The sequence below is a fragment of the Streptomyces sp. NPDC101490 genome (genome assembly GCF_044767145.1).
GTDB lineage: Bacteria > Actinomycetota > Actinomycetes > Streptomycetales > Streptomycetaceae > Streptomyces.
In genome coordinates this window covers 1-56,001 of record NZ_JBIWNI010000031.1, presented here as the reverse complement: position 1 = coordinate 56,001, position 56,001 = coordinate 1, and the positions used below count along the sequence as shown (strand labels likewise).

The following is a 56,001-nucleotide window of genomic DNA, read 5'->3' as shown; positions in this document are numbered from 1 at the left end:
GGCACCCCCGTCTGCCATCTGGTCAGCGGCAGCGGACGGACGGTCGCCCGGACCGCGACCGCCCCCGAACTGGCGCCGGGGCGCGCGGCGGAGGCGCTGCGGGGACGGCACGGGACGACCGTACGGATCGAGGCCGACGACAGCGTCTACGACGCCTGGTACCTGCACCTGCCGGAGCCGGACCGGGTGCCGCCCCGCGTCCTGCACGAGATCGGGGAGCTGATCGGCCGCCACCGTCGGCGACAGGACCGGCGGGCGGCCCCGCGCGTACGGGCCCAGGAGGAACTGGTGGCCCGGACGGACGCGGTGTACGGCGACGCCGACGGCCTGGAGCGGGCGCTGCGTTCCTGCGGCCTCGCCGATGCCGCCGCCTACACCGTCGTGGTCGTGGCCTCGGCGGGACCGGCGGCCCGGGGAGACGCCCCGGCGGCCCTCGCGGAGGCGCTGCGGCACCAGCGGGCCGTCGGGTTCGCCGTCGCCGGACGCCCGGACGGGCGGGCCGTCGCGGTCCTGGCACACGGCCCGGACCCGGACGGCGAGGTCCCGGCCCGGCTCCGCGAGGTGTGGCCGCTGCTCCACGCCTGCCGCCCCGGGGCGGCCCCGCACGCGGGCGTCAGCGACCCCGTCCACCGCCCCGGCGACCTCCCGCGCGCCCTCGCCCAGGCCCGCTACGCACTGGCCGGTGCCCACACGAAGGCGATGGCGCTTCCCGCATCGGGGACGGCCGGGACGAGGACGACGGCCGAGGCGGCCCGTACACAAGGGACAGCCGGTACGGCGAGGACAGCAGGGACAGCAGGGGTAGCCGGTACGCACGGGACAGCCGGTATGCACAGGACAGCGGGTACGCACGGAGCACCCGGAGCACCGGGGACAGTCGCTCCGACGGCCGGTCCTGCCGGTCCCGCCGCCCCGCCCGGGGTCGCGCGCCTCCGGGACCTCGCCGACCTCGGGGCGCTCCTCGCGGGCGTCCCCGCCGATGTGCGGGCCGCGTACCTGGAGACCGTCCTCGGCCCGCTGCTGCGCGCCGGGCGCGGCTCCCCCGAGGTCCTCCTGGAGACCCTGGAGGTGTTCCTGGCGCACGACGGCTCCTGGACGAGGACCGCCGAGGCCCTGCACCTCCACGTGAACACCGTCCACTACCGCATCGACCGCGTCGAGGTCCTCACCGGCAGGGACCTGTCGAGCCTGGACCACCGGCTCGACCTGCGGGCGGCGCTGCTCTGCCGCTGACCGGCGCGCGGCTCGGCCCGGGCCGACGTGGACGTTCGTCGACTTCACCCGGGCGGTGACCGTGACACCGACGTCCGGGGCCACCCCGTCGACCGTGCGCCGCCCGGACCCGTCGCGCTCCACGCCCAGCCTGCCGCCGTCCGCCCACCGGCGGACGGTCTCCGAACTCACTCCGAGCAGCCGCGCGGCCTGCCCCATGCTGTACGACGGCATCCCCGCACCCTGTCCACGCGGCCCCGCCGCCCCCACGCGCCGGGAGGTGCCCCGCGTGTGCCACCCTGATGATCGAATCATCCGGCGGAAGTGAAGACGGAGGGGGACGGTCATGGCAGTCGTGGAGGACGGGCGCGCCACCGGTCTCGTCGCCGCGCAGGAGAAGGCGGTCGCGCTGTTCGCCGAGGTGGAGGCGCGCGGTCTGGTCGTGCCGGGACGGGGCGAGCGGGAGGTGAGCGACGCGATCCGCGACCTGGCGAACGACATGTTCGGCACCACCAGGCACTGGCACAAACGGATCGTCCGCTCGGGCCCCAACACCCTCCTGCCCTACCAGGACAACCCGCCGGACCGGACCATCGGCGAGGACGACATCGCGTTCGCCGACTTCGGCCCGATCTTCGAGGAGTACGAGGCCGACTTCGGCCGCACCTACGTCTTCGGCGGCGACCCCGACAAGCACCGGCTGGCCGCCGACCTGCCGCGCGTCTTCGACGCCGGACGGGCCTTCTTCCGGGCGCACCAGGACGTGACCGGCGCCGGAATGTACGCCGAGATCGCCCGGCTGGCCGCCGACGCGGGCTGGGACATCGGCATCTGGCACGCCGGGCACCTCGTCGGGGAGTTCCCGCACGAGACGAACGACGGCGCCAAGGCGGAGTCGTACATCACTCCCGAGAACCACCACCCGCTGCGCCGCACCGACCGCACCGGCCGGCCGTGCCACTGGATCCTCGAACTGCACTTCGTCGACCGGGAGAGGCGCTTCGGCGGCTTCCACGAGCAGCTCCTCGACCTGGCCTGAGCAGGGACACCCGCGCGGACGAGCACGGGAGGGGCCGGTCGCGCGGACGCGACCGGCCCCTCCCCCCTGCCTCCCGACGGTCCGCTACGAGCGGCGTCGGCGGGCCATCAGGGCGTAGCAGACGAAGAGGGCGAGGGCGAAGGCGAGGCCGATGAGGGCCGCCTGGCGCATGTCGGGCACCTTCACCGCGGTGGCGGCGACCGCGAGGACCCCGACCGCCGCGACGTACGCGAGCTTGTCGCCGCCCCGGATGCTGAAGCCGGTGAACTCCTCCGGGTGCGCGTCGCGGTGGCGGCGGAAGGCCACGTACGAGGCGAGGATCAGCAGCCACACGAGCAGCACCGCGAAGATCGCGATCGACATCATGATGCCGAAGAGCCCGCTGACGTCGTAGAAGGCGAGCAGGGCCGCCGCCGCGATGCCGAGGGTGGACGCGCCGATCGCGACCGCCGGGACGCCCCGCTTGTTCAGCCGGGCCATCGGCGCCGGGGCGAGGCCGTCGTCGCCGAGCGAGTGGAGCAGCCGGGAGGCGCCGTACAGATGCGCGTTGGCGGCGGACATCGCGGCGATCAGCACGACCATGTTGGTGAGGGTCGCCGCCGCGGGCACGCCGACCTCGGTGAAGACCCGGACGAACGGGCTGGCCTCGATGCTGCCGTCGCCGTCCGCCATCCGCCGCCACGGGATCAGGGCCAGGACCAGGGTGATGGAGAGCAGGTAGAAGAAGCTGAGACGCCACGCCAGTTGGCGCATGGCGGTGCGGATGGTGCGCTGCGGGTCGGCGGCCTCGGCGGACGCGATGGCGACGACCTCGAACCCGGCGTACGCGAACATCACCACGGACATGGCCAGCCAGATCGAGCCCGCCCCGTGCGGGAGGAAACCGCCGTCGTCAGTGAGGTGCGCGAAGCCGGTCGCCTCGGTGTCCGGCAGGCCGAAGAAGACGAGCAGGGCGGCGCAGAGGATGAAGGCGCACAGGGCCACCACCTTGACGGTGGAGAGCCAGAACTCGGTGGTGCCGAAGGACTTCACGCTGATCACGTTGACCGCCAGGACGATCGCGGCGACCGCCAGGATGGCCAGCGACATCGGGACGTCCGGCCACCACCAGCGGATGTACAGCGCGGAGGCGACGACCTCGGTGCCTATGACGACGACGGCGCTGAACCAGTACAGCCACCGGCTGAGGAACCCGGCCCAGGAGCCGAGGTAGCGGTGGGCGACCGCGCCGAACGAGCCCTGGACGGGGTGCGCGGCGGACATCTCGCCGAGCAGCACGGCGATGATGGCCACCAGGACCGCGCCGATCGCGTACGAGACGATCACGGCGGGTCCCGCGACGGACATCGCCGAGCCGGAGCCGAGGAAGAGGCCGGTGCCGAGCGCGGAGCCCAGACCGATCATGGTGGTCTGCCGGTGGGTGAGGGAACGGACGAGTCCCTCACCGGCGGCGGGTGACGGTCTGGCGCCGTCGGTGGCCGCGGGTGCGGCCGGGGCGGGGGGAGCGGATTCGCCGGGTGCGGCCATGGCGGTGGGGGCCCTTCTGCGCGGGGATCGGGGGGAGTGCGGAGGGGGAGGGAAAACTCAGAACTCGCTGGTGCGGAAAGGCTTTTCGGGTGCGCCGAGCCGGGGCTTGCCCAGGACCTTCGACGACAGGGCGTAGATGCCGTGGTTGGTCAGGGCCCAGGCGATGTTCCGGTCCCATTCCACATAGACCCCGTGGGTCTGGTTGCCGTACGCGTACTCGGCGGTGTCCCGGCCGTACGCCTTCGGCACGAAGTACGCGGAGATCTCCGGGGCGGCCGGGTCCGAGACGTCGAAGAACTGCACGCCCGCGTTGTAGAAGCCGTAGCCGAGGAGTCCGGCGTCGTGCCTGCCCGGGTTGGTGTAGTAGCCGGTCCGCTTGGGGCCGAAGCTGCCGCGCCGCTGGCAGTAGTCGGTGAATCCGGCCGCCTTCGGCGGCACCGGGCGGGGCAGGACCCCGACGACGCGCGGCTTCGCGGGATCGCGGGCGTCGATCTGGTAGACGTCCTTGTACGGCTCGTAGCAGTCCTCGGTGAGCGGATAGCCCGAGTAGTAGATCATCCCGGTCTTCTCGTACTGGGAGACGTCGATGTTGTCGCCCTCGGTGCCCGCGACCGACGCCGGGAGGTCGAGGTGGCTGACCGTCCGCATGTTCGCCGGGTCCGAGACGTCGAGGACCGTCAGTCCGTAGCCGCCCATCGCGGCGAAGGCGTAACGCCCGCCCTTCTCCACCGGCTTGGGCAGGAAGAGGGGCATCCGGGCCCCCATCCAGCTGGTGCGGTTGCCGCAGCGCGGGTTCTTCCGGTAGGCCGCGTCCTCACCGGTCCGCTGGCCCGGCAGGTGCCAGGTGTCGAGGAGCTTGGGGCGCGCCGGGTCGGACATGTCCCAGGACTGGTAGCCGGCCGAGTGGAGGTTGGTCGGGTACTCGCTCCCCGAGTACGTGTCGTCCGGCGCGGTGGCGAGGAACATGTACTTCTCGCCGGTCCAGTACGGCACGTCGATCGAGCCGGAGCCCTGCTGCGCCGACGCCGGGTCGCTGCGCAGCGGATCGGCCTGGGTGGAGTCCGTGGAGACGGTCGCCAGGAGCTTCCAGTCCTTCTTGCGCGGGCCGTCCAGGCGGTACACCTTGAAGCCCTTCAGCCCGGGCTTGGCCCGCAACTTCCGTACGCCCTCGGGGTTGTTGTACTTGTCGAGCGGCGGGTGGTCGGAGAGCTCGGAGATCTGCCGCTTGCTCTCGAAGCTCTGCACCATGACGTACGCGCCGAGCTTCCGGCTCCACTGGATGGTGGACGCGCCCCAGTAGTCGCCAGCCGCCCAGTCGCCGTTGGCCCGGTTCTCGTCGCCGTCGACGTCCTCGCGGCTCAGCTTCTCGACGACCTTCACCTTCTTCACGTCGGTGACGTCGTAGACGCGCCCCTCGGAGCGGTCGTACTGGAAGAGGTAGCGCCGGCCGCCGAAGTCCACGACGTTCTGCCAGGTGTGGAAGTAGTCGGGGGTGAAGTCGGCGCCCTCGTAGGCCGCTTCGACCTTCATGTTCTTGATGTACGAGCGGGTGTCGTAGGCGGCGTTCCGGCCGGGGAACGGATGGTCGGACCCCTCGTCGACCGGGGTGACGGAGGGGTGCCGGAAGGTCCCGTCGAGCTGCATCCCGTACGCGCCGGGGTCGGCGGGCTCCGGGCGGCGGTCGGCGCACACGGCGCGGACGTCCGGGTCGGCGGCGGGAGCGGCGGCGGCCCGGTCGGCGGCGCCGGACGTCCCGGGGACGAGCAGGGTGGCCGTGGCGGCGGCCGCGACGACGGTGGCGAGTACCGCGTTTCTGCGGGTGGAGCGCATCGGACGGTCCTTTCGAGGGCGTACGCGGGAGGGAGCGGGGATCAGGTGACGGTCGGGCGCTGTTGGAACTCGGGGGTGCGGTGGGCCCCCGCGACGGTGATGTCCCGCAGCTCCCCGACGGCGCGCAGGACGTCGGCGTGGGTGACGTACAGGGCGTTGAAGCCGAAGCGGATCAGGTCGGGGGCGCGCATGTCGCCGATGACGCCCCGGGCGGTGAGGGCGGCGACCAGCGGGTACGCCTCCGGGTGGCGCAGGGCGACCTGACTGCCCCGGCGCGCCGGGTCGCGGGGGGTGGCCGGGGTGAAACCGAGCCCGTCGAGGAGGGTGTCGGCGCACTCCTGGAAGAAGCCGGTGAGGGAGAGGCTCTTCTCCCGCACGGCCGTCATCTCCACCCCGTCGAAGGCGGTGAGCGCGGCTTCCAGGGCGAGCAGGGAGAGCAGCGCGGGCGTGCCGATCCTGGCCCGGGTGACGTCCGCCGCCGGTGCGTACGCGCCGGACATCGCGAAGGGTTCGGCGTGCCCGTGCCAGCCGGTCAGGGGGTGGTCGAAGGTCTCCTGGTGGCGCCGGGCGATGTACGCGAACGCGGGGGCGCCCGGTCCGCCGGAGAGGTACTTGTAGCCGCAGCCGACCGCGAAGTCCGCCCCGATCGCGTCGAGTTCGACGGGGAGGGCGCCCGCCGCGTGGCACAGGTCCCAGTGCATGAGGGCCCCGGCGTCGTGCGCGGCGGAGGTGAGCGCGGCCATGTCGTACAGCTCGCCGGTGCGGTAGTCGACCGGCGCGTACGCGGCGACGGCCACGTTCCCCGCCTCCTCGGCGAGGAAGGCGGCGGCGTCCCGGGCGGGCACCCGGCGGACGTCGAGCCCGAGGAGCCGGCCGACCGAGTCGGCGATGTACTGGTCGGTGGGGAAGTGGTCCGGGTCGGTCAGCAGCAGACGGCGGCCGGGGCGCGTCCGGGCGGCGGCGAGCAGGGTGTTGAACAGCTGGACGCTGGTCGAGTCCCCGGCGACGACCTGGCCGGGGGCCGCGCCGATCAGCCGTCCGATGGCGTCGCCGGTGCGGACCGGGGCGTCCCACCAGCCGTTGGCGTTCCAGGAGCGGATCAGGTCGGTGCCCCACTGGCGGTGCACGGCGTCCTCGACGACCGGGGGCACGGCGGCGGGCAGCGCGCCCAGGGAGTTGCCGTCGAGGTAGACGACCCCCTCGGGGAGGAGGAAGCGGTCCCGGACGGCGGCGAGCGGGTCGGCGGCGTCCAGCGCGGCGGCGCGCACGGCGAGACCGTCGGCGCCGGGGGCGGGGGAGGCGGCGGGGGAGCCGGTCGCGGTGGGGTCGGTGGCGGTGGGGTCGGTCGTCATGCGGTGTCTCCGTGATCACGTGCGAGGGGCGTGTCGGACGCGGCGGGGGTGGCGTGCGCGTCGGCGGTGGCGGTGGCGGTGGCGGTGGCGGTGGCGGGCGGGGCGGGGACGCCGGGCGCCGGGGGTGCGGCGGGTGCTCCGGCGGCCGGGGCCTCTCCGGCCCCAGGGGCCGTTGCCGTCCCGGCGGGGCCCTGGGCCCGCGTCAGGTCCAGGGCGATGTCCGTGAGCAGGTCCTCCTGTCCGCCGACCAGCCGCCGTCGGCCCGCCTCGACGAGCAGGTCCCGGGTGTGGACGCCGTGGCGCGCGGCCGTCGCCTCCGCGTGCCGCAGGAAGCTGGAGTACACCCCGGCGTAACCGAGCGTGAGGGTCTCCCGGTCGACCCGGACGGGCCGGTCCTGGGTGGGCCGGACGAGTTCCTCGGCCGCGTCCGTCAGCGGGAACAGGTCACAGCCGTGCTCCCAGCCGAGCAGGTCGAAGACCGCCACCACCGGTTCCAGGGGCGCGTTCCCCGCACCCGCGCCCTGCCCGGCGAGGGAGGCGTCGACGCGCCGGGCGCCCGCCTCCACGGCCACGACGCTGTTCGCGACGCCCAGGCCCAGGTTGTGGTGGGCGTGGATGCCGATCTCGGTGGCCGGGTCGAGGACGTCCCGGTAGGCGCGGACCCGGTCCCGTACGCCGTCCATCGTCAGCCGGCCGCCGGAGTCGGTGACGTACACGCAGTGCGCGCCGTACGACTCCATCAGCCGTGCCTGCGCGGCCAGTTCGGCGGGCGGGGCGAGGTGGGACATCATCAGGAAGCCGGACACGTCCATGCCGAGTTCGCGGGCGAGCGCGATGTGCTGGGCGGAGACGTCCGCCTCCGTGCAGTGGGTGGCGACCCGGACGGAGGTGACGCCGAGCGCGTGGGCGCGGCGCAGGTCGTGGGCGGTGCCGATGCCGGGGAGCAGCAGGGTGGTGAGCCGGGCCCGGTGGAGGACGTCCGCCGCCGCCTCCAGCCACTCCCAGTCGGTGTGGGCGCCGGGGCCGTAGGTGACGGAGGAGCCGGAGAGGCCGTCGCCGTGGGCGACCTCGACGGCGTCGACGCCCGCCGCGTCGAGGGCGGCGGCGATCGCCCGCACCTGGTCGAGGGTGTAGCGGTGGGAGACGGCGTGCATCCCGTCCCGCAGGGTGACGTCCTGGACGTAGACCTGGGTCATCGGCCGAGGCTCCGTTCGGCCAGGCGCTCGGCGGTGCGCAGCGCGGCGGCGGTCATGATGTCGAGGTTCCCGGCGTAGGCGGGGAGGTAGTGGGCGGCGCCCTCCACCTCCAGGTAGACCGAGACCAGCAGCCGCCCCCCGCCGCCGAGCCGGACCAGCGGGTCGTCGGCGGCGAGCGCGCGGAACTGCGGCTCCTGCTTGAGCCGGTAGCCCGGCACGTACGCGGCGACCGAGGCGGCCATCGCGTGCACGGAGGCCGTGATCCGGTCGGTGTCGCAGTCGTCCACGAGGCAGTGGACGGTGTCCCGCATGAGCAGCGGGGGCTCCGCCGGGTTGAGGACGATGATCGCCTTGCCCCGGGCCGCGCCGCCGACCTGCTCCAGGGCGCGGGAGGTGGTCTCGGTGAACTCGTCGATGTTGGCCCGGGTGCCGGGTCCGGCCGAGCGGGAGGCGATCGAGGCGACGATCTCCGCGTAGTGCACCGGGGTGACGGCGGAGACGGCGGCGACGACCGGCACGGTGGCCTGCCCGCCGCAGGTCACCATGTTGACGTTGGTCGCGCCGAGGTGCTGGTCGAGGTTGACGGGCGGCACGACGTACGGGCCGATGGCCGCCGGGGTGAGGTCGACCAGGGTCTTCCCGTAGGGGGCGAGCGCGGCGGCGTTGCGGTGGTGGGCGGCGGCCGAGGTGGCGTCGAAGACGACGTCGATCTCGTCGAAGCCGTCCATCCCGATCAGCCCGGCGACGCCGTCGGAGCTGGTCGGCACGCCGAGCCTGCGGGCCCGCGCGAGCCCGTCGGAGCCGGGGTCGATGCCGATCATCGCTGCGGCGGTGACGTTGCCCGAACCACGGATGATCTTGATGAGGAGATCGGTGCCTATGTTGCCCGATCCGATGACGGCGGCCTTCACCGTGCGGCCTCCTCGGTGAGTCGGGTCCGTCGGGTCAGTCCGAAGAACCGGACGGCGTTCTCGCCGAGGACGGCCGCCCGCTCCTCCGGTGTGAGGGCGCTCTCGCGCACCAGGGCGCCGATGGACTCCTCGCCCAGCGGGAACGGGTGGTCCGAGCCGAGCAGCACCCGCTCCGCTCCCATCACGTCCACCAGGAGCCGCAGCGCCCCCGGGTCGAACACGGCGGAGTCCACCGCGAAGCGGTCGGTGTAGTACGACGGCGGGTGCGGGCTGTCGGCACGCACGATGTCCCGCCGGTGCCAGGCGTTCTCGGCCCGGCCGAGCAGGTACGGGAAGCTGCCGCCGCCGTGCGCGAACAGCAGCCGCAGCGAGGCCGGGAGCCGCTCGAAGGCGCCGGAGAGGATCAGCGACAGGATCGTCAGATGGGTCTCGCCCGCCATCCCCGCCAGCCAGGCCAGCATGTACCGGGAGTGGCGCGGCCCGGACGGCAGGTCCCAGGGGTGGACCAGGACGGCCGCGTCCTCCTGCGCGCAGTGCGTGAGGAATTCGAGGAGGGCGCCGTCGTCGAGGTCCCGGTCGCCCAGGTGGTTGCCGATGTGGACGCCGTGGAAGCCCTGCCGCATCGCCTCGCTGACGGCCTCGCAGGCGGCCTCGGTGTCCTGGAGCGGCACCTGGCAGAGGGGGGCCAGCCGGTCCGGGGCGTGCTCCGCGTACCGCAGCAGGTGCGCGTTGACGGTCCGGCACCAGTCGGCGGCCCGCGCCGCCTCCAGGCCGTAGCCGAAGAGCAGCGGGGTGCTGGACAGGACCTGCGTGTCCACGCCGAGCCGGTCCAGGTCGGCGACCCGGGTCTCCGGGTCCCACAGGGTCCGCCGCACCGGCCGGTACTCGGCCGCGCCGGCCATCATCATCCCGGCGTCCGGGCCGTCCGTGGTGCGCAGCCAGGGGCCGTCGTCGGAGCCGGTGATCCGGCGGGACTCGGCGCGGCCGATCGCCGGGAAGACGTGCGCGTGGATGTCGACGACGGTCATGCTCCGGCCGCCTCGTCGCGCCGGGTGCGCGGGCGCAGTTCCTCGGGCCAGTCCTTGCCCGGGTGGAGGGCGCCGCAGTGCCCGCAGGTGCGGGCGGCCTCGTCGGCGTAGAAGGCGCTGAAGACCGGCGGCAGGTCGTCGACGATCGAGGTGAGCTGGACCTCGCTGCGGTGCACCAGGTGGTGGCACTCCAGGCAGTACCACTCGAAGGCGTCGCGGTGGCCCTGCGGCCGGGCGAACTCGACGACCAGACCGATGCTGTCCTCCTCCGGCCGCTGCGGGGAGTGCCGCAGGTGCGCCGGGGCGAGGAAGACGTCGCCCTCCCGGATGTGGATGTCGCGCGGCGGACGGCCCTCCTCCTCCATGACGCGGAGCACCATGTCGCCCTTGAGCTGGTAGAAGAACTCCTCGATGGGGTCGTCGTGGAAGTCGGTGCGGCGGTTGGGGCCGCCGACGACCGTCACCATCAGGTCGGCGTCCTGCCAGATCTGCACGTTGCCGACCGGCGGCTTCAGCAGATGGCGGTGCTCCTCGATCCACGCCTGGAGGTTGAAGGGGCTCATGGTCATCGGTGCTGTTCCTCGTTCTGCGGGAGATGGGCCACCGCGCTGATCTCGATCAGCAGGTGGGGGTGGGGCAGTTGGTGCACGGCGACGGTGGTCCTGGACGGCCCGGTCTCGTCGAAGTACTCGGCGTAGACCTCGTTGTAGCCGCCGAAGTCGTTCATGTTGACCAGGTAGGCCGTCACCGACACCAGGTCGTCGAGGCCGCCGCCGACCGCGCCGAGCAGGCCCGCGATGTTGTCGAGCACGGCCCGGGTCTGGACCCGGATGTCGAGGTCGGTCACGCCCATCGGATCGGCGCTCGCGCCCGCGAAGGTCCCGTCGGGGCGGCGCGAGCTGGTGCCCGAGACGAAGACCAGGTCGCCCGCGCGCCGCAGGTGCGGGAACCGGCCGCGCGGCGGGGCCGCGCCGGGGACGATCACGAGGCCTCCCCGGTGGTGAACCGGACGGCGCCGAGGCGCCCGACCACGGCCCGTACGTGTGTGCCGGGCGGCAGCGGTACGGCGGCGGTCGCCGCCCCGGCGAGGACGACCGTCCCCGGGGCGAGCGGTCCGGCGAGGCGGGCCGCCGCCGCCAGGGCGCGCAGCGGGTCGCCGAGGATCGCGGCGGTGGAGCCGGTCTCGGCCGGGCGGCCGTCCAGTTCGAGGACCACGCCCAGGTTCGCCAGGGCCCGGAGCCCGCCCAGCTCGGCCGGCGCGGTCCAGAGGCCCACCGCGTACCCGGCGGCGGAGGTGTTGTCCGCGATCACCTCGGGCAGCGAGAAGCGGAAGCCGTCGTAGCGGGAGTCGATGACCTCCAGGGCCGGGGCCACGCCCGCGACCGCCGCCGCCGGGTCGCCGCCCGGGACCAGGACCGAGCCGAGGAGGAAGGCCACCTCGGGCTCGACCCGGGGGTGGATCAGCCCGGAGACGTCGTACCGTCCCCCGTCCGGGATCTCCATCCGGTCCGTCAGCCGCCCGTGGATCAGGTCGGAGACGCCCATCTGCCGCATCTTGGCGACGCTGGTGAAGCCCAGCTTCACCCCGGTGAGCCGCTCGCCCCTGGCGAGCCGCCGAGCCACCAGCGCCTCCTGCGCCGCGTACGCCCCGGCGGTGTCCGTGAGACCGCTGCCGCCCCCGGGCAGCGGACGCGCCTCCCGCGCCGCCGTGTCGAGGGCCTCGGCCAGTGCCGTCGCGTTCATCGGGCTTCTCCTTCCGTCCCGGCGCGCCCGAAGGCCGCGCGCACCGAACCGAGTCCGTCGATCCGGGCCTCCAGCACGTCACCCGGCGCCACGGCCGTCATCGGCCCCAGCGCGCCGGTGAGCACGGTGTCCCCTGCCCGCAGCGGCCTGCCGAGCCGGACGAGGGTGTCGGCCAGCCAGACGGCGGCGTGCAGCGGGTTGCCGAGGCAGGCGACGCCCGCGCCGGTCGAGACGGGCTCGCCCCGCCGTTCCAGGACCATCCCGGCGGTCCGCAGGTCGAGTTCCCGCAGGAGCACCGGCCGGGTGCCGAGCACGTACGCGCCGCTGGAGGCGTTGTCGGCGACCGTGTCCACGGCCGTGATGTCCCAGTCGCGGATCCGGCTGCCGACCACTTCGACGGCGGGCAGCGCGAAGGCGGTCGCCCGGATCACGTCGGCCACCGTGTGCCGTTCGTGCCGCAGGTCGTGCTCCAGGACGAGCGCCACCTCGGCCTCGGCCTTCGGCTGGAGCACCGCGCCCCAGGGCAGCTCCGCACCGTCGGGCACGGCCGTGTCGTCGAACAGGGCGCCGAAGTCCGGTGTGTCCACGCCCAGTTGCCGCTGCACGGCGAGCGAGGTCAGCCCGACCTTCCAGCCGGTGATCCGGCGGCCCTCGGCCAGCCGGCGTTCGGTCAGGAGGGACTGCACGGCATAGGCCGCGTCCAGGTCGCCGGGCGGCAGCAGGTCCCGTACCGGATCGCACGGCACACCGGTCCGGCGCGCCAGGCCAAGACGCTCGGCGGCGGCCGTGACCGCCGGGTCCGCGGGGGTCGTCGTCACCGGGTTCTGGCTGGTCGTCAGGTTCTCGCGGGTCGTCGTCACAGCTTCACGCACACGTTCATGGGCTCGGAGAAGAAGTCCAGGGAGTGGTCGCCGCCCTCGCGCCCGATGCCGGACGCCTTCACACCGCCGAACGGGGTGCGCAGGTCGCGCAGGTTCCAGGTGTTCACCCAGGCGATGCCGACGTCCAGGGCCGGGGCGACCCGGTGGGCGCGCCGCAGGTCGCCGGTCCACACCGTGGCGGCGAGCCCGTACGGGCCCGCGTTCGCCAGGGCGAGCGCCTCCTCCTCGGTGTCGAACGGGGCCAGGTGCACGACCGGGCCGAAGATCTCGTCCCGTACCGCCGGGTGGTCCTCCGGCAGCCCGGTGAGCACGGTCGGCTCCACCCAGAAGCCGCCGTCCCGGCCGTCCCCGAAGCGCGGCACCCCGCCACCGGCCAGGACCTCGCCGTCGGCGGCGGCCCGCGCCACATGGCCCAGGACCTTGTCGCGGTGGGCGGCCGAGATCATCGGGCCGTAGCCGGTCAGCTCCTTCGCCCCGGCCGCGAGCTTCGCCGCGAACTCCTCGAAGACCGGACGCTCCACGTACACCCGCTCGGTGCACAGACAGACCTGGCCGCTGTGGGTGAAGGACGACCGGAGCGTGCCCGCCACCGCCTCCTCCAGGTCCGCGTCCGCGAAGACCAGACCGGCGTTCTTGCCGCCCAGTTCGAAGGAGACCGGCGCCAGCCGGGCCGCCGCCGCCCGCATGATCGCCGTACCGGTGCGGGACTCGCCGGTGAAGGCGACCGCGTCCACCCCCGGGTGCTCGGTCAGCCACTGGCCGGTCGCGTCCGCGCCCCGGCCGTGCACCAGGTTGAAGACGCCCGCCGGGACCTCCGCCTCGGCCAGCACCTCCGCGAGCAGACAGGCCGTGCCGGGGGTCAGTTCGGACGGCTTGGCGACGATCGTGTTGCCCGTGGCGAGGGCGGGCGCGACCTTCCAGGTGAGGAGCAGCAGCGGCAGGTTCCACGGCGAGATCACCGCGACCACCCCGAGCGGCTTGCGCACCGTGTAGTTCAGCGCGCCCCGCCCGTCCGGGGTCGGCGTGTGCCAGGACCGCTCGCTTCGCCCCGCGAGGAGTTCCGCGTACGCGCGGAAGTTGGCGACCGCGCGCGGCACGTCCACCGTCGAGGCCAGCTCGTACGGCTTGCCGGTGTCGGCGCACTCCGCCGCCACGAACTCCCCGGAGCGCCGCTCGATCCCGTCCGCGATCCGGTGCAGGAGCCGCGACCGGTCCGCCGGGCTCCACGCGGCCCACGGCCCGCGCAGCGCCGCGCGGGCCGCGTCCACCGCCCGGCCGACCAGCTCCCGGGACGCCTCCGGCACCTCGCCGACGGCGTCCCCGGTGACCGGGTCGACGAGCGGGAACGGCACGCCGGACGTGTCGAACCCGCCTCCTACGTAATGCCGGACGGGTGAACTCACCTTGGGGACCTCCGTTGCTGGGCCGGGGACTGTCCGAAACTCGACCCCGGGGCGTGCCGGTATAGTGCGCCCACCCACCTATGCCGATCCAATGCCTTTCGACGCGGGAGGTATAGCGGTCCCGGTATGCCGTGGTGGCGCGTTCCCGGGAGGCGTACCGCCGACGGACCCGTCGCCCCGGCGCTACACCCCTCGTGAGCACCCCTCCTCCCCGGAAGGAACCCCTGGCGATGGACCTCCTGGACGGCCGGCTGAAGTTCCGGCACCTGACCCTCCTCATCGCGGTGTACGAACACGGCAGCGTCGTCCGCGCGGCCGAAACCCTCCACCTCACCCAGCCCGCCGCCACCCGGACCCTGCGCGAACTGGAGACCGTCGCCGACCTGCCGCTCTTCGTCCGCGTCCCGCGCGGGATGCGGCCCACCGTCTACGGCGAGGCGCTCGTCGGCCACGCCCGCGCGGTCGTCGCCGAGGTCCGGCGGGCCGAGGAACACCTCACCGGACTGCGCCAGGGCCAGGACGGCACGGTCACCGTCGGCACCCTGCTCGCCGGGGCCAACGTGCTGCTGCCCCGCGCGGTCGCCCGCCTCAAGAGGGAACGCCCCCGGCTCACCGTCGTCGTCCGCGAGGGCACCCCGGACGTCCTCCACCCCGCGCTGCTCGGCGGCGAACTCGACGTCATCGTCGGCCGGGTGGGCGCCGCGCCCGGCGAGGGCGAGCGGGTGCGGCACCGGATGCTCTACCGCGAACCCATCCGGCTCGCGGTCCGCGCGGGCCACCCGCTCCTGGCCGGACCCGGCACCGGACTCACCGACGCGCTCGGCTACCCGTGGATCCTGCCGGTCGAGCAGACCGCGCTCCGCCAGGAGATCGGCGCCCTCTTCGTCGACCGGGGGCTCTCGCTCCCCGCCGACCGGGTGGAGTGCACCTCCATCCTGACCATGCGGGCCCTGCTCCTCCAGACCGACATGGTGGCGCTGCTGCCCGAACTGGTCCTCCGCGACGACGAGCACCTCGCCCCGCTCCCCGTCGAACTGCCCTCCGTGGGCCGTACGGTCGGCATCACCGAGGCGGCCCACCGCACCCGCACCCCCGCCCTCGAAGCCCTCCTGCGCCACCTGGAGGAGGAGGCCTCCCTGCTCCGCGAGACCCTGGGCGGCGGGGCGCCTCCGCCGGAGGGCGGGTGAGCACCCCACCGGGAGGGAGGCCGGGCGCACCGCCCGGAGCCCGGGGAGCACCGGACGGGGAGCGCACCGGACGGGGACGGGCCGGACGGAGAGAGGCGGGCCGAGGCCCCGCGCGGCCGACGGCCGGACCCGGCCCCGCTGTCAGACCCCCGCGCCATGCTCTGCGCCATGGACGAGAACGCCTTCTGGCAGCTCATCGAAGCGTGCCGACCCGCAGGTCCCGACCCCGAGGGCGAGGGACTCGCCGCCGCCCTGACGGCCCGGCTGGCCCGGGGGCCGGTGTCCGAGGTGACCGGTTTCGCCGAAAGGCTCTCCCTGGCCCTGTACCGGCTGGACCGCAGGGAGTACGGCGACGACCTGTCGGGCGACCAGTTCCTCTACACCCGTGCGGCGGTCGTCGTGGCCGGGCGTGAGGAGTACGAGAGCGTCCTGCGGGACCCCGAGCGGTTCGTCCCGTACGCCGAGGCCCTCGTCTGGGCCGAGGCGCTGCTCTACGTGCCGGACGAGGCGTACGAGCGGCTCACCGGCCAGGAGTGGGACCGCGCCACCCGCTACAGCTACGAGTCGTACTCCAACCGGGACGGCTGGGCCGGGGCGTAGGCCACGGCCGACGACGGGGCACGGCGTCACACGGACGCCGTGCCCGGCCGCCGGGCGTCAGACCGGCTGCGGCCCCATCAGCCGGACCAGCAGGTCGTCCAGGCTGACCAGGCCCGTGAGCCCGCCGTCCACGTCCCGCACCAGGGCGAGGGAGGCACGGCGCTGCCGGAGCTGCTCGACCGCCTCCGCCACCGTCGTGTCCGAGGCGAGTTCGGGCACCGGACGGACCAGGTCACGGGCCTCGGCCCGGCGCCCCCGGGCGGCGGCCACCAGGACGTCACGGGCGTGGACCGAGCCGAGGAGGCTCTCCCCGTCCCGTACGAGCAGCCGGGAGAAGCCGGTGTCCGCCGCACACGCCAGGATCGTGTCCAGATCCGCGTCGGCGGGCACGGCGACGATCTCGGCGGCCGGGACGCGGAGCGCGGACACCGGGGTCTGGGGCTCGGTGAGGGAACGGGTGATGAGCTGGGAGTCCGTCTCGTTGATCAGCCCCAGACGCTCGGACTCCTCGACGAGATGGGTGAGCTGCTCCCGGTTGTGGACGGCGGCCAGCTCGTCGCGGGGCTGCACGCGGCAGAGCCGTACGAGCGCGTTGCTCACCGAGTTGAGCAGCCAGAGCAACGGGCGCACGGCGTTCACGACGGCCCGGAAGGCCGGGGTGAGGAGCATCGCGGAGCGCTCGGGGTGGGCGATGGCCCAGGACTTGGGGGCCATCTCGCCGACGACCATGTGCAGGAAGACCACGACGGTCATGGCGACGGCGAAGGACACCCCGTAGCTGAGGGCCGTCGGCAGGCCGAGCTTCACCAGGAGCGGGTCCAGCTCGTGGGAGATCGCGGGCTTGGACAGGGAACCGAGGCCGAGGGTGCAGATGGTGATGCCGAGCTGGGCGCCCGCGAGCATCAGGGACAGCTCGCGCATCCCGGCGAGGGCCGCCTTGGCGCCGCGCCTGCCCTCCGCCACGGCCTTCTCGACGCGGTGCCGCTTGGCGGCGACCAGCGCGAACTCGGCGGCGACGAAGAAGCCGCTGCCGATGAGCAGCAGGACGGTGACGAAGAGAGCCATGGGGAAGCTCATGCCGGGGCCTCCTCGGCGGTGGGGGCGAGGCGTTCGACGCGGACGCGCTCGGGGACGTGACGGTCGAGGCTGAGCACTTCGATGCGGACGCCGTCGACGGTCAGCCGGTCCCCGATCGTCGGGAAGCGGCCGAGGCGGTCGATGACCAGTCCGGCCACGGTGTCGTAGTCGTCCTCCTCGGGCAGGACGATGCCGGTGGCCTCCTCGACCTCGTCCAGGCGGCGCCCGGCGTCCACGCGCCAGCCGTCCCCGTCCGGCACGGCGAGGGCGACGACGGTGTCGGTCTCGTCGGCGATGTCACCGACCAGTTCCTCGGCGATGTCCTCGTAGGTGACGACCCCGGCGACGCCGCCGTGCTCGTCCAGGACGACGGCGAACTCGTCGTCGCGCTCCCGCATCTGCGCCACCGCACGGGGCAGCGGCAGCGTGTCCGGCAGCAGCAACGGCGGGCGGCAGGACGCACCGGCGGTCAGCCCGCCGAACCGGTCCACGGGCACCCGGACGAGGTCACGGACGCCGAGGACCCCCACGACGTCGTCGGGGTGGTCGCCGAGGACCGGGTAGTTCGAGTGGCCGTGCTCCGCGATCAGGCCGACGGCGTCCGTGAGGGTGGCGTCCTTGCGGACGAAGACGGCGTCGGCGCGCGGCACCATGACCTCGGCCATGGTCCGCTCCGAGAACTCCAGGGCGTGGTCGAGCAGCTCGGCGGTGTCGGGCGGCAGCTCGCCCCGCTCGTGGGACTCCCCGATCAGATGGCTGAGCTCCTCCAGGGTGGCGCCGTGGTGCAGTTCCTCGACCGGCTCGATGCCGATCCTGCGCAGCAGCCTGTTCGCGGCGCCGTCGAAGACGTGGACGACCGGCCCGACGACCTTCAGGTAGAGGAGGGTGGAGGAGGCCAGCGACTTCGCCAGCCGCTCGGGCACCGCGAGCGCCAGGTTCTTCGGCGCCAGCTCGCCGAGGACCATCTGGATGACGGTCGCGAAGACGAAGGCGAGGACGACGGAGATCGCGGAGACGGCGCCGTCCGGGAGCCCCGTCCCCTCCAGCACGGGCTTCAGGAGCGCCGAGACGGACGGCTCGGCCAGGAAGCCGACGACCAGTCCCGTGACGGTGATGCCGAGCTGGGCGCCGGAGAGCATGAACGAGAGCCGTCCGAGGACCGTGAGCGCGCGGGCGGCCCGCTTGTCGCCCGCCTCCGCCTCCCGGGCGAGCGCGAGGCGGTCGGCGGCCACGTAGGCGAATTCCTGGGCGACGAAGTAGCCGGTTCCTGCGGTCAGTACGAGAACGGCCAGGAGGCCGAGAGCGGCGTTCATCGGCTGCCGCACCTCATCACGCGGGGGCGGGTCGGACTGGCGGACAAGAAGGGGCTCCTTCGGGGGGTGGTACGGGGTACGGGGTGCCGGTGGGCGCGCGCGGGGGCGCGCCGGGAGCCGGGGTGGACACGGCCCGAGCGGGGGATGCGGGGGAGCGGACGCGGGCGGCCTCGGCCGGACCGCGCTCCTGGGGCGGATCCCGGCCTCGGGACGGATGGTGTTCCCGGGACGGATGGTGTTCCCGGGCCGGATCGTGGCCCTCGACCGGAGCTTGCCCGGCGGCCGGTACTTGGTCCCCGACGGGAACTCGGCCGGCGGCCGGTACTCGGTCCTCGACGGGAACTCGGCCCACGGCCGGAGCTCGGTCCTCGACCGGCATGCGGCCCACGGCCGGATCGTGCTTCCGGGCCGGATCGGCGTCGTCCCGGGCCGTGTCCGCCGTGCCGCTCGGCGTCCGTGCCGGGTCGTGCGGCGGCCGTCGTGCCGCGCGCGCCTCCCGGTGCAAAGGGGCCGGGGCAGGGGGCGGCACGGCTGGTACTGGGAGGCTCACCCATGTGCGGGTCGCTCACTCCTCGGTCGTCCTCGGGCGGAATCGGCGGCCGGACGGGCACGCGGATTTCTACATCACTGTAAAGGAAAGGTCATCGGACATCGAGAGGCGCCCGGTCTTCCTCCGCGCGGCCAGGTCCCGGCCGGGACCGGTCGGGACCCGGATCGTGCCCGACTGGGCCTGGTCCGTCCCGTGTCCGGTCCCTACTCGTCCGGCCCCGTCCCGTGTCCGGTCCCGACTCGTCCGGTCCCGTCCCGCGTCCGGTCCCGGTCCCGTCCCGGCGCCGGGACCACCGTCATGGAGCCGTACGGGAACGATCACCCGCCCCACGACGTTCTACACTCCTGTAGAAGAAATGGTGGTCCGATGCCGCCCCGGCACCGGACCACCCCGACGTCTGGAGTGTTCATGGCCCTGTGGGACCGCGTCAGGGAATCCGCATCGACGATGCAGACCCAGCTGACGGCGAAGAAGAACGATCTGAAGTCCGGCGCCTTCCGGGACGCCTCGATGGCCATGTGCGCGCTGGTCGCCGCCGCCGACGGCACGGTCGACCCCGCCGAGCGCCGCCGGGTCGCCCAGCTCATCGCGGCCAACGACGTCCTGCGGAACTTCGACGCGGCCGACCTCCAGCGCCGCTTCGACGCCCACCTCGACAAGCTCGCCGCCGACTTCGACTTCGGCCGCGTCGGCGTCCTCCAGGAGATCGCCAAGGCGAAGAAGAAGCCCGCCGAGGCCCGCGCCGTCATCCAGATCGGCATCGTCATCGGCGGCGCCGACGGCGACTTCGACAAGACCGAACAGGCCGCCGTCCGCGAGGCCTGCTACGCCCTCGACCTCCCCCCGCACGAATTCGACCTCTGAGGCCCACCCCGCTCACGGAAAGGGAAGCAACGGCATGGAGATCTCCGGCATCATCAGTGCGGTCGTGATCGGCGTCGTCATCGGAACCCTGGGCCGACTGGTCCTCCCGGGACGGCAGCGGATCGGCGTGCTGTGGACGATCGCGGTCGGCATCGCCGCCGCCTTCGTCGGCACCGCCGTCGCCGCTGCCCTCGGCGTGGCCGACACCAGGGGCGTCGACTGGATCGAGTGGCTGATCCAGATCGCCCTGGCCGCGGTGGGCGTCGCCGCGCTCGACCGCCTCAGGGCCCGCGCCTGACCGACGGGCGCACCACGGGACCGTACGAACGACGGGGGAGTCTTCGGTGAAGCACGGCAGGTTACGGACCCGGTTCCGGTACTGGTTCGACGGGACGATGGACCGGGGCACACCGGCCCTGATCAGCTGGCTGGCACTGGCCTCGGTGCTGCTCATCGCGGCCGCCTCCACCCTGGTCGTCGTCTTCACCGACACCGACGCCGAGGACAACGGCGGCTGGTCCGGGGTGGCCTGGATGAGCCTGCTGCGCACCCTCGACCCCGGCACCATGGGCGGGGACACCGGAGGCCCGGTGTTCCTCGGCCTGATGCTGGCGGTGACCATCGGCGGCATCTTCATCGTCAGCGCCCTCATCGGCGTCCTCACCACCGGCCTGAACCAGAAGATCCAGGAACTGCGCAAGGGCCGCTCGCAGCTGATGGAACGCGACCACACCATCGTCCTCGGCTGGTCGGACCAGGTCTTCACGGTGATCGCCGAACTCGTCGAGGCGAACCAGAGCGAGCGCCGCTCCTGCGTCGTCGTCCTCGCCGACCGCGACAAGGTCACCATGGAGGACGCGATCCGCACCCGCATCCCCGACATGGGCCGCACCCGGGTCATCTGCCGTTCCGGCAACCCCCTGATACGGGCCGACCTGGAACTGGTCAGCCCCGACACGGCCAGATCGGTCATGGTGCTGCCCCCGGTCGGCGACGACCGGGACGTGGACGTCATCAAGGTCCTGCTGCTCCTCAACAGCCGCACCTGGCAGGGCCCCCGGCCCCACGTCGTGGCCGCCGTGCACGACTCGGACAACCTCGCCGCCGCCCGCCTCGCCGCCGGGGACGGCGCCCTGGTGATCGACGCCGAGGACATCGCCGTACGCCTGATGGCACAGGCCCACCGGCAGACCGGCCTCTCCGGAGTCTTCGACGAACTGCTCAGCTTCGTCGGTAACGAGTTCTACCTGCGCGAGGAACCCGCCCTGGTGGGCACCACCTACGGGGCGGCCCTGCACGCCTTCGAGACCGGGGCACCGGCCGGGCTGCGCAGGAACGACGGCCGGGTCCTGGTCAACCCCGCCATGGACACGGTCATCGAACCCGGCGACCAGCTCCTCGTGATCGCCGAGGACGACCTGCTCATCAAGGCGGCCAGGACCCCGCCCCGGATCGTCGAAGCGGCCATCACCTCCGCGCCCGCCCGGGCGCCCCGGCTCGACCGCACCCTGCTCATCGGGGAGAACTCCCGCACCACCAAGCTCGTCACCCTGCTCGACAGCTTCGTACAGCCCGGCTCGACCCTCGACATCGCGGCGCCCCGGAGGCCGGACGCCGCCCTGGCCCAGCCCGTCGCCCACCTCACCGTCGGGTTCAAGCACTGCGAGCCGACCCGCAGGGCCTCCCTGGAAGCCCTCGACCTCGGCGGCTACCAGCACATCGTGGTCCTCTCCGACGACACCTTCGCCCCCGGGCCCGCCGACGACCGGACCCTGGTGACCCTGCTCCACCTGCGGGACATCGAGGAACGCCTCGGCGACCCCTACTCGATCGTCACCGAGATGAACGATGACGCCAACCGCGAGGTCGCCCAGGTCACCAAGGCCGACGACTTCATCGTCAGCACCAAGGTCATCAGCCTGCTGCTCACCCAGCTCACCGAGAACCGCGACCTGTACGACGTGTTCACCGACCTCTTCAACCCGGAGGGCTCCGAGATCTACCTCAAGCCCGCCGCCCACTACGTCGTCCCCGGCGCCGGGGCCACCTTCGCCACCGTCGTCGAAGCCGCCCGGCGCGTGGGCGAGACGGCGATCGGCTACCGGCTCGCCCGGCACGGCGAGAGACCGCCCGGCTACGGCGTCTTCCTCAACCCGCCGAAGGACACCCCCCTGACCCTCGGCCCCCAGGACGCGGTCGTCGTCCTCGCCGAAGGGGAGGGGCGCGGCCCACGCGGCTGACCGGCCGGACCGCGCCCACGGCCCGGCGGCACCGCGCCCACGCCCCACGGCTCCCCGGCCGTCCCACCCCGATCGGGCGCGGCCCTGACCGGGCGGGACCCCGCGGGAGACGACCTAGACTGGGAACCCTTCGGGCGTACGCGGAAAGGGAGAGCGACGGTGGCGGCAGACGCGGGCGATTTCACGGACCCTCCCGCGGAGGTCCTCGCCGAGGCCGCCGCGGCATTCGGCCTGCTCTCCTCGCCCTCCCGGCTGCACATCGTCTGGGCCCTCGCCCAGGGCGAGAGCGACGTGACCGGACTCGCCGAGCGCGTCGGCGGCGCGCTCCCCGCGGTCAGCCAGCACCTCACCAAGCTGAAACTGGCCGGTCTGGTCCGCTCGCGGCGCGAGGGACGGCGGCAGGTCTACCTGGTCGACGACCCCGAGGTGGTGACCGTGGTCCGGGTGATGGTCGGCCAGCTGACCGCCAGGAACCCGGCACCCCTCCGACGCATCGGCACCGGTGCCTGAGACGACCGCCCCGGGCCCGCGCGCCCCGGACACCGGCGACAGCCGTGCCCCGGCCGCCCCGGAGACCCCCGGCCCGCCCACCGCGCTCCAGGTCCTGCGGGCGCTCGACAGCGGACCGCGCGGCCTGACGGACACCGAGGCCGAGCGGCGACTGGCCCGGCACGGCGAGAACCTCCTGCCCGCCCGGCGGCCGGTCACCTGGTCCCGGCGCTTCCTGCGCAGCCTCCGCGACCCGTTCACCGCGGTCCTGCTCTGCCTCGGACTCGTCTCCGTGGTCGTCGCCGCCTGGGGCACCGGCGGCGTCATCCTCTTCCTCGTCGTCGTCAGCTGTCTGCTGCGCTCCTCGGGCGAGCACCGCGCCGACCGCTCCATGGCGGCGCTGCGGGAGTCCGTGGCCTCCACCGCGACCGTACTGCGCCGCCCGGCGCCCGGCGCCCCGGCGGCCCGGCCCCGGGAGATACCCGCCACCGACCTCGTCCCCGGCGACGTGGTCCGGCTGGGCCCCGGAGACCTCGTCCCCGCCGACGTACGACTGCTGCGGGCCACCGGGCTGCGCGTGCACGAGGCGGCCCTCACCGGCGAGTCCGCGCCCGTCGAGAAGCATCCCCCGGACGGCCCGGACGGCCCGGACGCTCCCGAGGGACCCGGCCCCGCCGCCGAGCCCCACCTGTGCTTCCTCGGCAGCAGCGTGGCCTACGGTAGTGCCACCGCCGTGGTCGTCGCCACCGGAGCCCGTACCCGCTTCGCCTCCGCCCACCGGCCCGCCGGACCACGCGGCGAGAGCGCCTTCGACCAGGCGGTCCACGGCATCTCCTGGACCCTGATCCGGTTCATGCTGCTGACCCCGCCGCTGGTCCTCATGGCGGGCGCCGCGCTGCACGGAAGGGGCCTGGAGACCCTTCCCTTCGCCGTCGCCGTGGCGGTCGGACTCACCCCCGAGATGCTGCCGGTCGTCGTCACCACCGTCCTCGCCCGGGGGGCCGCCCGGCTCGCCCGCGCCCACAAGGTGATCGTCACCCGGCTGCCCGCGCTCCACGACCTCGGCGCCGTCGACGTCCTCTGCCTGGACAAGACCGGCACCCTCACCCAGGACCGGCCGGTCGTCGCCCGCTCCGTGGACGCCCACGGCCGGGACGACCCCGAGGTGCTGCGCTGGGCCGCCGCCAACGCCTGGTGGACGCTCCAGCTCGCCGAACTCCCCACCCCCGACGCCCTCGACGAGGCCCTCCTCGACCGGACCGGCGAGGACGAGCTGCCCGACGGCGACGGGGTGACGGCCCTGCCCTTCGACCCCGTACGCCGGCTGTCGACCGCCGTCGTACGGCGGCCGGGCCGCCTCGGCACCCACACCCTGGTCGTCAAGGGCGCCGTCGAGAACGTCCTGGAGCGCAGCGCCCTGGACGACGCCGAGCGGCGGCGCCTCCTCGCCCTGGCCGCGCGCGAGGCGGACACCGGCGCCCGCCTCCTCGCCGTCGCCGTCGCCGAGCGCCCGGCCCGCACCCGCGCGTACACACCCGCCGACGAACGCGGACTCGACTTCCTCGGCTTCGTCGTCCTGCACGACGCCCTCACCCCCACCGCGGCGGGCGCCCTCGACAGCCTCGCCGACCGGGGCGTGAGCGTCCGCATCCTGACCGGGGACCACCCGGGCACCGCCGTCCACACCTGCCGCGAACTGGGACTCGCACCCGGCCGGGTCCTCACCGCCGAGGACGTCGACCGGCTGGACGACACCGCGCTCGCCGAGGCCGCCCGGGACACCGTCGTCTTCGCGCGCTGCGCCCCCGAGCACAAGGCCCGGATCGTCACCGCCCTGCGCACCGAAGGGCACGTCACCGGGTTCCTCGGCGACGGCGTCAACGACGTACCGGCCCTGCGCGCGGCCGACGTGGGCCTCTGCCCCAAGGGCGCGGTCGCCGTCGTCCGGGACACCGCGGACGTCGTCCTGGCGGAGAAGGACCTCACGGCGGTGAACCACGCCATCGCCGTCGGACGGCACAGCGGCGGGAACATCGCCACCTATCTGCACATCACGCTGTCCTCGAACCTCGGCAACGTCATCGCCATGCTCGCCGCCGCGCTGCTGCTGCCGTTCCTGCCGATGCTCCCCGCCCAGGTCCTGGCGCAGAACCTGTGCTTCGACGCCGCCCAGCTCGCCTTCGCCCACGACCGGCCCGCCCCGGCTGCCCTCAAGGCCCCGACCCGGCTCAGGCCGCGCGGCTTCCTGCGGTTCATCAGCGGTTTCGGGCTGCTCAACGCGGTCGCCGACCTGGCCACCTTCGGGGTGCTCCTCGCCACCACCCGGGCCTCCGCCGACGTGGAGGGCTCCTTCCACGCGGGCTGGTTCACCGAGAACCTGCTCACCCAGGCACTGGTCATGGTCCTGCTGCGCAGCACCCGGGGCGGCGGCACACCGGGCCCGATCCGGTACGCGGCCGGGGCCCTCGCGGCGATCGGCGTCCTGCTGCCGCTGTCACCGCTCGGACCGACGCTCGACATGGCGCCGCTGCCCCCGCTGTACTACGGGCTCCTCGCCGCCGTCCTCGCGCTGTACGCGGTGGCGCTGCGGGTGGCGAGGGCCCGCTACGACCGGCGGCTCGAACCGCCCGGGGACCCGCGGGCGCCGTAGCCGCCCGGGGTGCCGGACCGCCGCTGGACCCGCCCGGGACGGGCGCGGCCGTCTCCTGGACGCCGGGTTCAGCCGTACGAGAGGTTCGAGCAGGGGTCGTCGTCGGCGGAGCGGGTGTCCCGGGTGGGCACGGCCGTGGGGGTCCCGGTGGGGGAGGCCGAGGGGTTGTCCGCGTAGGACTGTCCGAGGACGACGTCGATGCCCGCCGCGGCGACCGGGCGCAGTTCGGCGGCGGCGAAGAGCCGGGCGACCGTCGCGGCCTTCTCCTTCTGGCCGGGGCCGTACTCGATGACGGTGCCGAGGTGGTCCTGGGCGGCGGCGGTGGCCGTCCCGGTCACGGTGAACCCCTTGGACCTCAGGGTCTCGGCCGCCCGCGCGGCCAGGCCCCGGGTCCGGGTGCCGTTGTGGACGGCGACGGCGATGCCCTCCCCGGAGACGGGCGAGGGGGGCGCGGCGGCGGTGGGCGCCGACGCGCTCGCACCGCTCCCGCCGTCGGTCCGCTCCCCTCCCAGGGTGCGGTCCGCCTTCAGGGCGGCCCACAGCGCGTCCGCCTCGGGCTCCACGATCGCCACGCGCGCCCCCTGGTAGCGCCAGGGGATCGTGACGAACTTGGTGTTGTGCAGGTCGACGTCCTTCAGGGACATCGCGAACGAGATGAGCTTGTCGGCCGACCCGAGGCCGGGGTCCACGGTCAGGGACCTGGTCGCCGCGTCCGCGAGCGGCAGCAGCCGGGTCGGGGTGAGCCCCTCGCTCTTCACCTTCTTGAGGAGGCTGGCCACGAACGCCTGCTGGCGCTTGATGCGCCCGATGTCGGAGCCGTCGCCGATGCCGTGGCGCAGCCGTACGTAGTCCAGGGCCCGCTCACCGGCCACGGTCTGCTCGCCCTTGGGGAAGAGGAGCTCGCCCCGGGTCGCGCGCTTGGGGTCGAGGTCCTTCTGGTACACGTCGTTGGGCAGGCACACCCGTACGCCGTCGACGACGTCCGTCAGCGCGGCGAAGCCCTTGAAGTCCACCACGACGGTGTGGTCCACGCGGAGCCCCGTCAGCTTCTCCACGGTGTTCTGGGTGCACGCCGGGTTGCCCTCGGCGGTCTGGCCCACGCTGAACGCCGAGTTGAACATGGCGCCGCCGACCGGCCGGGTCCACCGGCCGTCGGGCAGCCGGCAGGGCGGGATGTCCACCAGGGTGTCGCGGGGGAAGGAGACGGCGACGGCGTGCCTGCGGTCCGCGTACACGTGCAGGAGGAAGGCGGTGTCGGAGCGGCCGATGTCGTTGCGGTCACCGCCGCCGAGGTCGCTGTTCCCGTCGGTGCGCGCGTCCGAGCCGATGACCAGGACGTTCTGCCCCGTGCTCGAAGCGGCGGGTCGGTTGTCGGAGAGACCGTCCGCGCCGAAGGTGTCGATGTCGCCGTTGAGTCTGAGATAGGCCCAGCCCATGCCCGCCGTCGCCAGGACGAGCACGGCCAGCGCGGCCATGAGGAGGCGTCCGCCCCGTCCGCGCCCCCGGCGCCCCTGCGGCGCCGTGGACCGGCGCCCGTGCGTGCTGCGGTTTCCGCCTGTCATCCTGTGCCCTCATTCGTCGCGGCCCGTATGAGGGGACGGCGGACGCGTCCCCGGGGTTGCGCGGATGCGCAAGCACGCAAGACGCAGTGCCCGGCCGGGCGCCCCCTCCACCGCCCCGGCCGGGCGCCGTGAGGACCGTCCGGGGCGCGGGCACCGCCGGACGGTCACGCGCTCACGCGCTCACGGGCTCGCCGGGTCGTACCCGTACCGCAGCCGTCCGTCGTCGGTGTCCCCGTCCAGCCGGTAGACGTGGAGCGCCTCGATCCGGACCCCGGCTCCCGCTCCCTCGGCCGCGCACGGATAGGTCACCTGCAGCACCGGAGGGCGGCCGGTCACCGTCACTCCCACCCCGTCCGCGGGACCGCCGAGGAGTACCGCGTTCCGACGGTCCTTCATGTCACTCGTCCCCATGAGGAGACTTTAAAGCTTGCGCAACTCCAGAAGTGTCGTGAGGTCCGTCACGCGAGGGTCCGCCGGGCGAACAGTGCACCCCACTCATTCCGGTTGTACAGTTGCGCAATGTGGCAAGCGTTCCGCTCGGGTCGAACCGGCGGCACGCACCTGGAGCCGACAAGAGGGAGTGTGGCCGAGTGCTCCGCAACGCACTGGAACCGTGGCACCTGCTGCTCGTGGCGATCGTGTTCATCGTGCTCTTCGGGTCGAAGCGGCTGCCGGACGCGGCGAGGTCCCTGGGCAGGTCGCTGCGCATTCTCAAGAGCGAGACGCGCGCCCTGCGCGAGGATGGCACGGAGCCCGCCGCCGCGCCGGTGCCTGCTCCAGGGTTCGGCGAGGACGGCCGAGCCGCCGCGCGGTAGCGCCCGGCCGGGCATCCGTCCGACGTTTCAGGTATTGCGCAAATGAGGGAACCGGGGCGATGGTCCCGGCGTTCCTCAAGGTGAGAGGCCGGATGTACGGCACCGACGCGACAGTGAGGAAGAAAAGTGGGAGTTTCCCTGGCCAAGGGCGGCAACGTGTCCCTCAGCAAGGAGGCCCCCGGACTGACCGCCGTTCTGGTGGGACTGGGCTGGGACGTACGCACCACCACCGGCGCCTCCTATGACCTGGACGCGTCCGCCCTGCTGTGCGACGCCTCGGGCAAGGTCGTCTCCGACGGCCACTTCGTCTTCTACAACAACCTCACCAGCCCGGACGGTTCGGTCGAGCACACCGGGGACAACCTCACCGGCGAGGGGGACGGCGACGACGAGTCGATCAAGGTGAACCTCGCGGGCGTGCCCGCCGACATCGCCAAGGTGGTCTTCCCGGTCTCCATCCATGACGCCGAGAACCGGGGTCAGAGTTTCGGTCAGGTCCGCAACGCGTTCATCCGCGTCGTCAACCAGGCGAACGGCCAGGAGATCGCCCGCTACGACCTGTCCGAGGACGCCTCCACCGAGACCGCGATGGTCTTCGGCGAGCTCTACCGTCACGGGGTGGAGTGGAAGTTCCGGGCCGTGGGCCAGGGTTACGCCTCCGGACTGCGCGGCATCGCCATGGACTTCGGCGTCAACGTCTGACACCCCTCCGCGCCGCCCTCGCCGCCCCTCGGGCGCGGCGAGGGCGGCGCGGTGTGTGGGGACCGAGGCACGGAGACCCCTGTCCCGCACTTCTACAGTGCTGTAGATTTTGGATGGCCGCCCGGCGGGTGCGGCACGCCCGGTCTTCGCGCGGCGACCCCGGAAGGAAGCCGGTGGCAGTCGGCCGAGGTCCCCCGCTCGGGCCCGGCCGACGCGCGTCCGCCTTCGGCAATCGGCCGACGGCCGTACCTCCGGGAACTCCTGGCGGCCGCGCCCGCCACCTCCGACCCACCCGCCACCGCTACCGGGGAGAAGACGTCCACGCATGTTCGGCATCAGCGAACTCGCCATCCTGCTCATCGTCGTCGTACTGATATTCGGCGCCAAGAAACTCCCCGAACTCGCCCGCTCCATGGGCAAGTCGGCCCGCATCCTGAAGAGCGAGGCCAAGGCCATGAAGTCCGAGGAGCAGGCGCCCCCGCGCGTCGTACGGGCCGCCCCCGGCGACGCCACCTGGAGCCCGGCCCCGCCCCGGGACGGCGAGACCCCCCGCGCCTGAGCACTGCCACGAGGCCGTCCACCGTCTTCCGGTCGCCCGGTCTCGACGCCGGTCCGTCTTCCGGCCGCCCGGTCTCGACGCCCGGTCCGCCTCCCGGCCGACCGGCTTCGACGCCCGGTCCGCCTCCCGGCCGACCGGCTTCGACGCCCGGCGGCCCGGCCTGACCGCCGGGGAAAGACCCCCGGGCGGTGTCGTACCGGGAGCCTCCCGGAGCCGCCGTCACCAGTGGTTTCCCTGGTGCTCCCGCAGGTCATGGGTCTCCTCCGGCTCCCGCCCGTCGTGGGCGCCGTGAGAGGACGGCGGCGGACCGGGGCCCAGCGGTCCCACGACGGGTCCGAGCGGCCCCACCGCGGAGCCGAGCGCGTACGAGCCCCCGAAGACCAGGGCCAGCAGCAGGAGGAATCCCCACACGGCACACCGGGGCGTGGGACCCCGCGATGGTTCTCGTGGTGCGTCCATCGGTCGTCCCTTCGGGTGCGACGACGATCCGCGCCGGCTGATCGGGCGCGCTCCCGAGGTAGTCGGACGGCGGGCCCGTCCGGTTCCCGCGAAAGGGAGGCGGGCCCCGGGAGGCGGGGCCCGCCTCCCGGATCAGGCGAGGGCGGGGGCTCTCGTGGACCTTCCGCGCGCCGGTGCTCCGCCGCCCGGGGCGGACGGGAGGCCGGGCTCCTCCTCCCCGTTCAGCAGGGCGATCAGCGAGGCGCGGGCCCGCGCGACGCGCGAGCGGACCGTGCCGACGGGACACCCGATGGTCTCGGCCGCCTCGGCATAGGGCAGGCCCAGCAGCTGGGTCAGGACGAAGGCGTCCTTGCGCTCCGGCGCGAGAGCGGCGAGCAGTTCGGCGAGGGCGACACCGTCCTCGAAGCCGGGAAGCCCCCGGGGCTGGGTCTGTTCGATCTCCTTCTGCCAGTCCTCGCGGTCGCAGAGCCGGGGCCGGGCGGCCGCGTGCCGCAGGCTGTCCACCACCGTCCTGCGGGCTATCGACAGCAGCCAGGTGCGCGCGGACGAGCGCCCCTGGAAGCGGGGGAGCGCGGCGAGGGCGCGCAGGAAGACCTCCTGGGTGAGGTCGTCGGCGGCCTGCCGGTCGGCGCTGAGATGGGCCACGTACCGCCAGACGTCACGGTGCAGGGCCCGTACGAAGAGATCGGTCTTGGCCGGGTCGCCGTCCCGGGCGGCGAGCGCGAGCCGGGTCGTCGCCGCGTCGGCGTCGGCGGTGTGCGGGAGCCGGGCCGGTCGCGCCGGTTCCGGGCGGGAGGTGTCGTGGACAGGAGTCATCGCCACACGTCCTAACGGGGCAAGGGGAATCCGGTGGCGCGCGAAGGGCGGCACCGGCGACGGGTACGGCCTGCCGGGACGGCAGGACCGATGCCCGAGCGACGGCTCGGGAGGCCGTCGGACTCGGGAATCCGGCTGTCAGACGACAGCGGGTACCCGTGGAGGCCCTCGGGAGACGACGCAGTGGGCGAGGAGGAGCCGCCGGGGCGCGCGTGCGTCACCGGCCCGCGCGGTGCGGGGCCGGGGCCGGTCCGGCGTCACGGGGGCGAAGGCCGTGACCAGCAGCCGCAGGGGCCGGAACAGGCCCAGCGGCACGGCCCGCAGCAGACGGAACACGGCCCGCTCGCCGTACGCCATCCACACCCCGCTCAGGAACGCGGCGAGGAGGTGCGCCGAGAACATCCCGTAGGACGTGCCTATCTCTGTCATGTCGTGCGCGGCGGGCATCCCGTCGAGCGCCGCGCCGACCCGGGAGACGGCTCCGTGGTCCATGGCCGCGTGCGCGGCGCCGACGGGTTCCGGCATCCCGTGGGAGACGGCCCCGCGCACCAGCGAGGTCATCGCCGTGGCGGGGGTGCCGGTGGGCGCCGACCCGGCCGACTGGGACCAGCCGAACACCGTGTGCAGCGCGCTCTGGACGGCCATGCTCGTCGCCGTGACGGCCACGAGGCCGCGCTCACGGCCCGAGAACGCCCAGGCCACGACCCAGGTGCCCGCGAAGGCGAGGGCCAGGACCGGACCGGACAGGGGCCGCGCCGACATCAGGACGTGGCCGGTGGCAGCGAGCAGCACACAGACGGCCGCGAAGGCCGCGGCCCGCACCCCTCGCGCACATCGGCCTGGTGTCATGGCGCGCCCATCCTTGCACCCCTTCCCCGGAGGCATGAGGACGGTGACGATCGTGCCGGGGGCGCCCCCGGGACCCGTCGACACATGAGTACGCGACTGTGGCGCACCCCACAAGAGCGCCTCGGGAACTTCCGGCGCACCCGTGACGACTCCTCCGTGACGGAGGTGAACACCCGTGTGCCGTGGGGGAGATGAGGTGTGCGGCGGGCGCGGTGCACACCCGTGGACGGTCGGGGAGACGAGGTGCGTGGCGAACGCGGTGAACACCCCTGGGTGGTAGGGAAGTTGAGGCGCGAGATGAGCACGGTGAACACCCGTGCGTGGTGGGGGACATGAAGAACCATGTGGGCCCGGTGGACACGGCGGCGGCCGGAACCGGCCGGGACGCGGGCCGGGGCCTGACCGCGCTCCTGACGACCGCCATGGCCTTCTCGATGATGCAGCTCTTCCTGATCGGCGCCCTCGGCCCCCGGCTCGTCGACGGACTCGGCGTGTCGGAGACGGTCCTCGGTCTGACCACCACGGTCGGGTTCGGCACGGCGGCCCTCCTCTCGCCCCTCGGTGGCCGTGTCGTGGACCGGTTCGGGCCCCGGCGCGCCCTGACATGGCTGCTCGTCGTCTCCGCGGTCGCGCTCGCCCTGATCGGCGCGGCCCCCGGACCGGGTCTGCTGCTCGCCGCCGTGGCGCTCGGGGGTCTTCCGCAGGCACTCGCCAACCCGGCCACCAACAAGGCGATCCTGGCCGCCGTCCCCGCGCCGAGACGCGGGGCCGTCACCGGAACCAAGCAGTCCGGCGTGCAGGTGGGCGCGTTCGCGGCCGGGCTGCCCCTCGCGGCGGTGGCCGGACTCCTCGGCTGGCGCGTCGCGGTGTGGGCGGCGGCCTGCGCCGCGCTCGGCGCGGCCCTGTGGGCCCGGCGCGCGCTGCGCCCCGACACCCCGACGCCGAGGGCGCCCGCCGACCGCACGTCGTCCCGGCGCGGGGCTCCCGTCCCCTGGCTGGCGGTGTTCTCGCTCTTCCTCGGCGCCGGGATCGCCTCCGTCAACACCTATCTCGCCCTGTTCGGGGTCCAACGCCTGGGCCTGGGGCCGACGGTGGCGGGCGCGCTGGTCGCCGTCCTCGGCGTCGCCGGTATCGGCGGCCGGATCGGCTGGTCCCGGGCGGCCACGCCCGGCCGGGCCCGGTGGCTGCCCGGCCTGCTCGCGGGCGGCGCCGTCGGTGCTGCCCTGCTCCTGGCGGCGGCGGTGGGCGCCGGGCCGCTGGTGTGGCCGGCCGCCGTCGCCGTGGGTGTCTTCGCCGTGTCCGGCAACGCGGTCTCGATGGTCCTGGTCCTCCAGCGTTCCGCGCCCGGCCGGGCCGGTCAGGACTCGGCACTGGTGTCCGCCGGATTCTTCGCCGGATTCGCCCTGGGCCCGCCCCTGTTCGGTCTGCTCGCCGAGCAGGGCCGGTACGCGGAGGGCTGGTTCCTGGTCGCGGCGGAGTTCACCCTCGCGGCGGCCGTCGCCCTGGCCTGGGCGGTACGGGACCGGCGGCGCGAGGGGCCGGGGTGACCGCCGGACCCTGGGCCGAGGAGGCCCTCGGACTGCTGATCGCCCGGGCCGGGGAGACCGCCGTACGGGTGGGCGACCGGTTCCCCCTGTACGCGGACCCGGACGACGGCCGGTGGACGACCACCGGGCGCGGCTCGTGGACCGGCGGCTTCTGGGCGGGGCTCCTCCACCTGCGGGCCGGGCACACGGGAATCCCCGCCGACCGTGCGGCCGCCGGGGCCGCCACCGCCCGGCTCGCTCCCTGGGCCGACGCGGACACCGCGACCCGGGGCCTGATCCTCTGGTACGGCACGGCCCTCGCGGCCGGGGACGGGACGGCGGACGCCCTGCGCGAGCGGGCGGCGCGGGCCGTGCTCGCCGCGTGGGACCCGCGACTCGGCCTGGTCCCGTGGGGCGCGGCGCTCGGCGGCCCCCGGCTGCGGGCCCGCGCCGACGGCGTACCCGGTCTCGTCCCGCTGCTGGCCTCGGCGGGCCCCGAGGGACGGACGGCCGCCGCCGCGCACCTGGACCGGCACCTGGAACTGTGCCTGCCCCCGACGACCGGCCCCCGGTCCCGTCCGGCCCGTCCCCGTCCGGCATGGCGGCTGGACGAGGACCGCCGGGCGGCGGAGGCGGACCGTGTGCCTGACAGGTGGTCGGCGGTGGACTCCGCGTCCGGACACCGGGTGGTGGAGGCGGACCGTGTGCCTGACAGGTGGTCGGCGGCGGACTCCGAGCCCGGACACCGGACGGCGGGGGCGGACCGTGCACGTGGCAGACGGTCGGCGGCGGACTCCGTGCCCGGACACCGGGCGGTGGAGGCGGACCGTGTGCGTGGCAGACGGTCGGTGGCGGATCGCGTGCCCCGGCCTCGGCCCGTGGACGCGGTTCGTGCGTACGGCAGTTGGACGGCGGAGGCGGACCCCGCGCCCGGCTGGACCCGGGGCGAGGCGTGGCTCCTCCTGGCCGTCGCGGACGCCCTCCTGCTCCCGGACGTCCGGCCCCGCTGGTCCTGGGACGCCGAACGGCTCCTCGAAGCGGGCGAGTTCCTCACCGGACCGCTCGTCCCGCCCGCCGAGGCGCACCGCCCCGACGGCCCTCTGGACACCTCCGCCGCCGCCGTCGCGGCGACCGCCCTGCTCAAACTCGCCCTCGTCCCCGGCTTCGGACGGGCCGCCGCGTGCGCGGCCCGCGCCGAAGCGGTCCTGCGCGCGCTCACGGCCGCCCACCTCACCCGGCCGGGCGGCCCCCGCCCGCCCGGGATGCTCCTCGACGGCTGCTACGACGCCCACGCCGGAACCGCCGTCCGGCACGAACTCGTCTGGGGGGACTTCTTCCTGGCCCTGGGCCTGTCCGCACTCCTCGGCCGGACGGACCTCAGACGGGTGTGACCCCGGGGCCGTGGTGGCTCCGCAGCACCCGCCGGGCCACCGAGGACACGTGCTGCTCGTCGGGGCCGTCGAGGATGCGGGCCGTCCGTCCCGTGCGCAGCAGCGCCGGAAGGGGGGTGTCCGGCCCGAGCCCGGCCGCCCCGAAGACCTGCACGGCACGGTCCGCGACCTCCTGGAGCGCACGGGCCGCCGCCGTCTTCGCCAGACCCACCTCCACCCGGGCGTCACGGCCCTCCGCGACCAGGGTCATCGCCTCGTACGCCAGCGGACGGGCGGTCCGCAGCGCCAACAGCGCCTCGAAAACGTGCTGTTGGACGAGCTGATGGTCCGCGAGCGGACCCCGGGCGCCCCGGCGGGCCACCGCCCGCCCGCAGAGCAGGCCGAAGGCGCGCTGGGCCTGCCCGATCCAGCGCAACGCCCTCAGCGTCCTTCCCAGTTGGAGGCGTTCGGAGGCGACGGTGAGTGCCCGCCCGGCATCGCCCACGAGATGGTCCCCGCCGACGGTGACACCGTCGAACGCGATCTCGTACTGCCCGGTGGAGCCCAGGACGGGCAGCGCGCGGACGATCCGGAAGCCGGGGGAGGCCGTCGGTACGAGGAGCAGCGACAGGCCGTCGCGGTCGCCGGGTGACCCGCCGGTGCGGGCGAGCACGGTCACCAGGTCCGCGTCCGCCGCGTGGGAGACGAACCACTTCCGGCCCGTGACCCGCCAGCCGCCCCCGGGACTCCGCTCCGCCCGGGTCGCGGTCAGCGCGGGCTCGGTGCCGGGCGCGTCCGGCTCGGTCATCGCGTAACAGCTCCGCAGGGCGCCCGAGACCAGGCCCGGCAGGTACTCCGTCCCCACCCGTGGCGAGCCGTGCCGGGACAGCATCCGCACATCCAGGAGGGGCGCCGACCCGAGGGCGGCCGGACCGTGGTCACTGGCGCCCTCCGCCTCGGCGAGCGATCCATAGGCCGCCAACGGGAGCCCTCCACCGCCGAGTTCCGACGGAAGGGGCAGCGCCCATAGGCCCTCGCGCCGCGCCTGTGACCGCAGCAGTTCCCGGGCCTCCCCGGCGCCGGGTCCACCCGCGTCCAGCTCCGGCTCGCGGGGGAACACCCGCTCGCGGACGAACACGGCGACCCGCTCCCGCAGCGACTCGACATCCGTTACGTCATGATCCCTCACCGTTTCCTCCGTTCCGGGAACTCGGCGGAACACCCGTCCGACTGCCTGCCCGTGGAAGTGGTCGGGCGCGGCCCCGCCCCAGTTCCCGCACCCGTGACAGTCCCGCGCGGCGGCCCGGACCGCCGCGCCAGGAGAGGAGAGCCATGGCGTCACCACCGGCCACGCGCCCCGAGGCGCGTCCCCCGCTCGACACCGCGCGTCCGCTCGACGCACTGGACTTCCGGGTCGGCGGCCCCACGGCCCTGACCCGGGTCGTCTCCGAGCATCTGCGACGGCTCGGGGCACGCGTGCACGACGGGGACGGCGTCGGCATCGACGGCATCGACGGCGTCGGCGTCGGCGACGGGGCAGAGGATGCCGGTGCCGGTGCCGGTGGCGCGATCGAGGGCGCGGGTGGCGGCTTCGCGCCCCTCACGGCCCGTACCGCCTGGGGCGCGAGCGGCTCCGGCATCGAGGACGAGGCCACCGCCCAGGCGGTCACCGGCGTGATGGCCGTGCACGGCCGCCGCCACGGCTCCCCGCGCGGCACCGGCGTCGACCTCCTCGCCACCGCCACCGGCGTGCTCACCGTCCAGGGCCTGCTCGCCGCACTCGTCGGCCAGGCCCGGGGCGGCCCGGCGGCCCGTGTGACGACGACGGCCGACCGGGCCGGTCTGCTCACGGTCTCCCAGTACCTCGCCGCCGCCGGGGCCGACGAACCGGAAGCCGTCGAACCGGCCCCCGGCGGACCGCCGTTCACCTCCGCCGATGGCGTCGTCTTCGAGCTGGAGACGCTGGACCCCGAGGCGTGGGCCGCGTTCTGGCGGGCCCTGGCGGCCCCCGCCGAGGCGATCCGGGCGGGCTGGCGGCCCTTCCAGTTCCGGTACGCCACCGCCGCCGCGGCCTTCCCCACCGTCCTGCACGAGGTGACCCGGGGGCACTCGTGGACACGGGTCCGCGAGGCCGCCGGGCTCTCCGGCGCGGAGGTCTGCCGACTGCGCACCCTCGCCGAACGGGCCCGCGAGGACGACGGCGCCGACCCGTGGACCCTGCGTCTGCTCGGCCCGGGACACCGGTCCGACGGCGCCCCCTCGCAGCCCGCCCGGCCGCTGTCCGGACTGACCGTCCTGGAGGCGGGCCGCCGCATCCAGGCACCCCTCGCCGCCCATCTGCTGGGCCTGCTCGGCGCCCGGGTGATCCGGATCGAGCCACCGGGCGGCGACCCGCTCCGGGGGATGCCGCCCGCGTGCGGCGGGACTTCCGCCCGCTGGCTCGCCCTCAACCGGGGCAAGACGGCCGTCGAGGCCGACATCACCTCGCCCGCCGGACGCCGACGGCTGCGCGGACTCGCCGCCGAGGCCGATGTGTTCCTGCACAACTGGGCCCCGGGCAAGGCCGCCGCGCTCGGCCTCGACGACGCCCACCTGACCGCGCTCAACCCGTCCCTCGTGTACGCCCACACCGGCAGCTGGGCCGACCGCCTCGACGACGCCCCCATGGGCACCGACTTCATGGTGCAGGCCCGCACCGGGGCGGGGGAGGCCGTCCATCCCTCCGGCGAACCGCCCGTACCGTCCCTGATGACGCTCCTCGACGTCCTCGGTGGTCTGCACGGCACCGAGGCCGTCCTCGCCGGACTCCTGCTGCGCGCACGCACCGGACACGGCGTACGGGTCGACTCCTCCCTGCTCGGCGCCGCCGACACCCTCCTCGCCCCCGCCCTCCACCGGGCCGCGACCGGCGCCGACCCCCGCCGCCCCGCCGGATTCCGCCACCCGCTCCGCACCTCCGACGGCTGGGTCGCCCCCACCGACGCCTCCGCCACCGCCGCCTCGGCGCACGACGTCACGGGCATGTGCACCGAGGACGCCCTGGACCTGCTGCGCGGCCACGGGCTGACGGCCACCGCCGTCACCACCGACCTCTCCGCCCTCCACCACGACCCGCGCCTGTCCGGACCGATCGGCCGGGACGCGCACGGCGCCCCCGCCGTCCCCGACCCCTGGAGCCTGACGTGACGCCCCTGACCGACCTCCTGCCCACCGCGCTCCGCCGCTCCTGGGCGGCCGACGGCACCTGCCCCGACCTCGACCTCTACAGCCTCCACCGGGCCGGACAGATCGCCGACCCGCACCGCACGGCCGTGATCGACGGCAAGGGAGCCCTCTGCCGCACGGCCCTCGACCGCAAGGCCCGATGTCTGGCCGAGGGACTGCGCGGACTCGGCGTCCGGGCCGGTGACGTCGTCGCCGTACAACTCCCCGACGACCGCCACGCCGTCATCACCGACCTGGCCCTCGCCGCCCTGGGCGCCGTCGCCCTCCCCTTCCCGGTCGGACGCGGAGCCGTGGAGGCCGCCCGGCTGCTGCGCCGCGCGGAGGCCGTCGCGGTCCTCGCCGCCGTGGAACACCGGGGCCGTACCCCCGCCGCCGACCTCCTGGCCCTCGCCCCGACGCTGCCCGCCCTCCGGCACGTCGTCGCCGCCGGTCGCGGCACCGTCCCCGAAGGAACGATTCCGCTCACCCGGCTGCTGCGCACCCCGCCCACGGCCTTCGTCCCGGCGCGCCCCGACCCCGACGGCGCCGCCCGCATCCTCGTCTCCTCCGGTTCCGAGGACGAGCCGAAGATGGTGGCGTACTCCCACAACGCGCTGGCCGGCGGACGCGGCAACTTCCTCGCCTCCCTCATGCCCGACGGCACCCCGCCCCGCTGCCTCTTCCTGGTCCCCCTGGCCTCGGCCTTCGGTTCCAACGGCACCGCCGTGGCCCTCGCCCGGCACGGCGGCACCCTCGTCCTGCTCGACCACTTCACCCCCGAGGCCGCGCTCGCCGCCGTACGGGAGCACGCCCCCACCCATGTCTTCGGCGTGCCCACCATGATCCGGATGATGCTGGAGGTCCTGGAGAACGAGGACACCCCGGGGCCCCTCCCGGCGCCGACCGCGCTCGTCCTGGGCGGCGCCCCCCTCGACGAGACCACCGCGCGGGCGGCGGCCACCGCCTTCGGCTGCCCCGTCGTCAACCTGTACGGCTCGGCCGACGGCGTCAACTGCCACACCGGCCTCCGGCACACCGTCCCGCCGACCACCCCCTCGGGCGTCGTCGCGGGCCGCCCCGACCCCCGGGTCGCCGAGATCCGCATCACCGACCCCGACACCCACGAACCGCTGCCCGACGGACGGGTCGGCGAGATCGTCTCGCGCGGCCCCATGACCCCGCTGCGCTACGTGGGCGCCCCGGAGCTCGACGCCCGCTACCGCACGGCCGGGGGCTGGGTCCGCACCGGCGACCTCGGCCTCCTCGACGACGACGGCGTCCTGCACGTCGTGGGCCGCCTCAAGGACGTGGTGATACGCGGCGGCGCCAACATCAGCCCCGCCGAGGTGGAGCGCGCGCTCGTCTCCCACCCGCGGGTCCGGGACGCGGTCTGCCTGGGAGTCCCCGACCCGCTCATGGGCGAACGGCTCGCCGTCTGCCTGGTCGCCAAGGGCTCACCGGACCCGTCCCTCGCCGACCTCGCGGCGCACCTGACGGCACGGGGAATCGACCGGCACAAACACCCCGAGCGACTGCTCGTCCTCCCCGGACTGCCGCTCACGGCGGCCGGGAAGCCCGACCGGTCCGCACTGCGGGCCCGGCTCGCGACGACCGACCCGGCGGCGGCCCTCGTCGAAGCGTGACGGGGAAGACCGGGGAGAGGGGAGGCGAGGGGGAGGCGTGGGAAAGGGGAGGTGAGGGGGAGGCCGGGGGAGACGAGCGCGCCTCCCCGGCCTCCCCTCACCGTGGGGGCGCGGTCAGGACCCGCCCATCGCCTTCTTCAGCTCGGCCGCCGCCCCCCGGTACACCGCCAGGAGATCCAGGTCCTCCCCCGGGTAGTTCACGATCCCGACCTGCCGGGCGCCGGAGCCCGGCAGCACGGTCCCGGTCGACATGTGGGCGTTGTCGAGCACGTACGCGGGCCGCTTCGCCGTGAGCGCGGCCAGCCCGGCGGGGGTGACCGGTTCGGGGCCGTACGTGCCCACCGTCGTCGCGCCCGCGAGACCGGCCGCCCAGGCGGTGAACACCTGGGAGACGACGGCCGGGCTCCGGCCGCCCGGCCAGGCGGCCCTGAGCTCCCCGTTCAGCCGTGTCACCTCTCCGTCGAGCCGGTCCTTCCACCGGGCGGCGTCGTCCTCCGTGCCGAACAGGCCGCCGAGACGCAGGACTTCGGCCCCGGCCTTGGCCGGATCGTTGTCGAGCCCGACCTCGACCAGCTTCGCCCTCGAACCGGCCGCCTCCTTGATCTTCGCCGCGTACGGCTCGAACGGCGCGTACAGCACGAAGTCGGCCTTCGCGACGGCGGCCAGGTCGGACGGCTTCGGCTCGTAGTCCGGGGCGTGCCGCACGGACGGCGGCACGAGCACGGTGACGTCCTCGGCCCCGGCGGCCCGCGCGAAGGCGCCCTCCCAAGTGGTCGTGGCCACGACCACCGGCTCGCGCCCGGCCGCCCCGGGACCTGCGGCGGGGGCCGTCTTCCCGGCTCCGCACCCGGTCAGCGGGGTCAGCACCGCGCTCAGTGCGAGGAGGGAAGCGATACGGGTGAGACGGACGCGGATGCGCGCCATGAGCGGTTTCTCCGTTCGGGGACGAGATGCGCGGCGAGGACGACGAGCCCCGCCGTCAGGACGAGGACAGGCCCCGGGGGCCAGTCCAGCCACAGGGCCAGCAGGAAGCCCGTGGCGTTGACCACGACACCGATGCCGACCGCCCACAGGGTGATCGACCCCAGCGAGCGGCCGAGGCGGCGGGCCGCCAGCGCGGGCAGCAGGGTCAGGGCGTCGACGAGGAGCGCCCCGGTCAGCCGGATCGCCCCGGCGACCGCGACGGCGACCAGGACGAGGAGAGCCGCCGTCAGGAAGCGGACGGGCACTCCGGAGACCTCGGCCAGCTCACGGTCGTACAGCAGCAGCGCCACGTCCCGGCGCCGCCACCAGAACAGCCCCGGTACGACCACGGCGAGCGCGCCGAGCACGACGAGGTCCGCCGTGCCGACCGACAGGATCGAGCCCCACAGCAGGGCGAAGGCCCCCGAGGCGTTGACACCGGAGACGGCCAGGAGGAGCAGCGCGGCGGCGACGGCCAGGCTCATCAGCAGGCCCATCGCTCCCGAGAGCCCCGTCGGCGTGCGCGCCAGCGGGGCGACCGAGGCCCCCGACAGCGCACAGGCCACCAGTGCGCACAGCATCGGATCGATGCCGGTCAGCAGCCCGACGGCGATGCCGAGGAGCGCCACGTGCATCATGGCGAACCGCACCGGCATGATGTCCAGGCCCACGATGACCACGCCGATCACCGGCAGCCCGACGGCCGCGAGGAGCAGCGCGAGCCCCGCCCGCTGGACGGGCAGGAGCTGGAGCACGGCGCCCAGGTCGGCGGTCGCGAGCGCGCTCACCGCACCTCCCGCAGCCGTCCGGCGGCCATCTCCAGGACCCGGTCGCAGCGTTCCGCGAGGGCCCGGTCGTGCGTCACGACCACGAGCGTGACCGGCAGCGAGGTGAGCACCCCGGCCGCCTCCTCCTGCCCCGCGAAGTCGAGGGCGGCGGTCGGTTCGTCGGCGAGCAGCACCCGCGCGCCCGCCGCGACACAGCCGAGGGCCCGCGCCAGGTACATCCGCTGCAACTGCCCGCCGGACAGGGTGCCGACCGGGCGCGCGGCCAGCGCGCCGACCCCGAGCCGCCCCGCGGCCCGTACCGCCTCGGCCGGAGCCCCGCTGCTCGCGAGCAGTTCGTCACCGCGCAGCGGGAACCGTCCGGCGGCGGGCTTCTGCGGGATCCAGGCGCACGACCGGCGCCGCCACGCCCACTCGGCGGCCGAGCGCGCACCGCGCCCGCCGACCTCGATGGTGCCGGTGGTCCGCCGGTGCAGCCCGAGGACGGCGCGCAGCAGCGTCGTCTTCCCCGAGCCGTTCGTCCCGGTCAGCGCGACCCGTTCCCCGGCGGCGATCTCCAGGTCCACCCCCGACACGGCCTCCTCGGCGCCGTGCCGGCAGGCGACCTCGCGCAGGTGTATGTCCAGTCCGCCCATCCCGTGCCTCTCGCCGCCGCCGTGTCGGTGCGGTGAGGGAGTCGTACGGCGGCGGCGCCGGGTTCCCGGTCGGCTGGACCTCCCGTGCACTCCCGCAGACCCGGGCGAGGACCGCGCACCTCCTTCTTGCACATATATTGCAAGTGCAGGAACTGCGCAAAAGGAGTGACATGGTGGGCGGACCGGTGGTGCTGGGGATCGAGTCGTCGTGCGACGAGACCGGCGCGGGGATCGTGCGGGACGGCAGGCTGCTCGCGCACGTGGTGGCGTCGAGCATGGACGAGCACGCCCTCTTCGGCGGCGTCGTGCCCGAGATCGCCGCCCGCGCGCACCTCCAGGCGTTCACCCCCGTCGTACGGGAGGCCCTCGACCGGGCGGGACTGCGGCTGAGCCAGCTCGACGCGGTCGCCGTCACCACCGGACCCGGCCTCTCCGGGGCCCTCCAGGTGGGCCTCGCCGGGGCGAAGTCCCTCGCCTACGCGGCGGGGGTGCCGCTGTACGGGGTGCACCACCTCGCCGGTCACGTCGCCGCCGACACCCTGGAGAACGGGCCGCTGCCCAGCCCGTGCGTCGTCCTGATCGTCTCCGGCGGCCACACCTCCCTCCTCCTCGTACGGGACCTGGCGCGCGATCCGATCCTGCACCTCGGCGACACCCTCGACGACGCGGCCGGGGAGTGCTTCGACAAGGTCGCCCGGATCATGGGCCTGTCCTACCCGGGCGGGCCCGCCATCGACCGGGCCGCCCGCGACGGCGACCCCCGCGCGGTGCGCTTCCCCCGTCCCCTGACCCGCCCCGGGGACGACCCGTACGCCTTCTCCTTCTCCGGGCTCAAGACGGCCGCCGCCCGCTGGGTCGAGCGGCACCGCCTCCAGGGCCTGGACCTTCCGGTCGCGGACGGGGCCGCCTCCCTCCAGGAGGCCGTCGCCGACGTCCTGACCCGCAAGGCCCTCGCCGCCTGCGCCGCGTACGACGTCCGGACCCTGATCGTCGTGGGCGGGGTGGCCGCTAACTCCCGCGTCCGGGCACTGGCCGAACAGCGCTGCGCCGCCGCCGGGGTGGAACTCCGGGTACCGCCGATGACCCTGTGCACCGACAACGGCGCCATGATCGCGGCCGTCGGCGACCTCCTCGTCCGCGCGGGCGCCGAACCCGCCCCGCTGGACGTCTCGATCGACCCCTCGGCCCCTCTGGAACGCGCCTCCCTGACCCCGCTTCCGCCGACCCCGGCCACCGTCGGCTCCGCGTCGTAAGAGCCTGGACCGCCCCGGCCCGCCCCACCCCGCACCACGGGGGTTCGGCCCCGGCCGGGCCGCCGCCGCGCCGAGCGGGACGCCCGACGGACCGGCCCTGACGTCACGCGCCCGGAACCACCGGCGGCGGGTGCGCCGCTCCCGACCTCGCCCCCAGTGACGGACGGCGCCGAACCAGCGAACGCGCGCGGGCCCGAGCCCGAGTCGGTGCTGGTGCTGGTGCTGCTGCTGGTGCCGGTGCCGGTGCCGGTGCCGGTGCCGGTGCCGGTCCGACCGCGCCACGGCCGCCGGACGGCCGGGCTGGGCAGGGCCGGGACCGGGGTCCGCCGTGCCGCGACGGCGGTCAGGCGGCCGGGCCGGGGTCGTTGGGGTGGGGTTCGAGGGCGGTCACGGTGAGAGTCATCCAGGGGCGCAGCGGGAGGGTGCCGAGGACCTTCTCGTGGAGTTCGTCCTCGTCGGCGGCGCGCCACACCCCGATGCTCCGGAGTTCTCCCGTGGGGCGCCACAGCCGGGCGAGGTGGCCGCTGGCCGCCAGCTCGCGGGCGCGCAGGGCCTCGGCGGTGCGGCGGCGGTCGACCTCCTCGGAGGGGGTGCCTTCGGGAACGGTGGTGGTGATCTCGACCAGGTACTCGTTCATGGCGCGCTGCTTCCTTCGCGGGTCCGTCGTGGCGGGTCCCGGAGGGCCGGTCCGCCGTGACCTCCATCGTCGACCCGCCGACGCCCCGGCGCCACGACCGGCACCCTTCCTGCGGGGAGGAGGCGCCTCCCGGCGGCCTCGACATCGGGGCGTGGAGCTTCGTCGGTCGCGGTACTTCCTCGCGGTGGCTCCTGGCGGTGGCTCCTCACGGTAGCCGAGGAGCTGGACGTCGGCCGGGCGGCGGCCCGCCCGCTGATCGCGGGTCCGTCGCCGCCCCGGCAGATCAAGGCGCTGGAGCGGGACCTCGGGGTGGTGCCGTTCGACCGCGGAGGGCGGTCCGTGGCGCTCACCGCGGTCGAACGGCACTGCTGCCGCACGTGCGGTCCCTGCTGGAACGGGCCGACGACCTCAAGGCGCGGGCGGGGCGACTGTCGGGTTCGCGGCCGGTCCGCCTCGGATGCGTCAACCGGCTGCCGCCCGATCTTGGCGCCCGCATGCGGGACGGCGAGGGTGCTCGTGGACGCGTGGGTCGCGCCGTCCTCACCCAGGCCACGCGCGTCGCGGACGGCGGCCTCGACCTCGCGGAGTTCTGGGTGCGCCGAGGAGACCTGGAGCGCGCGTATGCGACGAACGCCCGCCTTCCAGCGCGTGTCGCGCTCGGAGGCGGGCGTTCGTCGGCTCTGTCACGCCCTCGACGACAGCGCATCGGGAAACCTTCGTGGCACCCGACTGGTCACACAGGGCACTGGGCGCGAAGGGCTCAGGAGATCGTGAACACTCGCTTGGAGCTGGCGTAGTAGGGGGAAATCGTTCCCGCACGCCATGTGCTGACCCGCATTTCCAGCTTCTCGCCCAGGGCCAGCTTCCCGGAGAACTTCACGGCAAGGGAACTGGGTCCATCGGTGTCTGCTTCAGCCGTCTGCTTCCAGCTCTCCGACGTCCCGCCGTACTCGATCCACGAGGTGAGTCTCTTGCTCAGGCAGTGGGCGTCGACCTTGCCGTCGAAGGAGTACCCGCCCTCTCCGTCCCAGGAGACCTTTCCGGTGGCCGAGCCCGAGCAACCATGGCCGTCGTCCTTCTCGGCCTTGAAGTAGACGCCGGTCGAGCCGGGTTCGACGGCGGTCGGTGCCGCTGCACCCACCGGCTGGGCGCTGATGCTCGCCACGCAGACGGAAGCCAGTGCGAGTGAGACCAGGCGAGCCTTGGTGCGTGGAGCGAGAGACCGCATCAAAAGAATCCTGACGTTCGACGGAATTCATTGCGACGAGCGTATGGAGCGGCGCGGATGCGGGGCAATCGCTCATACAGGTGAGTGATTTCGAGCCAATCCGGATGAATTCTGTTCGCGCACGAAGGGATCAGGCGATCTTTACGGATCATCGGACGATCCCATCCCGTCATCGAGAATTCCCGCAGGATTTTCCGGGGACAGGCTACGAGGGGGACAGGCTACGAGGGAGCGTGTCGAAGGGGGGCCGGTCGCGGTGTCGTGCGTCGGTGACTCAGTTCGAGGGCTTTGTCGTTGAAGGCGCGTACGCGTGCGGTCTCGCAGGACTTGCGCCAGACGAGGCCCCAGGAGAGCGGAGGGGCGTCGATGATGCGCACATAAGTGATGTCGGGCCGGACGTAGAAGAGGTTCACTTCGGCGCCCACGGTGAAGGCTCCTTCCCCGGCGCCCACCAGGGCGAGCACTTCGAGGAACGTGGTGGTGTGACGGCCGTGGGCGATGGTCCTGCCACTCGGTGTGAGGGAGGGGACCCGGTCCTCGGCGATGGAGGGCGGACAGTTCTCCGGCATGCGCAGCAGGGTGATGTCGGCCAAGTCCTCCTGGCTGATGTGCGGGCGGGACGCCAGCGGGTGCCGGGAGGAGACGGCCAGGTACCGGTCCTCGCTCCACAGGGCGGGCCCCACGGCCAGGTCCGGGTCGGTGAAGGGCCGGGGGATGAGGATCAGGTCGGAGTCGTGGCCGCGCAGGCCGGTGATGACGGTGTTCATCTGGAACTCCTGGAGACCCGCCTCGGTGCTCGGGTGCTCGGCGTGGTACGCCCGGATCACCTCCAGGAGGAACTGGCCGCCCTGCGCCCCGAGGAAACCGACGGTCAAGGGGCCGTCGAAGCCGCGGGCGGCCGTCATGGCGCGTTCCAGGGCGTGTTGGACCTGTTCGTAGCCGGGGCGCAGGTCCTCGTGGAACTGGGCTCCGATCCGGGTGAGCGCGACCCGTCGGCTGGTGCGGTCGAACAGGCGCGCGCCGATGCGGCGCTCCAGTTTGCTGATGATCTGGCTCATCCGGCCGGTCGACACCCGCAGGTGTTCGGCGGCGCGGCCGAAGTGCAGTTCTTCGGCCAGGACGAGAAAAGCCTCTATCTCGTAGCGTTCCACGTGTCCCCGCAGACATGTTCGTCGAGAGCCCTGAAGTGATCCGGCCGTCCCCGCTGTCCGGCCGTTCCGCCCGCTGACGTCCCCGGGGCGGCCTCCGGAGGTTCCGGAGGCGCGCCGGGCCGGGAAGCCGTCGACCGGGCCAGTGGTGCTTGGCGGGCCTCGGCGGTTCCCCGCGCGACCGCGCGCTGTCTGGGCGGGCCGGAGGTGGCCGGACTCTGCCCGCGAGATGACAGGCGTTCTGTTCGGGCGGGAAGGTGCGGATGCCGTCGGCAGGCTCCGCACCCCGCGGGAATATAACACGGCACGTGCCGTGCCGTTATGGTGAAAAGCGTGACTGACAATTCTTCCGCCCGGGGTGGCCGCAGCGCCGAACGCACCGCCGACATCATGCGAGCCACCCTCGAACTCGCCCAAGAAGTGGGTTACGCCAAGCTCAGCATCGAGGGCATCTCGGCCCGCGCCGGCGTGGGCAAGCACACCGTCTACCGCCGCTGGTCCTCGAAGGGCGCCGTCTTCCTGGACGCCCTGCTGTCCTCGATCGAGGGCGACCTGGACTACCCCCGCACCGGGGACCTCGTCGCCGATCTGCGCGTACAGATGATCAATGCCGTCGATCTGCTCGCGAAGCCCCCTCATGATCGGCTCTACGCAGCCCTTGTGGGGGAGGCCCAGCATGATCCGGCGGTCGCCCAGGCTCTGTACGAGCGCTTCGTCGAGCCTCAGGCGGCCCGGACGGCCGACCGTCTGAGGCTGGCTCAGGAAGAGGGGCAGCTGTCGCCCGATCTCGACCTGGAGACGGTGGTCGCCCTGCTCTACGGCGCTTATTACCACAAGCTCCTCCTCACGCCCTTCCCCGTGTCGACGAAGGATGTCGATCTCGTCCTCGACGTCTTCTTCAGGATCGGGATGCGTCCCCCGGCGGAGTCCTAGGGCCAGCCCGCCACCCACGGAACAGCACCGAGCCCCCGGCACCGCGCCATTGACGGCGCCGCGCCGGGAGCGCCATGTGTCGCGGTGGATACGAGGAGACCAGAGGCTGGTCCCTCGCCCTTCTGGGGCGGCGGCGCCCTCCTGGTGCGGGACGGCGGCCTCCCGGTGCGGTGCCGGGCGCTCGGTGCGGTGCCGGGCCCGGTTGGCCGTACTCACCACAACGCTTCCCCACCAGGGCCACGGAGGCGTTCCTCGTCCTCGCAGGTGCCCTGCGGGTCCTGCTCGGCGAGGAGGCGCTGACGCCGGGCATCGGCGACTTCCTCACCGGCTCACCGGCTCCCGCCTCACCGAACGCGCCGCAGGCCTTCGCCCCCACATCGGGCGAGGAGGGCGACATGCTCGTCGTCCTCGCACCGGGCACGGAGCACTTCGACCACTACCGGCTCCTGGCCTCGGGTGCGCCCGGGGTGAAGCCACTGTCCAGGACACCCGTGACAGCACCGAGCGGTACGGCAGACACCACTTCGGCAACCACCTCTTCGACGGCCTGGTCCGGAAGGAATCGCCCACCCGGGGCCGATCCGGCCAGGGCCGGAATTCGCCCCATTGTTTAGCCGTGCTGCATGAACCTCATGTGATTCGTCGTTGTTCCGGACCACCCGCAGGCCGAATGCTGGTTGTGCCCCTTCCGTACGTAGGGAAAGGGGCGCGATCCAGCAGGATTTCCGGCCCGGGTTATTTCTTCGTGCGTGGATATCCCGGAGTCTGCCGCATTCAGGGTGAATGCGGCAGGGCGGCGTTCATCTATCGAATTCACAGGAGTGGTCATGGATTTGCAGCTTGCCGGACGGACCGCCGTGGTGACGGCCGCCAGTGGCGGCATCGGCGGCGCGGTGGTGCGGACCCTGCTCGCCGAAGGAGTGAAGGTCCTGGGCGCGGACCGCGAGGTCTCGGCGGAACTGGAGGAGACGGGTGCCTTCACGGTCGAGGCGGACCTCCTCACACCCGAGGGCGCCGAGGAACTGCGGCGCGCGGCCCAGGAGCACCTGGGAGGTGTCGACCTGCTCGTGAACGGTGTCGGCGGCCTGGCGGGGCTGGATCTGGGCGGGCTGCCGGACCTGGACGACGAAACGTGGCAGCGGGCGTTCGAACTGAATCTCTTCGGGACCGTACGGGTCACCCGGGCGCTGCTTCCGCTGCTGCGGGAGTCCGTGGTCAACATCTCCACGAGCGTGGCGCACTGGCCGGCCTCCGGGCCGCACTGGTACGGCGCGTCCAAGGCCGCGCTGACGGCCTTCGGCAAGGGGCTCGCCGACGAACTGGGCCCGCGCGGCATCCGGGTGAACACCGTTTCGCCCGCGCTCATCCGCACCCCGCTGTGGGACGAGTACGGCCCCCGGGTCAGCAAGGCGGGCGGTGCCGACTTCCAGGAGCTGATGACCGATCTGCCGGAGAGGATCAACGTCACTCTGGGCCGCTGGGGCACTCCGCAGGAGGTCGCCCACGTGATCGTCTTCCTCAGCTCCCCGGCCGCCTCCTACGTCACGGGCAGCGACTACGTCATCGACGGCGGGCTCCTGAAGGTCCTGTGACCGGTCGGGACCTGTGCCCGGCCCGGCGGGCCCGGTGGCCGGTGGCCGGTGCGGGAGCTTCAGGTCCCGCGCCGATCGTTTGGTCCCGCACCGACCGTTTAGCCGGGCGCCGGGTTCCTTGCGTGATCAGTCGTTGTTCCGGCCCCACGGCACGACGAGTGTGGAGGCAGTGCCTCCCGCCGTGTCCACGGCGGGAGTTCCTTCCCGGAGGTATGTGTGATGGCTGGGCTGTTCGACCCTTTGACCGCGGGCAAACTGCGGCTGTCCAATCGACTCGTGATGGCGCCGATGACCCGCAGTCGCGCCGACACCCGGGGGACCGTCTCCCCTTCCGCCGCTGAGTACTACGCCCAGCGGGCGTCGGCGGGGCTGATCATCGGTGAGGCGACGCAGATCAGCGAGCGGGGGCGCGGCTACCTGTCGACGCCGGGTCTGCACACCTCCGAGCAGGCCGTCGCGTGGCGCCGGGTCACCCGTGCCGTGCACGACGAAGGCGGGAGGATCGTCGCCCAGCTCGTGCACTGCGGCCGCGTCGGGCACCCGAGCCTGTACGCGGACGGCGGCGATCCGGTGGGGCCTTCGGCGGTCGCCTCGGGCGGGCAGCTGTTCACCCCCGATGGGATGCTCGACCATCCAGTACCGCGTCGGATGACCCTCGACGACATCCAGTCCGTGATCGAGGACTTCGCCGCTGCCGCGGTCCACGCGATCGAGGCGGGTTTCGACGGGGTGGAGATACATGCCGCGAACGGATTTCTGCTGCACCAGTTCCTGGCCGACGGCTCCAATCGGCGCACCGACGCCTACGGCGGCTCCGTCGAGGGCCGTATCCGTCTGACCCTCGATGTCGTCGCGGCGGTCTCGGACGCGATCGGGCCGGAACGGGTGGGAGTCAGGCTCTCCCCGGGGAGCACGTACAACGGGATCAGCGAGAGCGACACCGCCGGGCTCTACACCGCGCTGGCCCGCGCGCTCGCACCGACGCCGCTGGCGTACTTGCACGTCTTCGAGGTGCTCGACCGCCCCACCACCAGGCTGATCCGGGCCGCGTGGCCGGGTGTGCTCGTCCTGTGCCCGCACCCGACCGCCGACTCCTTCCCCAGCACCCCGCAGACCGCCGCGGAGGCGCTGCGGGAGGGGGTCGCGGACGCGGTCGCGCTGGGGGAGATGTGGCTCGCCAACCCGGACCTGCCCGCCCGGATCAGGGCCGGCGGACCGTACAACGCGGCCGACAAGGACACCTTCTACGGCGGTGACCACCTCGGCTACACCGACTACCCGTTCCTTGACGCGGACCGTTGACGGCCGACGGCGTCCGGCACTCTCCCAGCTCCGGGGACGCGTCGCCGTCCCGGGGGCGGACAAGGACCACCACATGCGAGCAGTGCTCCACGGCCCCGAGGGCCTCCACCTCGCCGATGTGCCCGAGCCACGGCCACGGGACGGCGAGGTGCTGATCGCGGTGGCCGCGATCTCGCTCGACTTCGGTGAGGTCGCCCACCGGCCGACCGGCACCTCGGCCGGACGCGTCCCGGGCTGGGACGCGGCGGGCATCGTCACCCGTGGCGCGGCCGACGGCTCCGGACCGCCGGTCGGCAGTCGCGTCGTCACCTTCGGCTGGGACGGCGCCTGGGCGGAACTGCGTGCGGCGGAGACGACGAACCTGGCTGTCGTCCCCGACGGCATCGACCTGGGCGTCGCCGCCGCTCTTCCGGTCGCCGGGGTCACCGCGCTCCAGGCCCTGCGGCGTCTGGGTCCCGTACGGGGCCGCCGGGTCCTGGTCACCGGCGCCTCGGGTGGGGTCGGCCGCTTCGCCGTCCAGCTCGCCGCCCTCGCCGGGGCGTGGGTCATCGCCTCGGTGGGAGACCGCAGCCGTGCGGAGGGACTGCGCGAACTGGGGGCCGACGAGATCGTCCTTGAGCCGGGCGCGCTCTCGGACCCGGTGTTCGGCGTGCTCGACAACGTCGGCGGCGACCAGCTCGCCGAAGCGTTTCTCCGCCTGGAACCCGACGGTGTGGTCCAGGCGATCGGCCGCGCGGCGCGTCTGCCCACCACCATCGACTTCGAGGTGGCCGGAACGCTGCCCGCCCGGGCGCGACTGGAGAACTTCAACGTCGCCACGCCCTTCGGGCCCGACCTCGCGGTGCTGATCCGACTGCTGGAGTCCGGGCGGCTGGTACCGCAGATCGGCTGGCGCGGGCACTGGGAACAGGCCGAACTCGCCTCCACCGCCCTCCTGGCGCGCCGGATCCACGGCAAGGCGGTGCTGGACGTCCCCGCGTCCCGGCGCTGGGCGGTGGAAGCCGCGGGCGGCACACCATGACCCACGGCGGACAGCGGTCACCGCGGGGCCGCCGTCGGCCATCCGCAACCGGCCGCGCGCACCGGTCCGTTCCTGGTGGAGGACCGCCGGAATCCGTCGTGGAGCACCTGCTCGCGCGGCCACCGATGAGTTTCTGTTCCCCGTACCGTCTACCGACCGAAAGCCGCGACGGCACCGGCTGCCCCGACGGCCGGAGCCCACAGAGACAGAGAAGAGAGAAGAACCATGCAGTACGCACTCGTCTACTCCTATGACCCCGCCGAGACCGGGCCGGGCGGAGACACCGAGGTGGGTGAGTGGATCGCTCTCGACGACGAACTCACCGAGGCCGGGATCAAGATCCACGAAGCAGGGTTCCACCCCGGCGCCCAGGGCAAGACGGTGACCGTCCGCGACGGCGGAGCCACCGTCACCGACGGTGTCGCCGGGGGCTCCGTCGTCGCCGGTTACTTCATACTCGACGTGCCGGACGAGCAGACCGCGATCTCCTGGGCCCGGCGGATTCCCTCCGCGCGCTACGGCCGGGTGGAAGTACGCCAGGTCGCCGTGGTCTGACCAGGCTCTCTCCCTCTCCCCTTTCGCTGCGACGGGTGCCGGGTGCCGGGGGCGCGGGGCCGAGGGTATGACCGGCGGAGGACCCGGGGTATGACCCGGGAGTGTGGGCGGGGGGCGTAGACCAAGAGGTACGACTTGGGGCGGTCGACTGCCCCCGCATCTGGTCACGGAGTGAATGATTACGCGTACTCATTCACTCCCGCAGTCCTTGAGGGCGGTGGGCCGACTTCGACGGCGACGGCTGCGCCGACTACTGGGTGATCAACACCGACGGAAGCGTCAATGCCCACGCACGGGCGGACGCGGTACCGAGGTGCCTGTTGTACGCCCACCCTCGTTCTGGGGAGAAGCTCCGTCATACGCCTGTGAAGGTCGCGCCAGGCGGCCGATCCCAACCGTACGAGCAGCTGAATGCGGGGCCGCCCCGGGTGGCCGGCGGAGAAACGGATGGCAAGGCCGAGCGCCGAGCGGGACCGGCCGCGCCCGATACGGCGACCGCGGCCGAACGGCGGCCGGTTCCGATACGGGGCAGGGCCCGGACCGTGTGTCGCGGTCCAGGCCCTGCCCCGTGCGGTGCCGCCGCCTGGCGGCGGTCCGTCAGCTCTGTGCGGTGTCGTCGCTCGCCTGCTCGGCGCCCTCGGCCGCGCGAGTCTTCTCGCGCATCTTGCGGACCAGCTCCGCCTTCAGGTCGGCGGCGTTCTGGCGGTCGGAGTTGCGGTGCGGACCGTTGTTCTGGCGTTCCGCGCGGGACTGCCTCTTGCGCTGGCCGCCGCCCTGGCCCACGGGGTTGTTGATGTTCTTGCTGTCGGTCACGGGTTCTCCCGGTGCTGATGTGCAGTGAGCTGTGGATTCAACGGTGGGGGACGGGCAGGGCGACGCCGAAGGGCGTCAGCGGGGGCCCGTCACGCTCTCACTCGTCGATCGGTGTCTGGAAGAACATGACAACGACGTTACCCGGTCCCACCGACCCCGTACGCCAGGGTGTCCCGGGCCTCGGGCCTCAGGCGCGGGGCCCGGCTCGGCTTCCTTCCAGGAAACCGAGCCGACCGGTGGCGTCGACGCACCGCCTGCAGCCGGGCCTTCTTCTTGAACACCACATACGGACTCACGCACACCACCGCCATCAGTGCCACCGCGAACGGATACCCGCCCACCCAAGTGCAGCTCCGGCATGTGGTCGAAGTTCATCCCGCAGTTGTCCGTCTCGTCGGGCGTCAGTTGCGGACAGTTGTCCCGTGCCGGGTCCGCTTCGCGTGGTCGCGGGACTCACCGCGGTTTGACCGGACGGCCGACGGTGCATGATGCGCCGATCGGGAACGTGGCCCCATAGGAGGTCGGGGCGGTGCTCGACAGGTGATCGGGGTGGACCGCGGAAACGTACCCGGCGGCGGAGGCCGCAGCGCGCCCACCGCACGCGGCCCTGACCGGGCGGGACCGGGCAGAGCCGCGGGTACGAGGTACGCCGGTGGGCCGACGGTCGTCGAGAGGATCAGTACCCCGGGGGCACCGTGCTCCAGTGCTGGGCGAAGGTCCCGTGGTAGATCTCGACGGTGACCTCGCCGCCGATCCGGTCGCTCCCGGTGAGGTAGAGATCGGGGTGGGCCGCGAGCGAGATCGTGTGCTGGCCCTGCGACCAGTACTCCGTCTTCCACTGCTGGTTCACGTTGTTCTCGTCGCAGGTCTGGAGCGTGACGGAGCCCTGGGAGCCGTTGCTCGCCGCGGTCAGGCACGTGCCCGTCGCCTTGTTCTTCATGAGCTGCTTACCGGCGGCTCCGTTCAGGCTCCAGAACTGGTGGTCGTCGTTCCGCTCACGGTCGGCCACGACGACCTTGCCGTTGCTGCCGACTTCCATGGATTTCACGACGTGGTTCGCCGGTACGACCTCGTACCGGAACCAGTTCTCGGTCTGCTGGGACGGCATGGCCGCCTGAGAGGTGGCTGCCATGGCCAGGCCGGGGGTGCCGCCCAGCAACACGGCGGCGATGGCCGCGGTCGCGATTCGCTTGGCGGGAGACATGGTTGTCGCTCTCATGTGGTGTCCCTTTCGGGTGTCTGAGAGGTGTGCGGGCTCTTCCGCGGAGGGCGTCGGAAGCCCTGCCGGCCGTGCGGCCACGCCCGGGGTCGCCCGAGAGGTCGGATCGCGCACTGCCCGGCTGCGGGCTTCAAGGGCCCGAGTGGGCACGGAGACAATCCGGACCCACTCGACCAGGCTAACCAGGTGTTCGGTAGTCCGCAGCGCAGCGGGAAAGCACAGGTCACGGGTGTGCGGGCGGGCCGGGCCCGCTCGACGGATCAGCTCGGCGGGCCCGGCGGACGGCGGAGAGCGAGGGTTACGGCCCCGGGGGCGCCGCCCACCCGGGCGGCGGAAGTGCGGGAGGCGCCACCGGGAGGAGCGCCGACGGCTGCGCGCTGGATCCCCTGGCTTCTCACCCACCCGGCGCCACGCCGACGCGGGCAGCCACCTCACTCCGGCCAGCACCCCTTCCCGCCCGTCGCCGTGGCGACCGCGAACCCGAGGCCGTTGTGATTCCTCACGCGCCGCGGGGCTCCCCGCCCGCCTCAGGTGAGCGAGCCGCCGTCCAGGAACACGTGAGTGCCGACGACGGCGCCGGCCACGGGCGAGGCTAGGCTGGACACCGCGGCAGAGCCAAGTTGATCGATGGCTCCGATGTGCGGTCTACAGCCAGTCGCGCTTCTTGAAGATGACGTACAGGCTGACGCAGACCACCGCCATCAGCAGGACCGCAAAGGGGTAGCCGGCCGCCCACTTCAACTCCGGCATGTTGTCGAAGTTCATGCCGTAGATCGTTCCCACGAGTGTGGGTGCGAACAGAATCGCCGCCCACGACGAGATCTTCTTGATCTCCTCGTTCTGTTCGAAGCCCGCCTCCGCCAGTGCGCGCATCTCCGCGTTCTGTTGTTGGGTCACCAGGGTCGCGTTCACCGTGAGGATGTCCGCCAGGGCCTGGCGGAAGCCGTCGACGCGTTCGCTCGTGTGGGTCACGTGGTCGGCGACGTCCCGGAGGTAGCGCTGGAGTTCCTCGTCCGTGCCGTACTTCGCGAAGCCCGCCATCAGGCCGTGGAGCATGGCCACCAGCGGGCGGGTCGCGCGCTGGAACTCGACCATCTCCCGGGCGAGTTCGTAGATGCGGCGGGAGACCGCCGGGTCGCCGCCGAAGACCTCCGTCTCGATCTCGTCGATGTCGTTCTGCACGCCCGCCACCACCGGCGCGTAGCCGTCGACCACCGCGTCCAGGATCGCGTACAGCACCGCCTCGGGGCCCAGCGCCAGGAGTTCCGGGTCCTGCTCCATCCGCTGCCGGACCGCCGTGAGGTCAGGGGCGGCGCCGTGGCGGACCGTGATCAGGAAGTCCGGGCCCACGAAGACGTGCAGTTCGCCGAAGTCCACCTCCTCCTGCGCGTCCAGATAGCGGGCCGCCCGCAGGACGACGAACAGGGTGTCCCCGTACCGCTCCAGCTTCGGCCGCTGATGGGCCTCCCGCGCATCCTCCACCGCCAGCTCGTGCAGGTCGAACTCGGCTGCCAGGGAACGGAGTTCCTCCTCCGTCGGGCGGTGCAGGCCGATCCACGCCATGCTGCCCGGGTGCTCCCGCAGCCGACGGTACGTCTCCGCCAGCGTCGTCGGTGAGGAGACCTCGCGGCCCTCCTGATACACGCTCGCCCGCACCACGCTCGGCCGGCCCCCGGTCGGCTCCGGCCTCTCCGACTTCGGCGGCGGGGACACGGGCGGTGTCGCCATCGGGCGCCGCCAGGCGGCACGGGTGCGGCGGTCGGACATCGTCGGGCACCTCCTCGTCCCCAGCAGGATATAGCAGGGCGTAATCGGATGAACCGGTCGGTTGAACCGGCGGGTGTGGCCGGTGTGGCTGGTGTGGGCTTCCATGCCTTCCCGATGTCCGCCACTCCACCTCCCCGAAGTCCGTCACCGCGCCCTCCGAGGTACGTCACCGAGCCCCCCAAGGCATGTCACTTCGCCTCCCCGAGCGCTTCCCTCCAGTGCGTCACCTGGCCTTCTCGGGTGCGCCCCCCACCCCCTCCCCTTGCGGACCGTACCTGTCCGCAAGGGTGAGTAACGTGCACGTCATGGCCCTCAAGACGACCCCTCCCGTGCTCGGCATCCGCGCCCTGAACCGCGCCACCCTCCACCGGCAGCTCCTCCTGGAGCGCGCCCCCATGGGCGTTGCCGATGCCGTCGAGCACCTCCTCGGGCTCCAGGCGCAGAACACGAGCCCGCCGTACTACGCGCTCGCCGCCCGCCTCGAAGGGTTCCGGCCCGAGGAGCTGTCCGCGCTGATGGAGACCCGGGCCGTCGCCCGTATCGTCACCCTGCGTTCCACCGTGCACACCCACACCGCGCGGGACGCCGTCGCGCTGCGCGGGCTCGCCCAGCCCGGGGCCGTGGACCGGGAGATCGCCGTGTTCGTCGCCCGAGGAGGGCTCGACGGCGTCGACCTCGACCGGCTCGCCGCACTCTCCCGCTCGCTCGTCGAGGCACGGCCCCGCACCCCCAAGGAGCTCCGCGAGGAACTCTCCCGGCAGTGGCCCGACGCCGACCCGCCGTCGCTCTCCGTCGCCGCCCGCTGCCTCCTGCCCCTCGTCCAGGTCACCCCGCGCGGCCTCTGGGGACGCTCCGGGCAGGTCGCCCTCACCACCACCGACCACTGGTTCGGCGCCCTCGGCGGGGAGGCCGCCGACCTCCGAGCCCCCGGCAGGGCGGCCTCCGAACTCCGAGCCCCCAGCGGGCAAGCCCCCGGCGGGCAGGCCGCCGACCTCGACGAAACGGTCCTGCGCTACCTCGCCGCCTTCGGGCCCGCTTCCGTCAAGGACATGCAGTCCTGGTGCGGCCTGACCCGGCTCCGTACCGCGTTCGAACGGCTCCGGCCCCGGCTCCTCACCTTCCGGGACGAGCGCGGCACCGAACTCTTCGACCTGCCCGAAGCGCCCCGTCCCGACCCGGACACCCCGGCCCCGCCCCGGTTCCTGCCCGAGTTCGACAACCTGCTGCTCTCCCACGCCGACCGGAGCCGTGTGGCCGCCGCCGAGCACCGCTCCCGCACCTGGACGGGCAACCGGTCCCACCGCGTCTTCCTCGCCGACGGCTTCCTGGCCGGACTCTGGCACCTCGACGAGACGAAGGAGCGCACCGTCCTGACCGTCGAACCGTTCGCCCCGCTCGGACGCGCCGCGCTCACCGACGTCCTCGCCGAGGCCGAACGGACCCTGAGGATCATGACCCCTAGGGCGTGTCTTCAAAGGGTCATATCCACATCAGGAGTGACGCGATGGTGAGGGCCGCTTCGTAGGACTCGCGGGTTTTGTCGTAGCGGGTGG

At 73.6% G+C, this 56,001-nt stretch carries 51 protein-coding genes and 4 pseudogenes (1 of these 55 only partly in view); 25 read left to right on the top strand and 30 right to left on the bottom strand.

The features are described 5' to 3' along the window. Window positions 1-1,233, top strand: the 3' portion of a protein-coding gene (locus ACIRQY_RS33015) for a PucR family transcriptional regulator (RefSeq protein WP_403931837.1). 504 nt of this gene lie to the left of the window's left edge; the window shows 1,233 of its 1,737 coding nt (coding positions 505-1,737); its start codon lies beyond the left edge, outside the window; the stop codon is at window positions 1,231-1,233. Window positions 1,234-1,380: 147 nt separating this feature from the next. On the opposite strand, the pseudogene ACIRQY_RS33010 reads toward ACIRQY_RS33015, so the two are convergent. Beyond that, a pseudogene (locus ACIRQY_RS33010) lies at window positions 1,381-1,431 on the bottom strand (hypothetical protein); the annotation flags it as partial. A gap of 127 nt (window positions 1,432-1,558) precedes the next feature. Between ACIRQY_RS33010 and ACIRQY_RS33005 the strand changes: the two are divergent. After that, window positions 1,559-2,251, top strand: a complete 693-nt coding sequence (locus ACIRQY_RS33005) for a M24 family metallopeptidase (protein WP_403931834.1) — start codon at window positions 1,559-1,561, stop codon at window positions 2,249-2,251. Between the two features lie 84 nt (window positions 2,252-2,335). Here ACIRQY_RS33005 and ACIRQY_RS33000 read toward each other — a convergent pair whose 3' ends face one another. The 11 genes and pseudogenes from ACIRQY_RS33000 to ACIRQY_RS32950 all read right to left on the bottom strand — a co-directional run bounded on the left by ACIRQY_RS33000 (window position 2,336) and on the right by ACIRQY_RS32950 (window position 14,122). Further along, the gene (locus tag ACIRQY_RS33000) at window positions 2,336-3,778 is read right to left on the bottom strand and encodes an amino acid permease (protein WP_403931832.1); all 1,443 of its coding nucleotides are present in this window, start codon (window positions 3,776-3,778) and stop codon (window positions 2,336-2,338) included. A 57-nt stretch (window positions 3,779-3,835) separates the two neighbouring features. Next, window positions 3,836-5,608, bottom strand: a complete 1,773-nt coding sequence (locus ACIRQY_RS32995; RefSeq protein ID WP_403931830.1) for a hypothetical protein — start codon at window positions 5,606-5,608, stop codon at window positions 3,836-3,838. A 41-nt stretch (window positions 5,609-5,649) separates the two neighbouring features. After that, on the bottom strand, window positions 5,650-6,960 hold the full coding sequence (gene kynU, locus ACIRQY_RS32990) for a kynureninase (RefSeq protein WP_403931828.1): 1,311 nt from the start codon (window positions 6,958-6,960) through the stop codon (window positions 5,650-5,652). 182 nt (window positions 6,961-7,142) lie between these two features. Beyond that, window positions 7,143-8,156, bottom strand: a pseudogene (gene dmpG, locus ACIRQY_RS32985) (4-hydroxy-2-oxovalerate aldolase); the annotation flags it as partial. Further along, window positions 8,153-9,067 (bottom strand): acetaldehyde dehydrogenase (acetylating), encoded by a 915-nt coding sequence (locus ACIRQY_RS32980; protein ID WP_403931825.1) that lies wholly within the window; start codon window positions 9,065-9,067, stop codon window positions 8,153-8,155. The pseudogene dmpG and the gene ACIRQY_RS32980, both read right to left, overlap by 4 nt. Further along, window positions 9,064-10,095, bottom strand: a complete 1,032-nt coding sequence (locus ACIRQY_RS32975) for an amidohydrolase family protein (RefSeq protein ID WP_403931823.1) — start codon at window positions 10,093-10,095, stop codon at window positions 9,064-9,066. Before ACIRQY_RS32975 ends, ACIRQY_RS32980 begins: the two co-directional genes overlap by 4 nt. Further along, window positions 10,092-10,664, bottom strand: a complete 573-nt coding sequence (locus ACIRQY_RS32970; RefSeq protein ID WP_403931820.1) for a 3-hydroxyanthranilate 3,4-dioxygenase — start codon at window positions 10,662-10,664, stop codon at window positions 10,092-10,094. Before ACIRQY_RS32970 ends, ACIRQY_RS32975 begins: the two co-directional genes overlap by 4 nt. After that, window positions 10,661-11,080, bottom strand: coding sequence for a RidA family protein (locus tag ACIRQY_RS32965; RefSeq protein ID WP_351780572.1), 420 nt, complete (start codon window positions 11,078-11,080; stop codon window positions 10,661-10,663). The genes ACIRQY_RS32970 and ACIRQY_RS32965 overlap by 4 nt, the downstream gene beginning before the upstream one ends. Then, on the bottom strand, window positions 11,077-11,838 hold the full coding sequence (locus tag ACIRQY_RS32960) for a 2-keto-4-pentenoate hydratase (protein WP_403931818.1): 762 nt from the start codon (window positions 11,836-11,838) through the stop codon (window positions 11,077-11,079). Before ACIRQY_RS32960 ends, ACIRQY_RS32965 begins: the two co-directional genes overlap by 4 nt. After that, the gene (locus ACIRQY_RS32955; protein WP_403931860.1) at window positions 11,835-12,677 is read right to left on the bottom strand and encodes a 2-keto-4-pentenoate hydratase; all 843 of its coding nucleotides are present in this window, start codon (window positions 12,675-12,677) and stop codon (window positions 11,835-11,837) included. Before ACIRQY_RS32955 ends, ACIRQY_RS32960 begins: the two co-directional genes overlap by 4 nt. A 17-nt stretch (window positions 12,678-12,694) precedes the next feature. Then, entirely contained in the window at window positions 12,695-14,122 is a 1,428-nt protein-coding gene (locus tag ACIRQY_RS32950) for a 2-hydroxymuconic semialdehyde dehydrogenase (protein WP_403931815.1), read from the bottom strand. A gap of 230 nt (window positions 14,123-14,352) precedes the next feature. On the opposite strand from ACIRQY_RS32950, the gene ACIRQY_RS32945 reads away from it, so the two are divergent. Beyond that, window positions 14,353-15,309, top strand: coding sequence for a LysR substrate-binding domain-containing protein (locus ACIRQY_RS32945; RefSeq protein ID WP_351780568.1), 957 nt, complete (start codon window positions 14,353-14,355; stop codon window positions 15,307-15,309). Window positions 15,310-15,477: 168 nt separating this feature from the next. Continuing rightward, a complete protein-coding gene (locus ACIRQY_RS32940) occupies window positions 15,478-15,909 on the top strand; it encodes a DUF4240 domain-containing protein (protein ID WP_403931812.1) in 432 nt (143 codons plus the stop codon). Between the two features lie 57 nt (window positions 15,910-15,966). Here the strand turns inward: ACIRQY_RS32940 and ACIRQY_RS32935 are convergent, their stop codons facing one another. Together ACIRQY_RS32935 and ACIRQY_RS32930 are read right to left on the bottom strand one after the other, a co-directional pair. Beyond that, window positions 15,967-16,986, bottom strand: a complete 1,020-nt coding sequence (locus ACIRQY_RS32935) for a hemolysin family protein (protein ID WP_403931810.1) — start codon at window positions 16,984-16,986, stop codon at window positions 15,967-15,969. Beyond that, on the bottom strand, window positions 16,983-18,299 hold the full coding sequence (locus ACIRQY_RS32930; protein ID WP_403931807.1) for a hemolysin family protein: 1,317 nt from the start codon (window positions 18,297-18,299) through the stop codon (window positions 16,983-16,985). Before ACIRQY_RS32930 ends, ACIRQY_RS32935 begins: the two co-directional genes overlap by 4 nt. Before the next feature lie 958 nt (window positions 18,300-19,257). On the opposite strand from ACIRQY_RS32930, the gene ACIRQY_RS32925 reads away from it, so the two are divergent. The 5 genes from ACIRQY_RS32925 (at window position 19,258) to mgtA (ending at window position 25,092) form a co-directional block, all read left to right on the top strand. Continuing rightward, window positions 19,258-19,713: a tellurite resistance TerB family protein gene (locus ACIRQY_RS32925; RefSeq protein WP_403931805.1), complete on the top strand. Its 456-nt coding sequence runs from the start codon at window positions 19,258-19,260 to the stop codon at window positions 19,711-19,713. Window positions 19,714-19,747: 34 nt separating this feature from the next. Next, complete coding sequence (locus tag ACIRQY_RS32920) at window positions 19,748-20,011, top strand: GlsB/YeaQ/YmgE family stress response membrane protein (protein ID WP_351780557.1); 264 nt, start codon at window positions 19,748-19,750, stop codon at window positions 20,009-20,011. A gap of 46 nt (window positions 20,012-20,057) precedes the next feature. Next, the gene (locus tag ACIRQY_RS32915; protein WP_403931802.1) at window positions 20,058-21,953 is read left to right on the top strand and encodes a potassium transporter TrkA; all 1,896 of its coding nucleotides are present in this window, start codon (window positions 20,058-20,060) and stop codon (window positions 21,951-21,953) included. A 159-nt stretch (window positions 21,954-22,112) separates the two neighbouring features. Continuing rightward, a complete protein-coding gene (locus ACIRQY_RS32910; RefSeq protein WP_366445005.1) occupies window positions 22,113-22,463 on the top strand; it encodes a metalloregulator ArsR/SmtB family transcription factor in 351 nt (116 codons plus the stop codon). Continuing rightward, window positions 22,456-25,092 carry a magnesium-translocating P-type ATPase gene (mgtA, locus tag ACIRQY_RS32905; RefSeq protein ID WP_403931799.1) on the top strand — a complete coding sequence of 879 codons (2,637 nt, stop codon included), beginning with the start codon at window positions 22,456-22,458 and terminating at the stop codon, window positions 25,090-25,092. The genes ACIRQY_RS32910 and mgtA overlap by 8 nt, the downstream gene beginning before the upstream one ends. A 68-nt stretch (window positions 25,093-25,160) precedes the next feature. Here mgtA and ACIRQY_RS32900 read toward each other — a convergent pair whose 3' ends face one another. Together ACIRQY_RS32900 and ACIRQY_RS32895 are read right to left on the bottom strand one after the other, a co-directional pair. Beyond that, window positions 25,161-26,654 carry an LCP family protein gene (locus tag ACIRQY_RS32900; protein ID WP_403931796.1) on the bottom strand — a complete coding sequence of 498 codons (1,494 nt, stop codon included), beginning with the start codon at window positions 26,652-26,654 and terminating at the stop codon, window positions 25,161-25,163. Between the two features lie 180 nt (window positions 26,655-26,834). After that, window positions 26,835-27,065, bottom strand: a complete 231-nt coding sequence (locus ACIRQY_RS32895; protein WP_351780549.1) for a hypothetical protein — start codon at window positions 27,063-27,065, stop codon at window positions 26,835-26,837. A 179-nt stretch (window positions 27,066-27,244) separates the two neighbouring features. Between ACIRQY_RS32895 and tatA (ACIRQY_RS32890) the strand changes: the two genes are divergently transcribed. The 3 genes from tatA (ACIRQY_RS32890) (at window position 27,245) to tatA (ACIRQY_RS32880) (ending at window position 28,730) form a co-directional block, all read left to right on the top strand. Next, entirely contained in the window at window positions 27,245-27,469 is a 225-nt protein-coding gene (gene tatA / locus ACIRQY_RS32890) for a Sec-independent protein translocase subunit TatA (RefSeq protein WP_403931793.1), read from the top strand. A gap of 126 nt (window positions 27,470-27,595) precedes the next feature. Beyond that, the gene (locus ACIRQY_RS32885) at window positions 27,596-28,171 is read left to right on the top strand and encodes a TerD family protein (RefSeq protein WP_351780545.1); all 576 of its coding nucleotides are present in this window, start codon (window positions 27,596-27,598) and stop codon (window positions 28,169-28,171) included. Between the two features lie 325 nt (window positions 28,172-28,496). After that, a complete protein-coding gene (gene tatA, locus ACIRQY_RS32880) occupies window positions 28,497-28,730 on the top strand; it encodes a Sec-independent protein translocase subunit TatA (RefSeq protein WP_403931790.1) in 234 nt (77 codons plus the stop codon). A gap of 219 nt (window positions 28,731-28,949) precedes the next feature. Here the strand turns inward: tatA (ACIRQY_RS32880) and ACIRQY_RS32875 are convergent, their stop codons facing one another. The 3 genes from ACIRQY_RS32875 to ACIRQY_RS32865 all read right to left on the bottom strand — a co-directional run bounded on the left by ACIRQY_RS32875 (window position 28,950) and on the right by ACIRQY_RS32865 (window position 30,854). Next, on the bottom strand, window positions 28,950-29,141 hold the full coding sequence (locus tag ACIRQY_RS32875; RefSeq protein ID WP_403931788.1) for a hypothetical protein: 192 nt from the start codon (window positions 29,139-29,141) through the stop codon (window positions 28,950-28,952). A gap of 180 nt (window positions 29,142-29,321) precedes the next feature. Beyond that, complete coding sequence (locus ACIRQY_RS32870) at window positions 29,322-30,005, bottom strand: sigma-70 family RNA polymerase sigma factor (protein ID WP_403931786.1); 684 nt, start codon at window positions 30,003-30,005, stop codon at window positions 29,322-29,324. Between the two features lie 138 nt (window positions 30,006-30,143). Beyond that, a complete protein-coding gene (locus ACIRQY_RS32865; RefSeq protein ID WP_403931784.1) occupies window positions 30,144-30,854 on the bottom strand; it encodes a hypothetical protein in 711 nt (236 codons plus the stop codon). Between the two features lie 332 nt (window positions 30,855-31,186). Here ACIRQY_RS32865 and ACIRQY_RS32860 point away from each other — a divergent pair, with 332 nt between their 5' ends. Together ACIRQY_RS32860 and ACIRQY_RS32855 are read left to right on the top strand one after the other, a co-directional pair. Then, the gene (locus ACIRQY_RS32860; protein WP_403931781.1) at window positions 31,187-32,401 is read left to right on the top strand and encodes an MFS transporter; all 1,215 of its coding nucleotides are present in this window, start codon (window positions 31,187-31,189) and stop codon (window positions 32,399-32,401) included. Continuing rightward, window positions 32,398-33,771 carry a sugar ABC transporter permease gene (locus tag ACIRQY_RS32855; RefSeq protein WP_403931779.1) on the top strand — a complete coding sequence of 458 codons (1,374 nt, stop codon included), beginning with the start codon at window positions 32,398-32,400 and terminating at the stop codon, window positions 33,769-33,771. The genes ACIRQY_RS32860 and ACIRQY_RS32855 overlap by 4 nt, the downstream gene beginning before the upstream one ends. Here ACIRQY_RS32855 and ACIRQY_RS32850 read toward each other — a convergent pair. Next, window positions 33,758-34,939 (bottom strand): acyl-CoA dehydrogenase family protein, encoded by a 1,182-nt coding sequence (locus tag ACIRQY_RS32850; RefSeq protein WP_403931777.1) that lies wholly within the window; start codon window positions 34,937-34,939, stop codon window positions 33,758-33,760. The two genes, ACIRQY_RS32855 and ACIRQY_RS32850, sit on opposite strands and share 14 nt — an antisense overlap. Window positions 34,940-35,082: 143 nt before the next feature. Here ACIRQY_RS32850 and ACIRQY_RS32845 point away from each other — a divergent pair, with 143 nt between their 5' ends. Further along, complete coding sequence (locus tag ACIRQY_RS32845) at window positions 35,083-36,936, top strand: CoA transferase (RefSeq protein WP_403931774.1); 1,854 nt, start codon at window positions 35,083-35,085, stop codon at window positions 36,934-36,936. After that, a complete protein-coding gene (locus ACIRQY_RS32840) occupies window positions 36,933-38,597 on the top strand; it encodes a class I adenylate-forming enzyme family protein (RefSeq protein WP_403931771.1) in 1,665 nt (554 codons plus the stop codon). Before ACIRQY_RS32845 ends, ACIRQY_RS32840 begins: the two co-directional genes overlap by 4 nt. Window positions 38,598-38,711: 114 nt before the next feature. Here the strand turns inward: ACIRQY_RS32840 and ACIRQY_RS32835 are convergent, their stop codons facing one another. From ACIRQY_RS32835 to ACIRQY_RS32825, 3 genes are read right to left on the bottom strand one after another with little or no spacing between them, the layout of a single operon-like run. Next, a complete protein-coding gene (locus tag ACIRQY_RS32835) occupies window positions 38,712-39,521 on the bottom strand; it encodes a metal ABC transporter solute-binding protein, Zn/Mn family (protein ID WP_403931768.1) in 810 nt (269 codons plus the stop codon). Beyond that, on the bottom strand, window positions 39,470-40,348 hold the full coding sequence (locus tag ACIRQY_RS32830; protein WP_403931765.1) for a metal ABC transporter permease: 879 nt from the start codon (window positions 40,346-40,348) through the stop codon (window positions 39,470-39,472). Before ACIRQY_RS32830 ends, ACIRQY_RS32835 begins: the two co-directional genes overlap by 52 nt. Further along, window positions 40,345-40,980 carry a metal ABC transporter ATP-binding protein gene (locus ACIRQY_RS32825; protein WP_403931763.1) on the bottom strand — a complete coding sequence of 212 codons (636 nt, stop codon included), beginning with the start codon at window positions 40,978-40,980 and terminating at the stop codon, window positions 40,345-40,347. Before ACIRQY_RS32825 ends, ACIRQY_RS32830 begins: the two co-directional genes overlap by 4 nt. 170 nt (window positions 40,981-41,150) lie before the next feature. On the opposite strand from ACIRQY_RS32825, the gene tsaD reads away from it, so the two are divergent. After that, window positions 41,151-42,233, top strand: coding sequence for a tRNA (adenosine(37)-N6)-threonylcarbamoyltransferase complex transferase subunit TsaD (tsaD, locus tag ACIRQY_RS32820; protein WP_403931760.1), 1,083 nt, complete (start codon window positions 41,151-41,153; stop codon window positions 42,231-42,233). Between the two features lie 343 nt (window positions 42,234-42,576). Here the strand turns inward: tsaD and ACIRQY_RS32815 are convergent, their stop codons facing one another. Beyond that, the gene (locus tag ACIRQY_RS32815; protein ID WP_403931757.1) at window positions 42,577-42,870 is read right to left on the bottom strand and encodes a muconolactone Delta-isomerase family protein; all 294 of its coding nucleotides are present in this window, start codon (window positions 42,868-42,870) and stop codon (window positions 42,577-42,579) included. A 222-nt stretch (window positions 42,871-43,092) separates the two neighbouring features. On the opposite strand from ACIRQY_RS32815, the pseudogene ACIRQY_RS32810 reads away from it, so the two are divergent. Next, a pseudogene (locus ACIRQY_RS32810) lies at window positions 43,093-43,487 on the top strand (LysR family transcriptional regulator); the annotation flags it as partial. Window positions 43,488-43,630: 143 nt separating this feature from the next. Here ACIRQY_RS32810 and ACIRQY_RS32805 read toward each other — a convergent pair. Together ACIRQY_RS32805 and ACIRQY_RS32800 are read right to left on the bottom strand one after the other, a co-directional pair. Continuing rightward, window positions 43,631-44,035 (bottom strand): hypothetical protein, encoded by a 405-nt coding sequence (locus ACIRQY_RS32805; protein WP_403931754.1) that lies wholly within the window; start codon window positions 44,033-44,035, stop codon window positions 43,631-43,633. Between the two features lie 284 nt (window positions 44,036-44,319). After that, entirely contained in the window at window positions 44,320-45,249 is a 930-nt protein-coding gene (locus ACIRQY_RS32800; protein ID WP_403931751.1) for a LysR family transcriptional regulator, read from the bottom strand. A gap of 330 nt (window positions 45,250-45,579) precedes the next feature. Between ACIRQY_RS32800 and ACIRQY_RS32795 the strand changes: the two genes are divergently transcribed. The 6 genes from ACIRQY_RS32795 (at window position 45,580) to ACIRQY_RS32770 (ending at window position 50,649) form a co-directional block, all read left to right on the top strand. Then, window positions 45,580-46,179, top strand: coding sequence for a TetR/AcrR family transcriptional regulator (locus ACIRQY_RS32795; RefSeq protein WP_403931748.1), 600 nt, complete (start codon window positions 45,580-45,582; stop codon window positions 46,177-46,179). Between the two features lie 170 nt (window positions 46,180-46,349). Continuing rightward, complete coding sequence (locus ACIRQY_RS32790) at window positions 46,350-46,793, top strand: hypothetical protein (protein WP_403931745.1); 444 nt, start codon at window positions 46,350-46,352, stop codon at window positions 46,791-46,793. A 213-nt stretch (window positions 46,794-47,006) separates the two neighbouring features. Next, on the top strand, window positions 47,007-47,771 hold the full coding sequence (locus tag ACIRQY_RS32785) for an SDR family oxidoreductase (RefSeq protein WP_351780509.1): 765 nt from the start codon (window positions 47,007-47,009) through the stop codon (window positions 47,769-47,771). 219 nt (window positions 47,772-47,990) lie between these two features. Beyond that, window positions 47,991-49,073, top strand: coding sequence for an alkene reductase (locus ACIRQY_RS32780; protein ID WP_403931742.1), 1,083 nt, complete (start codon window positions 47,991-47,993; stop codon window positions 49,071-49,073). 73 nt (window positions 49,074-49,146) lie between these two features. Further along, window positions 49,147-50,094 (top strand): zinc-binding dehydrogenase, encoded by a 948-nt coding sequence (locus ACIRQY_RS32775; protein WP_403931739.1) that lies wholly within the window; start codon window positions 49,147-49,149, stop codon window positions 50,092-50,094. Between the two features lie 225 nt (window positions 50,095-50,319). Continuing rightward, window positions 50,320-50,649 (top strand): YciI family protein, encoded by a 330-nt coding sequence (locus ACIRQY_RS32770; protein ID WP_351780503.1) that lies wholly within the window; start codon window positions 50,320-50,322, stop codon window positions 50,647-50,649. A gap of 597 nt (window positions 50,650-51,246) precedes the next feature. Here the strand turns inward: ACIRQY_RS32770 and ACIRQY_RS32765 are convergent. The 4 genes and pseudogenes from ACIRQY_RS32765 to ACIRQY_RS32750 form a co-directional block, all read right to left on the bottom strand. Further along, window positions 51,247-51,462: a DUF6243 family protein gene (locus tag ACIRQY_RS32765; protein WP_351780501.1), complete on the bottom strand. Its 216-nt coding sequence runs from the start codon at window positions 51,460-51,462 to the stop codon at window positions 51,247-51,249. A gap of 266 nt (window positions 51,463-51,728) precedes the next feature. Further along, window positions 51,729-51,840: pseudogene (locus ACIRQY_RS32760) on the bottom strand (CorA family divalent cation transporter); the annotation flags it as partial. Window positions 51,841-52,138: 298 nt separating this feature from the next. After that, a complete protein-coding gene (locus ACIRQY_RS32755; protein ID WP_403931736.1) occupies window positions 52,139-52,681 on the bottom strand; it encodes a ricin-type beta-trefoil lectin domain protein in 543 nt (180 codons plus the stop codon). 645 nt (window positions 52,682-53,326) lie between these two features. Further along, complete coding sequence (locus ACIRQY_RS32750; protein ID WP_403931734.1) at window positions 53,327-54,448, bottom strand: magnesium and cobalt transport protein CorA; 1,122 nt, start codon at window positions 54,446-54,448, stop codon at window positions 53,327-53,329. A 305-nt stretch (window positions 54,449-54,753) separates the two neighbouring features. Here ACIRQY_RS32750 and ACIRQY_RS32745 point away from each other — a divergent pair, with 305 nt between their 5' ends. After that, window positions 54,754-55,959, top strand: a complete 1,206-nt coding sequence (locus tag ACIRQY_RS32745; protein ID WP_403931732.1) for a winged helix DNA-binding domain-containing protein — start codon at window positions 54,754-54,756, stop codon at window positions 55,957-55,959. The last annotated feature ends 42 nt before the right edge of the window (window positions 55,960-56,001 follow it).

Coding starts and splice junctions, on each gene's coding strand:
- ACIRQY_RS33005 (WP_403931834.1), top strand. CDS start 1,559: ATGGCAGTCGTGGAGGACGGGCGCGCCACCGGTCTCGTCGCCGCGCAG.
- ACIRQY_RS33000 (WP_403931832.1), bottom strand. CDS start 3,778: ATGGCCGCACCCGGCGAATCCGCTCCCCCCGCCCCGGCCGCACCCGCG.
- ACIRQY_RS32995 (WP_403931830.1), bottom strand. CDS start 5,608: ATGCGCTCCACCCGCAGAAACGCGGTACTCGCCACCGTCGTCGCGGCC.
- kynU (WP_403931828.1), bottom strand. CDS start 6,960: ATGACGACCGACCCCACCGCCACCGACCCCACCGCGACCGGCTCCCCC.
- ACIRQY_RS32975 (WP_403931823.1), bottom strand. CDS start 10,095: ATGACCGTCGTCGACATCCACGCGCACGTCTTCCCGGCGATCGGCCGC.
- ACIRQY_RS32970 (WP_403931820.1), bottom strand. CDS start 10,664: ATGACCATGAGCCCCTTCAACCTCCAGGCGTGGATCGAGGAGCACCGC.
- ACIRQY_RS32960 (WP_403931818.1), bottom strand. CDS start 11,838: ATGAACGCGACGGCACTGGCCGAGGCCCTCGACACGGCGGCGCGGGAG.
- ACIRQY_RS32945 (WP_351780568.1), top strand. CDS start 14,353: ATGGACCTCCTGGACGGCCGGCTGAAGTTCCGGCACCTGACCCTCCTC.
- ACIRQY_RS32940 (WP_403931812.1), top strand. CDS start 15,478: ATGGACGAGAACGCCTTCTGGCAGCTCATCGAAGCGTGCCGACCCGCA.
- ACIRQY_RS32935 (WP_403931810.1), bottom strand. CDS start 16,986: ATGAGCTTCCCCATGGCTCTCTTCGTCACCGTCCTGCTGCTCATCGGC.
- ACIRQY_RS32930 (WP_403931807.1), bottom strand. CDS start 18,299: ATGAACGCCGCTCTCGGCCTCCTGGCCGTTCTCGTACTGACCGCAGGA.
- ACIRQY_RS32925 (WP_403931805.1), top strand. CDS start 19,258: ATGGCCCTGTGGGACCGCGTCAGGGAATCCGCATCGACGATGCAGACC.
- ACIRQY_RS32920 (WP_351780557.1), top strand. CDS start 19,748: ATGGAGATCTCCGGCATCATCAGTGCGGTCGTGATCGGCGTCGTCATC.
- ACIRQY_RS32900 (WP_403931796.1), bottom strand. CDS start 26,654: ATGACAGGCGGAAACCGCAGCACGCACGGGCGCCGGTCCACGGCGCCG.
- ACIRQY_RS32895 (WP_351780549.1), bottom strand. CDS start 27,065: ATGGGGACGAGTGACATGAAGGACCGTCGGAACGCGGTACTCCTCGGC.
- tatA (WP_403931790.1), top strand. CDS start 28,497: ATGTTCGGCATCAGCGAACTCGCCATCCTGCTCATCGTCGTCGTACTG.
- ACIRQY_RS32870 (WP_403931786.1), bottom strand. CDS start 30,005: ATGACTCCTGTCCACGACACCTCCCGCCCGGAACCGGCGCGACCGGCC.
- ACIRQY_RS32865 (WP_403931784.1), bottom strand. CDS start 30,854: ATGACACCAGGCCGATGTGCGCGAGGGGTGCGGGCCGCGGCCTTCGCG.
- ACIRQY_RS32860 (WP_403931781.1), top strand. CDS start 31,187: ATGAAGAACCATGTGGGCCCGGTGGACACGGCGGCGGCCGGAACCGGC.
- ACIRQY_RS32845 (WP_403931774.1), top strand. CDS start 35,083: ATGGCGTCACCACCGGCCACGCGCCCCGAGGCGCGTCCCCCGCTCGAC.
- ACIRQY_RS32835 (WP_403931768.1), bottom strand. CDS start 39,521: ATGGCGCGCATCCGCGTCCGTCTCACCCGTATCGCTTCCCTCCTCGCA.
- ACIRQY_RS32825 (WP_403931763.1), bottom strand. CDS start 40,980: ATGGGCGGACTGGACATACACCTGCGCGAGGTCGCCTGCCGGCACGGC.
- tsaD (WP_403931760.1), top strand. CDS start 41,151: ATGGTGGGCGGACCGGTGGTGCTGGGGATCGAGTCGTCGTGCGACGAG.
- ACIRQY_RS32815 (WP_403931757.1), bottom strand. CDS start 42,870: ATGAACGAGTACCTGGTCGAGATCACCACCACCGTTCCCGAAGGCACC.
- ACIRQY_RS32785 (WP_351780509.1), top strand. CDS start 47,007: ATGGATTTGCAGCTTGCCGGACGGACCGCCGTGGTGACGGCCGCCAGT.
- ACIRQY_RS32780 (WP_403931742.1), top strand. CDS start 47,991: ATGGCTGGGCTGTTCGACCCTTTGACCGCGGGCAAACTGCGGCTGTCC.
- ACIRQY_RS32775 (WP_403931739.1), top strand. CDS start 49,147: ATGCGAGCAGTGCTCCACGGCCCCGAGGGCCTCCACCTCGCCGATGTG.
- ACIRQY_RS32770 (WP_351780503.1), top strand. CDS start 50,320: ATGCAGTACGCACTCGTCTACTCCTATGACCCCGCCGAGACCGGGCCG.
- ACIRQY_RS32755 (WP_403931736.1), bottom strand. CDS start 52,681: ATGAGAGCGACAACCATGTCTCCCGCCAAGCGAATCGCGACCGCGGCC.
- ACIRQY_RS32750 (WP_403931734.1), bottom strand. CDS start 54,448: ATGTCCGACCGCCGCACCCGTGCCGCCTGGCGGCGCCCGATGGCGACA.
- ACIRQY_RS32745 (WP_403931732.1), top strand. CDS start 54,754: ATGGCCCTCAAGACGACCCCTCCCGTGCTCGGCATCCGCGCCCTGAAC.